At 71.8% G+C, this 55,753-nt stretch carries 49 protein-coding genes and 2 rRNA genes (2 of these 51 only partly in view); 15 read left to right on the top strand and 36 right to left on the bottom strand.

Annotation, left to right across the window (positions count from 1 at the left end; genetic code table 11):
• The 3 genes from V6D49_RS11655 to V6D49_RS26220 all read left to right on the top strand — a co-directional run.
• Positions 1-2,214, top strand: a 23S ribosomal RNA gene (locus V6D49_RS11655); it begins 912 nt to the left of the window's first position.
• Positions 2,215-2,317: 103 nt separating this feature from the next.
• Positions 2,318-2,434: ribosomal RNA gene (gene rrf / locus V6D49_RS11650) — 5S ribosomal RNA — on the top strand.
• A gap of 7 nt (positions 2,435-2,441) precedes the next feature.
• Positions 2,442-2,804, top strand: coding sequence for a transposase (locus V6D49_RS26220; protein ID WP_445330507.1), 363 nt, complete (start codon positions 2,442-2,444; stop codon positions 2,802-2,804).
• Here V6D49_RS26220 and V6D49_RS11640 read toward each other — a convergent pair.
• Entirely contained in the window at positions 2,760-3,164 is a 405-nt protein-coding gene (locus tag V6D49_RS11640; RefSeq protein WP_340559363.1) for a DUF6188 family protein, read from the bottom strand. The genes V6D49_RS26220 and V6D49_RS11640 overlap by 45 nt on opposite strands.
• Positions 3,165-3,232: 68 nt before the next feature.
• Here V6D49_RS11640 and V6D49_RS11635 point away from each other — a divergent pair, with 68 nt between their 5' ends.
• Positions 3,233-3,658 (top strand): DUF1801 domain-containing protein, encoded by a 426-nt coding sequence (locus V6D49_RS11635; protein WP_340559361.1) that lies wholly within the window; start codon positions 3,233-3,235, stop codon positions 3,656-3,658.
• A 22-nt stretch (positions 3,659-3,680) separates the two neighbouring features.
• Here the strand turns inward: V6D49_RS11635 and V6D49_RS11630 are convergent, their stop codons facing one another.
• From V6D49_RS11630 to V6D49_RS11600, 7 genes are all read right to left on the bottom strand, one after another.
• Positions 3,681-5,228 (bottom strand): type VI secretion protein, encoded by a 1,548-nt coding sequence (locus V6D49_RS11630; RefSeq protein ID WP_340559359.1) that lies wholly within the window; start codon positions 5,226-5,228, stop codon positions 3,681-3,683.
• 1 nt (position 5,229) lies between these two features.
• Positions 5,230-6,675, bottom strand: coding sequence for an ATP-binding protein (locus tag V6D49_RS11625; RefSeq protein WP_340559357.1), 1,446 nt, complete (start codon positions 6,673-6,675; stop codon positions 5,230-5,232).
• A 126-nt stretch (positions 6,676-6,801) separates the two neighbouring features.
• Positions 6,802-8,346, bottom strand: a complete 1,545-nt coding sequence (locus V6D49_RS11620; RefSeq protein ID WP_340559355.1) for an SCO6880 family protein — start codon at positions 8,344-8,346, stop codon at positions 6,802-6,804.
• The gene (locus V6D49_RS11615; RefSeq protein WP_340559353.1) at positions 8,343-9,692 is read right to left on the bottom strand and encodes a hypothetical protein; all 1,350 of its coding nucleotides are present in this window, start codon (positions 9,690-9,692) and stop codon (positions 8,343-8,345) included. Before V6D49_RS11615 ends, V6D49_RS11620 begins: the two co-directional genes overlap by 4 nt.
• Positions 9,682-10,515 carry a hypothetical protein gene (locus V6D49_RS11610; protein ID WP_340559351.1) on the bottom strand — a complete coding sequence of 278 codons (834 nt, stop codon included), beginning with the start codon at positions 10,513-10,515 and terminating at the stop codon, positions 9,682-9,684. Before V6D49_RS11610 ends, V6D49_RS11615 begins: the two co-directional genes overlap by 11 nt.
• Positions 10,516-10,755: 240 nt before the next feature.
• Entirely contained in the window at positions 10,756-11,406 is a 651-nt protein-coding gene (locus tag V6D49_RS11605; protein WP_340559349.1) for an O-methyltransferase, read from the bottom strand.
• A 60-nt stretch (positions 11,407-11,466) separates the two neighbouring features.
• Complete coding sequence (locus tag V6D49_RS11600; protein WP_340559347.1) at positions 11,467-11,775, bottom strand: hypothetical protein; 309 nt, start codon at positions 11,773-11,775, stop codon at positions 11,467-11,469.
• 85 nt (positions 11,776-11,860) lie between these two features.
• Here V6D49_RS11600 and V6D49_RS11595 point away from each other — a divergent pair, with 85 nt between their 5' ends.
• Together V6D49_RS11595 and V6D49_RS11590 are read left to right on the top strand one after the other, a co-directional pair.
• Positions 11,861-12,829: a C40 family peptidase gene (locus tag V6D49_RS11595; protein WP_340559345.1), complete on the top strand. Its 969-nt coding sequence runs from the start codon at positions 11,861-11,863 to the stop codon at positions 12,827-12,829.
• A gap of 224 nt (positions 12,830-13,053) precedes the next feature.
• Positions 13,054-13,734: a phosphatase PAP2 family protein gene (locus tag V6D49_RS11590; protein ID WP_340559341.1), complete on the top strand. Its 681-nt coding sequence runs from the start codon at positions 13,054-13,056 to the stop codon at positions 13,732-13,734.
• Between the two features lie 20 nt (positions 13,735-13,754).
• On the opposite strand, the gene V6D49_RS11585 is transcribed toward V6D49_RS11590, so the two are convergent.
• A complete protein-coding gene (locus tag V6D49_RS11585; RefSeq protein WP_340559339.1) occupies positions 13,755-13,922 on the bottom strand; it encodes a hypothetical protein in 168 nt (55 codons plus the stop codon).
• Between the two features lie 88 nt (positions 13,923-14,010).
• On the opposite strand from V6D49_RS11585, the gene V6D49_RS11580 reads away from it, so the two are divergent.
• Positions 14,011-14,817, top strand: coding sequence for a hypothetical protein (locus tag V6D49_RS11580; protein WP_340559337.1), 807 nt, complete (start codon positions 14,011-14,013; stop codon positions 14,815-14,817).
• A gap of 263 nt (positions 14,818-15,080) precedes the next feature.
• The gene (locus V6D49_RS11575) at positions 15,081-15,251 is read left to right on the top strand and encodes a hypothetical protein (RefSeq protein ID WP_191212037.1); all 171 of its coding nucleotides are present in this window, start codon (positions 15,081-15,083) and stop codon (positions 15,249-15,251) included.
• 80 nt (positions 15,252-15,331) lie between these two features.
• On the opposite strand, the gene V6D49_RS11570 is transcribed toward V6D49_RS11575, so the two are convergent.
• Positions 15,332-15,679, bottom strand: a complete 348-nt coding sequence (locus V6D49_RS11570; protein ID WP_340559335.1) for a metal-sensitive transcriptional regulator — start codon at positions 15,677-15,679, stop codon at positions 15,332-15,334.
• A 216-nt stretch (positions 15,680-15,895) separates the two neighbouring features.
• Here V6D49_RS11570 and V6D49_RS11565 point away from each other — a divergent pair, with 216 nt between their 5' ends.
• Entirely contained in the window at positions 15,896-16,516 is a 621-nt protein-coding gene (locus V6D49_RS11565; RefSeq protein ID WP_191212036.1) for a DUF47 domain-containing protein, read from the top strand.
• A 6-nt stretch (positions 16,517-16,522) separates the two neighbouring features.
• Complete coding sequence (locus V6D49_RS11560) at positions 16,523-17,521, top strand: inorganic phosphate transporter (RefSeq protein WP_340559333.1); 999 nt, start codon at positions 16,523-16,525, stop codon at positions 17,519-17,521.
• Between the two features lie 183 nt (positions 17,522-17,704).
• Here the strand turns inward: V6D49_RS11560 and pstB are convergent, their stop codons facing one another.
• The 4 genes from pstB to pstS form a co-directional block, all read right to left on the bottom strand.
• Complete coding sequence (pstB, locus tag V6D49_RS11555) at positions 17,705-18,481, bottom strand: phosphate ABC transporter ATP-binding protein PstB (RefSeq protein WP_191212034.1); 777 nt, start codon at positions 18,479-18,481, stop codon at positions 17,705-17,707.
• Positions 18,482-18,560: 79 nt separating this feature from the next.
• Complete coding sequence (gene pstA / locus V6D49_RS11550; protein ID WP_340559331.1) at positions 18,561-19,640, bottom strand: phosphate ABC transporter permease PstA; 1,080 nt, start codon at positions 19,638-19,640, stop codon at positions 18,561-18,563.
• Positions 19,637-20,647, bottom strand: a complete 1,011-nt coding sequence (gene pstC / locus V6D49_RS11545; protein WP_445330506.1) for a phosphate ABC transporter permease subunit PstC — start codon at positions 20,645-20,647, stop codon at positions 19,637-19,639. Before pstC ends, pstA begins: the two co-directional genes overlap by 4 nt.
• Positions 20,648-20,821: 174 nt before the next feature.
• Entirely contained in the window at positions 20,822-21,955 is a 1,134-nt protein-coding gene (pstS, locus tag V6D49_RS11540) for a phosphate ABC transporter substrate-binding protein PstS (RefSeq protein WP_340559329.1), read from the bottom strand.
• Positions 21,956-22,307: 352 nt separating this feature from the next.
• Here pstS and V6D49_RS11535 point away from each other — a divergent pair, with 352 nt between their 5' ends.
• A complete protein-coding gene (locus tag V6D49_RS11535; protein ID WP_340559327.1) occupies positions 22,308-23,465 on the top strand; it encodes a C40 family peptidase in 1,158 nt (385 codons plus the stop codon).
• 151 nt (positions 23,466-23,616) lie between these two features.
• A complete protein-coding gene (locus tag V6D49_RS11530) occupies positions 23,617-24,942 on the top strand; it encodes a SpoIIE family protein phosphatase (protein ID WP_445330505.1) in 1,326 nt (441 codons plus the stop codon).
• A gap of 6 nt (positions 24,943-24,948) precedes the next feature.
• Here the strand turns inward: V6D49_RS11530 and V6D49_RS11525 are convergent, their stop codons facing one another.
• The 19 genes from V6D49_RS11525 to V6D49_RS11435 form a co-directional block, all read right to left on the bottom strand.
• The gene (locus tag V6D49_RS11525) at positions 24,949-25,293 is read right to left on the bottom strand and encodes a DUF2516 family protein (RefSeq protein WP_340563885.1); all 345 of its coding nucleotides are present in this window, start codon (positions 25,291-25,293) and stop codon (positions 24,949-24,951) included.
• A 110-nt stretch (positions 25,294-25,403) separates the two neighbouring features.
• Positions 25,404-25,985: a hypothetical protein gene (locus V6D49_RS11520; RefSeq protein ID WP_340559325.1), complete on the bottom strand. Its 582-nt coding sequence runs from the start codon at positions 25,983-25,985 to the stop codon at positions 25,404-25,406.
• A 31-nt stretch (positions 25,986-26,016) separates the two neighbouring features.
• Positions 26,017-26,394 (bottom strand): helix-turn-helix domain-containing protein, encoded by a 378-nt coding sequence (locus tag V6D49_RS11515; protein WP_340559323.1) that lies wholly within the window; start codon positions 26,392-26,394, stop codon positions 26,017-26,019.
• Between the two features lie 148 nt (positions 26,395-26,542).
• Entirely contained in the window at positions 26,543-27,325 is a 783-nt protein-coding gene (locus V6D49_RS11510; RefSeq protein ID WP_340559321.1) for an ABC transporter permease, read from the bottom strand.
• A complete protein-coding gene (locus tag V6D49_RS11505; RefSeq protein WP_340559319.1) occupies positions 27,322-28,287 on the bottom strand; it encodes an ATP-binding cassette domain-containing protein in 966 nt (321 codons plus the stop codon). The genes V6D49_RS11510 and V6D49_RS11505 overlap by 4 nt, the downstream gene beginning before the upstream one ends.
• 66 nt (positions 28,288-28,353) lie before the next feature.
• Complete coding sequence (locus V6D49_RS11500) at positions 28,354-29,190, bottom strand: DUF4097 family beta strand repeat-containing protein (RefSeq protein ID WP_340559317.1); 837 nt, start codon at positions 29,188-29,190, stop codon at positions 28,354-28,356.
• Positions 29,191-29,251: 61 nt separating this feature from the next.
• Positions 29,252-29,779 (bottom strand): hypothetical protein, encoded by a 528-nt coding sequence (locus V6D49_RS11495; protein WP_340559315.1) that lies wholly within the window; start codon positions 29,777-29,779, stop codon positions 29,252-29,254.
• Between the two features lie 413 nt (positions 29,780-30,192).
• Entirely contained in the window at positions 30,193-31,080 is an 888-nt protein-coding gene (locus tag V6D49_RS11490) for an acyl-ACP desaturase (RefSeq protein ID WP_340559313.1), read from the bottom strand.
• 9 nt (positions 31,081-31,089) lie between these two features.
• Positions 31,090-31,923 carry an SAM-dependent methyltransferase gene (locus V6D49_RS11485; RefSeq protein ID WP_340559311.1) on the bottom strand — a complete coding sequence of 278 codons (834 nt, stop codon included), beginning with the start codon at positions 31,921-31,923 and terminating at the stop codon, positions 31,090-31,092.
• 2 nt (positions 31,924-31,925) lie between these two features.
• The gene (locus V6D49_RS11480; RefSeq protein WP_340559309.1) at positions 31,926-32,189 is read right to left on the bottom strand and encodes an acyl carrier protein; all 264 of its coding nucleotides are present in this window, start codon (positions 32,187-32,189) and stop codon (positions 31,926-31,928) included.
• Between the two features lie 41 nt (positions 32,190-32,230).
• Positions 32,231-32,776: a PaaI family thioesterase gene (locus tag V6D49_RS11475; protein ID WP_340559307.1), complete on the bottom strand. Its 546-nt coding sequence runs from the start codon at positions 32,774-32,776 to the stop codon at positions 32,231-32,233.
• Complete coding sequence (locus V6D49_RS11470; protein ID WP_191212018.1) at positions 32,773-33,564, bottom strand: ferritin-like domain-containing protein; 792 nt, start codon at positions 33,562-33,564, stop codon at positions 32,773-32,775. Before V6D49_RS11470 ends, V6D49_RS11475 begins: the two co-directional genes overlap by 4 nt.
• The gene (locus V6D49_RS11465) at positions 33,564-35,243 is read right to left on the bottom strand and encodes an AMP-binding protein (RefSeq protein ID WP_340559305.1); all 1,680 of its coding nucleotides are present in this window, start codon (positions 35,241-35,243) and stop codon (positions 33,564-33,566) included. Before V6D49_RS11465 ends, V6D49_RS11470 begins: the two co-directional genes overlap by 1 nt.
• Positions 35,244-35,264: 21 nt before the next feature.
• Positions 35,265-35,891, bottom strand: coding sequence for a 4'-phosphopantetheinyl transferase family protein (locus V6D49_RS11460; protein WP_340559303.1), 627 nt, complete (start codon positions 35,889-35,891; stop codon positions 35,265-35,267).
• 73 nt (positions 35,892-35,964) lie between these two features.
• The gene (locus V6D49_RS11455) at positions 35,965-37,203 is read right to left on the bottom strand and encodes a cytochrome P450 (protein WP_340559301.1); all 1,239 of its coding nucleotides are present in this window, start codon (positions 37,201-37,203) and stop codon (positions 35,965-35,967) included.
• Positions 37,204-37,206: 3 nt separating this feature from the next.
• Positions 37,207-37,611: a MaoC family dehydratase gene (locus V6D49_RS11450; RefSeq protein ID WP_340559299.1), complete on the bottom strand. Its 405-nt coding sequence runs from the start codon at positions 37,609-37,611 to the stop codon at positions 37,207-37,209.
• Positions 37,612-37,625: 14 nt separating this feature from the next.
• Complete coding sequence (locus V6D49_RS11445) at positions 37,626-38,039, bottom strand: hypothetical protein (RefSeq protein ID WP_340559297.1); 414 nt, start codon at positions 38,037-38,039, stop codon at positions 37,626-37,628.
• Positions 38,040-38,232: 193 nt separating this feature from the next.
• Complete coding sequence (locus V6D49_RS11440; RefSeq protein ID WP_340559295.1) at positions 38,233-38,562, bottom strand: response regulator transcription factor; 330 nt, start codon at positions 38,560-38,562, stop codon at positions 38,233-38,235.
• Positions 38,559-39,167, bottom strand: coding sequence for a helix-turn-helix transcriptional regulator (locus tag V6D49_RS11435; RefSeq protein WP_340559293.1), 609 nt, complete (start codon positions 39,165-39,167; stop codon positions 38,559-38,561). The genes V6D49_RS11440 and V6D49_RS11435 overlap by 4 nt, the downstream gene beginning before the upstream one ends.
• Before the next feature lie 353 nt (positions 39,168-39,520).
• Here V6D49_RS11435 and V6D49_RS11430 point away from each other — a divergent pair, with 353 nt between their 5' ends.
• The 3 genes from V6D49_RS11430 (at position 39,521) to V6D49_RS11420 (ending at position 46,165) form a co-directional block, all read left to right on the top strand.
• Positions 39,521-42,820 carry a type 2 lanthipeptide synthetase LanM family protein gene (locus V6D49_RS11430; RefSeq protein ID WP_340559291.1) on the top strand — a complete coding sequence of 1,100 codons (3,300 nt, stop codon included), beginning with the start codon at positions 39,521-39,523 and terminating at the stop codon, positions 42,818-42,820.
• Between the two features lie 48 nt (positions 42,821-42,868).
• The gene (locus tag V6D49_RS11425) at positions 42,869-43,102 is read left to right on the top strand and encodes a hypothetical protein (protein ID WP_340559289.1); all 234 of its coding nucleotides are present in this window, start codon (positions 42,869-42,871) and stop codon (positions 43,100-43,102) included.
• 153 nt (positions 43,103-43,255) lie between these two features.
• On the top strand, positions 43,256-46,165 hold the full coding sequence (locus tag V6D49_RS11420) for an AAA family ATPase (RefSeq protein WP_340559287.1): 2,910 nt from the start codon (positions 43,256-43,258) through the stop codon (positions 46,163-46,165).
• A gap of 72 nt (positions 46,166-46,237) precedes the next feature.
• On the opposite strand, the gene V6D49_RS11415 is transcribed toward V6D49_RS11420, so the two are convergent.
• The 3 genes in view from V6D49_RS11415 to V6D49_RS11405 are tightly spaced (at most 39 nt apart) and all read right to left on the bottom strand, a layout consistent with a single transcriptional unit that may run on beyond the window.
• Entirely contained in the window at positions 46,238-47,563 is a 1,326-nt protein-coding gene (locus V6D49_RS11415) for an MFS transporter (protein ID WP_340559286.1), read from the bottom strand.
• Between the two features lie 39 nt (positions 47,564-47,602).
• A complete protein-coding gene (locus V6D49_RS11410; protein WP_340559284.1) occupies positions 47,603-48,853 on the bottom strand; it encodes a cytochrome P450 in 1,251 nt (416 codons plus the stop codon).
• A protein-coding gene (locus V6D49_RS11405; RefSeq protein ID WP_340559283.1) for an amino acid adenylation domain-containing protein crosses the window boundary here: on the bottom strand, positions 48,850-55,753 show its 3' portion. It continues 521 nt past the right edge of the window; the window shows 6,904 of its 7,425 coding nt (coding positions 522-7,425); its start codon lies beyond the right edge, outside the window — the gene reads right to left on this strand; it ends in the stop codon at positions 48,850-48,852. Before V6D49_RS11405 ends, V6D49_RS11410 begins: the two co-directional genes overlap by 4 nt.

Here is a 55,753-nt window from a genome sequence, read left to right as displayed (position 1 = left end):
CTGGTTCTCCCCGAAATGCATTTAGGTGCAGCGTCGTGTGTTTCTTGCCGGAGGTAGAGCACTGGATAGGCGATGGGCCTTACCGGGTTACTGACCTTAGCCAAACTCCGAATGCCGGTAAGTGAGAGCACGGCAGTGAGACTGTGGGGGATAAGCTCCACGGTCGAGAGGGAAACAGCCCAGAGCATCGACTAAGGCCCCTAAGCGTGTGCTAAGTGGGAAAGGATGTGGAGTCGCAGAGACAACCAGGAGGTTGGCTTAGAAGCAGCCATCCTTGAAAGAGTGCGTAATAGCTCACTGGTCAAGTGATTCCGCGCCGATAATGTAGCGGGGCTCAAGTACACCGCCGAAGTCGTGTCACTCCAGCATGACGGCTAACGCCGGCTGGGGTGGGTAGGGGAGCGTCGTGTGCCGGGTGAAGCAGCACTGGAAGGTAGTTGTGGACGGTTCACGAGTGAGAATGCAGGCATGAGTAGCGATACAAGAGTGGGAAACTCTTGCGCCGATTGACTAAGGGTTCCTGGGTCAAGCTGATCTGCCCAGGGTAAGTCGGGGCCTAAGGCGAGGCCGACAGGCGTAGTCGATGGATAACCGGTTGATATTCCGGTACCCGCTGTAGAGCGTCCAACACTGAATCTTCTGATGCTAAGGCCGTGAAGCCCCCTGTGCAGTTCTTTGAACTGTGTGGGTGTGGTGGAGCCGCTGACCCGAGGGGGTAGTAGGTGAGTGATGGGGTGACGCAGGAAGGTAGTCCAGCCCGGGCGGTGGTTGTCCCGGGGTAAGGGTGTAGCCCGAGAGATAGGCAAATCCGTCTCTCATGAGGGTGAGACCTGATGCCGAGCCGTTGTGGTGAAGTGGATGATCCTATGCTGTCGAGAAAAGCCTCTAGCGAGTTGTACGGCGGCCCGTACCCTAAACCGACTCAGGTGGTCAGGTAGAGAATACCGAGGCGTTCGGGTGAACTATGGTTAAGGAACTCGGCAAAATGCCCCCGTAACTTCGGGAGAAGGGGGGCCTCTTCTGGTGATGAGTCTTGCACTCTGAGCTGGGGGTGGCCGCAGAGACCAGCGAGAAGCGACTGTTTACTAAAAACACAGGTCCGTGCGAAGCCGTAAGGCGATGTATACGGACTGACGCCTGCCCGGTGCTGGAACGTTAAGGGGACCGGTTAGCTCTGTTTCGACAGGGCGAAGCTGAGAACTTAAGCGCCAGTAAACGGCGGTGGTAACTATAACCATCCTAAGGTAGCGAAATTCCTTGTCGGGTAAGTTCCGACCTGCACGAATGGCGTAACGACTTCTTGACTGTCTCAACCATAGGCCCGGTGAAATTGCAGTACGAGTAAAGATGCTCGTTTCGCGCAGCAGGACGGAAAGACCCCGGGACCTTTACTATAGCTTGATATTGGTGTTCGGTTCGGCTTGTGTAGGATAGGTGGGAGACTGTGAAGTCATCACGCTAGTGGTGGTGGAGTCGTTGTTGAAATACCACTCTGGTCGTGCTGGATGTCTAACCTGGGTCCGTGATCCGGATCAGGGACAGTGTCTGGTGGGTAGTTTAACTGGGGCGGTTGCCTCCTAAAGAGTAACGGAGGCGCCCAAAGGTTCCCTCAGCCTGGTTGGTCATCAGGTGGTGAGTGTAAGTGCACAAGGGAGCTTGACTGTGAGACTGACGGGTCGAGCAGGGACGAAAGTCGGGACTAGTGATCCGGCGGTGGCTTGTGGAAGCGCCGTCGCTCAACGGATAAAAGGTACCCCGGGGATAACAGGCTGATCTTCCCCAAGAGTCCATATCGACGGGATGGTTTGGCACCTCGATGTCGGCTCGTCGCATCCTGGGGCTGGAGTCGGTCCCAAGGGTTGGGCTGTTCGCCCATTAAAGCGGTACGCGAGCTGGGTTTAGAACGTCGTGAGACAGTTCGGTCCCTATCCGCTGTGCGCGTAGGAGTCTTGAGAAGGGCTGTCCCTAGTACGAGAGGACCGGGACGGACGGACCTCTGGTGTGCCAGTTGTTCTGCCAAGGGCATGGCTGGTTGGCTACGTTCGGAAAGGATAACCGCTGAAAGCATCTAAGCGGGAAGCCTGCTTCGAGATGAGGGCTCCCACCCACGTGATGGGTTAAGGCTCCCGGTAGACGACCGGGTTGATAGGCCGGATATGGAAGCCTAGTAATAGGTGGAGTTGACCGGTACTAATAGGCCGAGGGCTTGTCCATAGTTGCTTGCGTCCACTGTGTAGGTTCTGAGACAGCAAACTGTCGAAGCCCGCTCCCCTGCTAAATGGGGGTGTGGGGTTTCCGGTTGTGTGTTTCATAGTGTTTCGGTGGTTATAGCGTTAGGGGAACGCCCGGTTACATTCCGAACCCGGAAGCTAAGCCTTTCAGCGCCGATGGTACTGCATGCGGGAGTGTGTGGGAGAGTAGGACGCCGCCGAACAAATTGTGTGGGGAAGCCCCGTTGGACCTGGTCCAACGGGGCTTTTCCGCGTGGTACGGCAGCAGGTTTTCCGGACGCCGGGCCGTATCCGGTCGGTTGCAGGGAAACGGGCAGTAAGCAGCACCTGATCTGCGACGGACGTGGCACCCCGCTCAAAGTCATCATCACTGCCGCCAACGTCAACGACGTCACCCTGACTCTCGTCCTGGTAGACGGCATCCCACCGGGGGGACGCCTCGACCTGCACGACGCACTGGTCTGCCTTGCCTGCAGCCTCATCTGCTGGAGGATGACTCAAGAAAACGGGGGTCGTCTGAGCTGGCGCTCAAGCCTGTGGCCGGTTGGGCATTCTCACGCCGCCACCGGGTAGCGAACTGATGAAGTAGCTGCCTCGCAGGCCGATGATCCAGCCGAAGGCACTGGAAGAAACGGGTACGTTCAAGCGCCACCCGCTGGCGAAGCGCACTCGCAGGCTGCCCGAATCAGCTGCGTGGACCTCAGCGACTACCTGATCGATCAACTGCGGAAGTCGGTCGAGGTTGATCCGTGCGGAGGCATGGAAGAGCAAGGACTCGCTGTCCGTTGTCAGCTTGGCGGGACTGTGGACCTCTACCTGGTTCGAACCGGCGTGCAGTCGCAGGACGCTGCCGATGATCACCTCGCCGATGCCAATCCCACGCATCGAGCGGATGTCCCAGCCGTCTTCCAGGCGGTTGATCCCGTTCTCCATGCCGCCAGGCTACGGACTCCGGCCGTCATGGCCGCGCAAGAGCGTGTTGGGGCCCTATGGTGAGAAGCATGGTGCAACCGCCCCCTCATGAGCCGCGACTGCTGTCCGGCGGCAACCCGCAGATCCCGAAGGGTGACGGCCCTGCGGCCGTGCAGGCCTACCTCGACGCGATGCCGGGCTGGAAGCGGGACGTGGGGAGGCGCCTGGACGCGCTCGTCGTGCGCACGGTCCCCGACGTGCGCAAAGCCGTGCGCTGGAACTCGCCGTTCTACGGCGTTGAGGGCGACGGCTGGTTCCTCAGCTTCCACTGCTTCACGCGGTACGTGAAGGTCACCTGGCTGAACGGCTCCTCCCTGGACCCTCGCCCGCCGGGTGCATCCAAACACGATCAGGTGCGGTACCTCGACATTCACGAGGACGATGTGCTCGACGAGGAACTACTGGAGAGCTGGATCCGTCAGGCCGTTGAGCTTCCCGGGGACCCGCTTTTCTGACCGTGTCGACTCCCGGCGATGGTCAGGATGACGCGTTGATACGAGCCAGGTGGCTCTGCGCGAGTTGCGGCCAGGAGGCACGGGCCTGGGCGGCGGAGCGCAGATAGGCCAGGGTGTGGATGCCCAGTTCCTCGCCGTCGGTGAGCAGGGCCGGGAGGTCTGCGAGTGGGACGACGGCCGCCGGGTTGTCCAAAATGACGGACATTGGTGGGTCGAGCCGACCGGAGGATGACCGTGCGGCCATGCGCCGGCCGTGCTCGACCACGCTAGCGGTGAGCGCTGTGACGAGCGGTACGATCCCGACATCGCGGCGGGGGGCCTCGACGTCCGCGCCCACGATGTAGAGCGTGCCCACTTGCGCCCCGAAGGATTCCAGCACGACGGAATCGTTGCGCGAACCGGCGCAGGCGTTCCGCACCTGCACCTGACGCAGTGCCGCCAGGGCTCGGCCGATCAACGCATGGGCCAGGTCACGCCGTTCCGCATGGCCGGTCAAGGTGGCTTCGAGTTCTCCCGCAGCTCCCGAAGCCGCCTCCGGGTGCCGACGGAGCACGCGCACAGCGTCTGCGGTGGACGTCCCGGTGGCCCAGCGGTGCACCGACCTGAAGGGCTTGCCGGAGACGTCGGCGGCGTGCAGACAGCAGCGCAGCAGCGTTTCGGCGGCGTGATGGACGGCCACGTCCCCCGAGGCCGGGCTCCGTACCGGAGTGAGGAGGGCGGCGGCCCGCCGACGGGCGACGACGGGGTCGGAGCAGCCCTCTTGGGGTGCCCAGCGCAACCGGACGGGGGCGTCCGTGACATGCGAGGGGTCGTAGACGAGCGTGGGGCCGAGTTTGCCGCGCGCCCCGACCGTGTCGGCCCACAGGCGTGGGTCGGCGGTCACCACGACGGCAGGGCCCTCGGCCGCGGCGAGTGCTTCGGCAGGGTCGGCGTTCCTGCGTAGGAGGACCGCGGAGGGAGCGCCCGGGCCTTGCGGGTGCGTCGCCGCGTGCGCGGTGTCGGCCCCCGGGGCCGAGAGGGCTGTGGACCGAGGGGATGCTGCGTGCCCGGTGAGAACCCCTGCTGGCGGTGTCGGCTCCTGTACGGGGAGGTGCGAGGCGGGCGCTTCCTCGTGCCGACGCGTCGGAAGAGAGCTCTCCGGAACCGGTACCCCACGGTCGTGCCGCGCCGCATCCCGCGCGAGCCGGCGGGCGCGACGTCGTGCCTTTCGACGGGCCAGGGACATCAACGCGGCGAGCGTCAGGACGGACAGGACCATGATCTCGCTGATCAGCAGACCCCAGAAGAGACCGGGCCCGGGCAGGGCCGCCGGGTCGGCCTCGGGCCAGGCGGCGGCCAGGTCCGCGGGGTCGGTGACGAGGGCGCGCAGGGCCAGTGGGGTCCTGGGGAAGGAGACGCGCTCCGGCCAGGCCCCGTGTGTGAGCAGCCCGGCCAGCCCGAGCGCCGTCCAAGCCAGTACGGTGACGGACAGCAGCAGCGCGAGCAGGCCGATCAGGAGACCGTCCGGAACACCACCGCCGGGCTTGCGGCCCGGCCCGGCCGGACCGACCGGGCCGGCGTAGCCGGGCACGTCAGGCCACCGTCCCATCCACCCGGCTGAGCCGGTCGAAGCGGCTCGCCCGGGATTCCGCCTCCTGTTCCAGCGCGTGATCCAGGTCGCCCATGCCTCCCTGACCGGAGCCCGGCTCCGCGTCCTCCTCGTCCCGAGTGGAGGCTTCGGTCATCGCGCGGTCGGTGAAGACGAGGGGGCGTTCGGCCTCGGTGATGAGGTGCTTGACCACCTGGACGTTGCCGTTGACGTCCCATACGGCGATACCCGGGGACAGGGTCGGGATGATCTCCACCGCCCAGCGCGGCAGGCCGAGCACCTGACCGGTGGCGCGGGCCTCATCGGCCTTCTGTGCGTAGACGGTCCGGGTCGAGGCCATCTTCAGGATCGCCGCCGCCTCGCGGGCCGCAGCGCCGTCCACGACGTCCGACAGGTGGTGGACGACGGCCACGAACGACAGGCCGAGTCGACGTCCGAACTTCAGCAGCCGCTGGAAGAGCTGCGCGACGAAGGGGCTGTTGATGATGTGCCACGCTTCCTCCACCAGGAAGATGCGCTTCTTGCGGTCCGGCCTGATCCACGTGTGTTCGAGCCAGACTCCGACGATGGCCATGAGGATCGGCATGGCGATCGAGTTGCGGTCGATGTGGGACAGGTCGAAAACGGTCAGCGGCGCGTCGAGATCGATACCGACGGTCGTGGGGCCGTCGAACATGCCGCGCAGGTCGCCGTCCACGAGGCGGTCCAGCACGAGGGCGACGTCCAGGCCCCAGGCGCGGACGTCCTCAAGCGCGACGTTCATCGCGTGTGCCGACTCGGGCTCGGGGTGGCGGAGCTGCTCGACGATGTCGATCAGTACGGGCTGCCGGTCGGCGACGGTGGCGTTGACGTAGGAGTGCGCCACCTTGAGCGCGAACCCGGCTCGCTCGTCGAGCCCGTGGCCCAGTGCCACTTCGATGATGGTGCGCAGGAGGGCGAGCTGGCCGGTCGTCGTGATGGCCGGGTCCAGCGGGTTGAGGCGGATTCCCTGGTCGAGGGCGGCCGTCGGGTCGAGGCGGACGGGGGTGATGCCCAGCTCTTCCGCGATGAGGTTCCACTCGCCGACGCCGTCCTCGCCCTGGGCGTCGAGCACGACGACCTGGCGGTCCCGGAAACGCAGCTGCCGCAGCACGTACGTCTTCTCCAGCGCCGACTTGCCGTTGCCGGACTCACCCAGCACCAGCCAGTGCGGGGCCGGGAGCTGCTGGCCGTAGAGCTGGAACGGGTCGTAGATGTAGCCCTTGCCGCTGTACACCTCACGGCCGATGATGACGCCCGAGTCGCCCAGCCCGGGTGCGGCGGTGGGGAGGTAGACGGCCTGCGCCTGACCCGTCGAGGTGCGGACGGGCAACCGCGTCGTCTCCGTTCTGCCGAAGAGGAAGCTGGTGAAGGCATCGGTCACGGTGGAGAGCAGGTCAAACGCGGCCATGGGGGCTGCGCCTCCTCATCACTTCTCTGACGGTCGTCACGGCGCCGGGAGCCGGCCGGGGCCCGCCCGCCGACGCGGGAACGTGGGGCGGTGGCAGGGCGTCGGTGGGCCGTGGGCGGAGCCTCCTCATCGGCGGATCCCGGTGGCGAAGGGCAGGGTGTTGACGAAGGCCCTGTGGTGCTCGCGGTCGCACCACTCCAGTTTCAGGTAGCTCTTGCCCGCAGCGGCCCGGATGGTCCGCTTGTCGCGGGCGAGCGACTCCGGTGAACGGGAGGAGACGGTGATGTACCCGACGAGGTTGACGCCGGCGGCCCCGCTGGCCAGGTCCTCCCCGCGCTGGTCGACGCGGCCGTGGGCGGCGATGTCGCGCGGGTCCACCGTGCGGTTCATCTTGGCCTGACGGCTCGCCTCCGCCGAGTCGTTCGTCTTCTCGGTCAGCATGCGCTCGATGGCGAGCTCCGTCGGCTCCAGGTCCATGCAGACGGCGACGGTGCGGATCACGTCCGGCGTGTGGACCAGCAGCGGAGCGAGGAAGTTGACGCCGACCGGCGTCATCGGCCACTCCTTCACCCAGGCCGTCGCGTGGCACCAGGGCTCGCGTGTCGCCGACTCGCGTGTCTTGGCCTGGAGGTATCCCGACTCCGTCGCGTCGAGCTCGGCGGGCCAGGCGTTGCGCCGCGTCATGGCCTGGATGTGGTCGATCGGGTGGTCGGGGTCGTAGGAGGCGTGGATGAGCGAGGCGAGGCGGGCCTGGCCGAGGGGCTGCCGGACCCGGATGTCGGCCTCGGCGAGCCGGGCGCAGATGTCGGTCAGCTCACGCGTCATGACGATGGCCAGGCCCTCGTCGCGTGACAGCCTGCGCCCTCCGGCGCGGTTGGCCTTGGCGATGGTCACGGCCTCGGCGGCCAGTTCCCGTCCGTGGTGCATGCACGCCACGAGGTAGGCCCGGTGTTGTTCGCTGGAGGTCGACACCATGGACTGCAGGTGGTCGTAGGAGGACCGCAGCCAGTGCGGGGCCCGGTCGTCCCCGCGCTGGGCGACGTCCTTGGCGTGGGCGTCCGGGTCGGCGGGCAGGGTACGGGCCAGCATCTGCAGCCGGGTCACGTATCCGTCGCCGTTGGCCACGTGCTTGAGCAGAGTGCCGAAGCGGTCGACGAGGGCCTCCTGGTCCTCGCTGTCCCGCAGCCCGACGCCCGGCCCCTCGATCTCGATGGCCGCGGTGACCGTCCGGCGGTCGGCGTGCAGGAGCACGGCGATCTCGTCGGGGCCGAACGGGGCGGCGAGCCAGGTGATGCGGCCGACGCCGGGCGGCGAGCCGATCTCCGTCTCGTGCCCGTCCAGGCGGATGCCGGCTTCCGGTGCGGCGGACCGGTACGTTCCGCCCCGGCGCAGGAGCCGACGGTAGGAACGGTCGATCTCGATCCACCGGAAGAACGTCCGCCCCCGGTAGGGGACGTAGACGGCGGCCAGGGCCAGCATGGGGAAGCCCGCGAGCAGCACGATGCGCAGGGACAGCAACGGGACGAGCAGACCGCTCATCATCCCGAGGAACGCGCCGACGACGATGAGCGCGATCTCGCCCGTTTCACGGTCCTTGCCGATCAGGGCGTTCGGTCGGGCGCGCCCGATGGTGTACGTGCGGCGCGGCGCGACGGTGTGGGGCGTCGTCACCTGCGGTCACCTCCGGTGCGGTCGGTCGAACTGGGGGGAGCGGCGCGCGGGGTGGCGCGTTGCGGCGGAGGCGCCGCCGTGCGCGTGCTGTGCGCGGCGACACCCCCGGAGACGGAGTTGGCCGGTCGGGCCGCCGCGCCGCCACCGCTCTGGGTGGCTCCCCCGGAGGCGCCGCCACGGGCGCTGTGCGTACTGATGCCCTGCCGCAACATGGCGGCCGGGGTGGAGACGGCGGCGACGGCCTTCCGGGAGGCCGGATCGGCGGACGCGTTGCGGTGCCGCACGATGTCGTCGCCGAAGCCGGGAACGAAGCGGTAGATCATCGCCGAGGCGAAGATGGCCAGCAGGATGATGGCGAGGCCGGAGACGATCGCTCCCATGGCGTTCGGGCCGTCGTCGGAGGCGAGTGCGCCGGCCAGGCCGAGCACGATCACGATGACCGGTTTCACCAGGATGACCGCGATCATGATGCCGGCCCAGCGCCGGACGTGGCCCCACATGTTCTTGTCGACGAGCCCGGAGTACACGACGACGCCGAGCAGGGCGCCCACGTACAGCAGAGCGGCGCGGATCACGAGCTCCAGCCACAGCACGCCGGCTGCGAGGACGGAGACGAGGGAGACGACGATGAGCATGATGGGCCCGCCGCCGATGTCCTCGCCCGAGCGCAGTGCCTCGGCGAACGTGCCGAAGAAGGCGTCCGTCTGGGAACCCGTGCCGGACGCTATGACGTCCGTGACGGCGTCCGTCGCCGAGACGAGCGTGTAGAGGATCAGCGGGGTGAAGGCGGAGGCCAGCACGACGAGCCAGAGGAAACCGACGGCCTCGGAGACGGCGGTCGTCAGCGGCACTCCGCGCACGGCGCGCTTGGTGATGGCGAGCAGCCACAGGATGAGTGTGAGGATGGTGGACGCCGCGAACACGACGGCGTACTGACGCAGGAAGGCGGCGTTGGTGAAGTCGACGTCGGCCGTGGCCTCGACGGCTTCGGAGAGCTTGCCCACGATCCACGCGGCGGCCTCGGCGCAGCCGTTGGCGAGGGAGGTCAGGGGGTCGAGGCTCTCGAGTGCCTCCGGCGTCCCGCCGCCATCACCCCCACCGCCGCTGCCGCCACCGCGTTCGCCTTCGCAGTACTCTCGAGCCGTTCCTCGTACGAGGTCACAGGGGTCGTTGCTCGAGTCCGGGCTGGGGCTGGCTTCGGGTTCCTCTGCAGGAGGTGTCGGGTCCGCCAGCGCCGGGGCGGCTGCCCCGAGAACCACGGCTTGGCTGCCCAGCGCAGCGGACAGGAGTGCCGGGATCCGGAGTTGCGGACGCCCTGGTCGGTCAGCCGTTTGCTTACCGCGCATAGGTGAACCCTCCGAACCGATTCTGAGCCTCGGCCATCTCCTCGGCGGAGGAGGCACGTTGATCACGTCCGACCGGCGTCGGACCGTCCTGCTGGTCGAAGTCGATCACTTTCCAGTCATCGTCCGCCCAACGGAGTTTGAAGGTGTTCGTGTACCACGCCTCCGTGACCGGATTGCGGGATTCCTCGCCGCTGAGCCCGAAGAGCGTCACGTACCAGACGGCTACGGTCGCTGTCCCCTCGGCCTCGTCGTAGTTCACGACATCCGTGCCGATGGGGTTGGCGCGCGACACAAAAGTGCTTCCCGCCGGCGCAGCTCCGTCCTCCTGGAGCCCGATGCGTTCCAGGAACTCCGGATCGCTGTAGATGGCGTCGAGTGAGGCACGGCGGTCAGCGGCGATGTCGGGGGCGAACACGGTGTCGACGATGTCCGTCCGGGTGCGGGCGACATACATCCCGTCGCCCGTGAGAGCGACCAGATAGTTCGCGGCGGCGCTTTGGGCGCCCTGTTCGGTGCGGGGGAAGCCCGAGGGGACGCCGGTGCCCGCTTCGACGGGGTCGACGCCCGAGGGAGCGGTGGCGCGGGCGTCGGGGCCCTTGGCGTCGGGTGCGGCGGTGTCGTCGCCACCCCGGACGGCGAACGCGATGGCGGCGATGAGCAGGACCACGACGCCGACGATCATCAGCAGGCTGCGCCCGGGGCGTACGACGGGGCCTCTGCCCGCGTCGGCGGTCTCGCCCTCGGGCAGCCGGATGCGGGTGCCCGCTCGCCGGGGCTCCGCGTACGTCCGCTCGTCGTCGTAGCCCTCGTCGCCGATGCTCATGGAACGCCTGCCCCTCGACCCGTTGCCCTCAACCGTCAACCGCCTTCCGCTTATTGTCCCCTCACTCGAAGGTAGCTGGGGAGTTCTGTCCACGGGCGGAGTGTGACGATGTGACAGCAAAGTGAGACGTGGGGAACAGCGCAGGTCCCGCGGTCAAGCTCTGTCCACAGCCTGTGGACAGAATGGCGGGTCGAGCGGTGTGGACGACGACCGGCCTGTCCGGAGGCCCTCGCCCGGCGGCTACCGCTTCCGGACCACCGTGACGCCGTCCCGCAGCGGCAGCATCGCGCAGCCCACCCGCTCGTCCGCGGCGATGGTGGCGTTGACGGCGCGCACGGCCCTCACCGACTCGCCCTGTTCGGCCTCGTCGACGACGCGGCCTCCCTGGAGGACGTTGTCGAGGACGATGAGGCCACCGGGGCGCAGTCGCGTCACCAGTTCCTCGTAGTAGGCGGGGTAGCCGGTCTTGTCGGCGTCGATGAACGCGAAGTCGACCGCCTCCTCCCGGGGCATGGCGCGCAGTGTCTCGACGGCCGGGCCCAGGCGGAGGTCGATGCGGTCCTCCAGGCCCGCGCGACGCCAGTACCGGCGCGCGATGGACGTCCACTCGTCGCTGACGTCGCAGGCCACGAGGGTGCCGCCCTCCGCCAGCCCCCGGGCGATGCAGAGGGACGAGTAGCCGGTGAACGTGCCGACCTCGACGGCCAGCCGGGCGCCGGTCAGTTGCGTCAGCATCGTGAGGAAGGCGCCCTCGTCCTGGGTGATCTGCATCGAGACGAGGTCGGGGAGGGCCCGGCGGGTCTCCTCGGCGAGGTCGCGCAGGACGTCGTCGGCGGCGGGGCGGCTGTGGGCGATGAGGTAGGAGTCCAGGCTGGGGTGGACGATGTGCACGAACGCTCCGAACAACTCCGAGAGAAGAAGCCGCAGAAGCGTCGAAATCCGCCCGTACGGCTAGACAGCCATACCGTAGACGATCGTGAAGAGCGTTCCCAGCGAACCGATGATGAAGACGCCGGTGAGTCCCGCGACGATCAGGCCCTTGCCCTGTTCCGCGCTGAACGTGTCGCGCAGCGCCGTCGCGCCGATCCGCTGCTTGGCCGCTCCCCAGATGGCGATCCCGAGGCAGATGAGGATCGCGACGGCCATCACGACCTCGATCATGATGCGTGCCTCGGTGCCCAGCGAGCCGAACGGGCCCCAGTCGGGAGCGATTCCGCCGATGATGGTGGTGATGTCGCCTTCTTCTGCCGCCATGAACATGTGAACTCACCGCCACAGGAGGGGTTGTCGGTCATCGGGTGGGTGGCCCTTCTCGAATTCTGCCATGGAATGGGATGGTTGGGGGGTGCGGAAGGCTTGGGTGGTGGCGACGTGCGGTGTCGGCCTGGGTGTGTGCTTCCTGGCGCTGCTGGTCGTGGGCACGTTCGTGTCGGCGGCCCAGTTCGGTGTGGGGGGCGGCCGGTCGGTGGCCCTCGCGCAGGGTTCGGTGCCCGCGCAGTACGAGAAGCTGGTGCAGAAGTGGGGCAACCTGTGTGACGCCATCAGCCCGCCGCTGCTCGCCGCCCAGCTGTACCAGGAGAGCGGCTGGAACCCGAGTGCGCAGTCACCGGCCGCGGCGCAGGGCATAGCCCAGTTCATCCCCGGTACGTGGGCCGTGCACGGACTGGACGCCAACGGGGACGGTCGGGCGGACGTGTGGGACCCGGAGGACGCCATCCCGTCGGCGGCCTCCTACGACTGCGCCCTCGCGCGCAACGTGCGCGACGTTCCGGGCGATCCCACGGCGAACATGCTGGCCGCCTACAACGCGGGCCCCTACGCCGTCATCAAGTACGGCGGTGTGCCGCCCTACCGGGAGACGCAGAACTACGTCTCGGTCATCCGGAAGATGGAGCAGAGCTTCGCCGCCACGCAGGAGCGGCTCTCCCCGTCCCGGCAGGCGGCGGGGGCCATCCACTACGCGCAGGAGAAGCTGGGCACGCCCTATCTGTGGGGCGGGGACGGCACCCCGGAGGACGACGGCCGGTTCGACTGCTCGGGGCTCACCAAGGCCGCGTACGCGTCGGTGGGCATCGAGCTGCCCCGGGTGGCCAACGACCAGTGGACGGCCGGTCCGCACCCGGCCCGGGACGAGTTGCTGCCGGGCGATCTGGTGTTCTTCGCGCACGATCTCGACGATCCCCGGTCGATCCACCACGTCGGGATCTACGTCGGCGGTGGGTACATGATCGACGCCCCCTACACCGGCGCCGTGATCCGCTTCGACCCGATCGACACCCCCGACTACTTCGGCGCCACCCGGCCGACGGGCTGAGCGCGCGGCGCGCAGGCGGCACCTTTACGCTCGGTGAGGGAAGGCGGCCCTCCGCATCGGCCGATCACCCTTCGATAACGTGGACGTGATCGTTCGGTGGATGGCGGAACGTCGGGCGCTGCCGCGGCGTTTCCTGTCCGGGACCGGGTTGTCCGAGTCGCGGGGGCTGGGTGACGACGCAGGACGAACGACGTGAGTGACAGCGATGGAAAGGCCGTGGCGCCATGTCTGACTGGGACAGCCCTGACGTAGAGCTCCTCTACCGCGTCAACGGCTGGTCGGATAGCGTCCCCGACTGGGGAAACTCGGCGCTCGGTTTCGCCAGTGAGTACGGCGTCATCCTGGGGATCATGCTGCTCGGCCTCTGGGCGTGGTGGACGGCGCGGCGCCGGCCGGACGCCGTGACGGCCGTCGCGGGGCTGATGTGGGCGCCGTTGGGGGCCTGCGTCGCCTATCTGGTGAACTACCCGATCCGTGAGCTCGTGGCCCGCCCGAGACCCTTCGTGGACCACGAGGGGTTGAACGTGCTCGTCGCCGGGAAGGACGGGCTGTCGTTCGTCAGCGACCACTCGGCCCTGGTGATGGCGCTGGCGGTCGGTATCTTCCTCGTCAACCGGCGCCTGGGCGTGCTGGCCATCCTGCTCGCCCTCTTCCAGGGCTTCTGCCGCGTCTACACCGCTGTGCACTACCCGACGGACGTCGTCGGCGGCCTCGCCCTCGGTACGGCCGTCGTCCTGCTGCTCGCGCCGCTGGCGCTCGCCCTGCTCACCCCGTTGACGCGGGCCGTGGCCGCGTCCCCGCGCGTCGGTCGGCTGGTCGAGGCGCCGCCCGGAGGGCGCGCCGAGCGGGGGGACGAGACGGACGAGCAGTACCCTCTCGCCCACAGCCGTGACCTGGCGGCCTGAGACCGGCACGCAGACAGGCCCTAGACCAGGGGCTCGTGCGCCGTCGCGTCGGCCTGGGCGCGGGCCCGCGCCCGCCGGGCCGGCCCGCGCCAGCCGCAGCAGCAGTGGGCGCTGACGAAGGAACCGTGTTCCCGTATGTCGGTGAGGTGTTGCTCGGGGGAGGCGGCGGGTACTCGCTCGTCGGGCACGGCACCACGCTACCGGGGCGTGACGGCTGCCCCCGACCTTCGTTAAGCGGTGCGAGTCCAAAGACGGTCCGTTGGGGGTCTGGTTGCGATGGACAGGCGGAAGGCCGCGGTCGGCGCGCTGACGATCGTACTGACGGCCGTCGTGGGTACCGGCTGCTCGAGCCGCACGGTGGCGGTGTCGGAGCCGGCGGCGAAGAACGGCGCCCGGGCCGCGGTGCGGGGCGCGGCCGACGTGCTGGCGCGGGCCGGCACGTCGAGGGTGCGTACGGAGATGGAACTGCGCAGCGGCGGCACGCGGCTGACGATCAGCGGCGTGGGCGGTTTCGACTTCGCCCGCCATCTGGGCCGGATCGAGGTGACGATGCCGGACGACCACCGGCGGCCCGTCACCGAGGTGCTCGCGCGTGGCTCCCTCTACATGAAACACCGGGGCGCCGGTGTCCCGTCGGACAAGTGGGTGCGGGTCGATCCGGCACAGCTGCCGGACGGGAACCTGGTCGCGAACGGGGTGACGGACCCGCTCGTCGCGGCGGAGCTGCTCCGGGGCGTCAGCTCGGTGCGGTACGAGGGGACGCGCGAGCTGGACGGGGAGCGGGTGCGCCGGTTCCGCGGCACGGCGGACGTGCGGGCGGCGGCCGGGGAGGCGTCCCCGGGGTCGCGGGCCCAGCTGGACGCGGCGGCGAAAGGGTTCTCCCAGCGGGCGGTGCCCTTCGAGGTGCATCTCGACGAGGAGGGGCGGGTGCGCCGCGTGCGGCACACGTTCGTCTTCGGGGCGGAGGAGACGGTCGTCTCCACGGTCGAGCTGTACGGGTTCGGCGAGCCGGTCGGGGTGGAGCTGCCGCCCGCGGCGGACGTCTACACCGGGCGGATCGCCACGGCGCTGCCGCGTCCCTGAGCGCGGGCGCCCACACCACGCCCCGCGTCACGGCCCGCGAACGGACCGACCCCGGCGGCCGGGCACGCTGTTCGGGTGCTGTTCGGGCCCGTCGCTGCGGAAGCGTGTCCGGGGGGCTCCACGTCCGGGTGTCCTAGTCCGGATGTGTCATGCGGGGGCGGTGGGGATCGCCCTACTCTGAGGCGTTGCGGGTGAGCGGCCGGGCCCTCGCGGCATGCGCGGGAGCGGCCGTTCGTGGCCCATGGGCAGGGAGGTGGTCGCGGATGCCGAGGGAGTCGGTGGTCCAGGACCGGGAGGCGCTCGCCGAGATCGAGTTGTACGGCGAGCTCATCATCGCGGCGTCCGCCGAGCCGGAGGAGCGGCTCAGCGCGGACCGCATCGACGAGGTACTGGGAACGGGGCGGCGAAGCGGTCCGGAACGTGAGGGCGGCTGAGGCGGCACCGCATGTTTTCAGCCAGGTCTCGAGACGGGGCGAGTCGGGGAGGAATGCCGGGAAGACGTGCTTCGTCCGGTTCAGGTGCGCATCAGGCGGGCGATGGCGGCGGTGGCTTCGGCCACCTTGGCGTCCATCTCCTGGCCGCCGTCCTGGGCCGCGGCCGCGACGCAGTGCCGCAGGTGCTCCTCGAGCAGTTGGAGCGCGAAGGACTGGAGGGCTTTCGTGGAGGCGGAGACCTGCGTGAGGATGTCGATGCAGTAGACGTCCTCGTCGACCATCCGCTGGAGCCCCCGAATCTGGCCCTCGATGCGGCGCAGGCGCTTGAGGTGGGCCTCCTTCTGCTGGGTGTAGCCGTGCGGGCCGGTGCCCGGCGCGGCGTCGGCGGGCACCGGCGGTGCGACGGGTGTGGGCTCGACGGTGGTCATGTGTGTCTCCCTCGTGCTTCTTCGGGGGTTATACCCCGGCTGGGTATATTGTACCGATTTTCACCCTGGGTCCGCGACGGTGTGCCGCATCCCGCTTCGCCCCCGGTTCTACCGCTGCCGGTCCATGGGCGACACTGGTGAACGCCGGTTCGCCGTGGCCGGATGATGCGCCTAGCATCAACGAGACTGTCGCCCGAGCACACCCGAGGACCCCCAGTGCGCTTTCGTCTGACCCCCAGGGAGACGAGCTTCTACGACATGTTCGCCGCGTCAGCGGACAACATCGTGACCGGTTCGAAGCTCCTCATGGAACTGCTCGGGGCGGAAGCGTCCGCGCGGAGCGACATCGCCGAGCGCATGAGGGCCGCCGAGCACGCCGGCGACGACGCCACGCACGCGATCTTCCACCAACTCAACTCCTCCTTCATCACACCGTTCGACCGCGAGGACATCTACCGGCTGGCCTCCTCGCTCGACGACATCATGGACTTCATGGAGGAGGCCGTCGACCTGGTCGTCCTCTACCAGATCGAGGAACTGCCCAAGGGCGTCGAGCAGCAGATCGAGGTGCTCGCCCGGGCGGCCGAGCTCACCGCCGAGGCCATGCCCCACCTGCGCACCATGGAGAACCTGACGGAGTACTGGATCGAGGTCAACCGCCTGGAGAACCAGGCCGACCAGATCCACCGCAAGCTCCTCGCCCACCTCTTCAACGGCAAGTACGACGCCATCGAGGTGCTGAAGCTGAAGCAGATCGTGGACGTCCTCGAAGAGGCCGCCGACGCGTTCGAACACGTCGCGAACACGGTGGAGACCATCGCGGTCAAGGAGTCCTGACCGGTCGTGGACACGTTCTCGCTGCTCGTCGTCATCGGCGTCGCGCTCTTCTTCACCTACACCAACGGGTTCCACGACTCGGCCAACGCCATCGCGACGTCGATCTCCACCCGGGCGCTGACGCCCCGCGTCGCCCTGCTGATGGCGGCGGTCATGAACCTGGCCGGTGCCTTCATGGGCAGCGGCATCGCCAAGACGGTCAGTGAGGGCCTGATCGAGACGCCGACCGGCGGCAACGGGATGCTCATCCTCTTCGCCGCGCTCGTCGGGGCGATCACCTGGAACATGATCACCTGGTACTTCGGCCTGCCCTCGTCGTCCTCGCACGCGTTGTTCGGCGGGCTGGTGGGGGCCGCGCTGGCCGGTTCCACGGCCGTCTACTGGGACGGTGTGCTGGAGAAGATCGTCATTCCGATGTTCCTCTCCCCGCTGGTGGGGCTCGGGCTCGGGTACCTGGTGATGTCGGCGATCCTGTGGATGTTCCGGCGCTCGAACCCGCAGCGGGCCCAGCGCGGCTTCCGGATCGCCCAGACCGTCTCGGCGGCCGGCATGGCGCTCGGCCACGGCCTCCAGGACGCCCAGAAGACGATGGGCATCGTGGTGATGGCGCTGGTCATCGCCGGTGTGGAGGACGAGGGCGAGCCGATCCCGGTGTGGGTCAAGATCGCCTCGGCCGTGATGCTCTCGCTCGGTACGTACGCCGGCGGCTGGCGGATCATGCGCACCCTCGGCCGCCGCATCATCGACCTCGACCCGCCGCAGGGCTTCGCGGCCGAGACCACGGCCTCGTCGGTCATGTACGCGACGGCCTACATCTTCCAGGCGCCGATCTCCACGACCCACATCATCACCTCCGCGATCATGGGCGTGGGAGCGACGAAGCGGGTCAAGGCCGTCCGGTGGGGGGTCGCGAAGAACATCGTCGCCGGGTGGTTCATCACCATGCCGGCGGCGGCTTCGGTCGCCGCGCTGAGCTACGGCCTCGGCTGGCTCGCCTTCGGCTGACGCCGCGCCCGGGCGTCCGGCGTCCGGCGTTCGGCGTCCCGCCTCGGCTTCTGCTTCGGCTTCGGCCCGTACCCGCCGCCGCGCGCGGCCGTGGACATGGGTGGGCCCGCCCGCCCCTGGACGGGGATGCGGGCGGGCCATCGTTCTGCGGTGGCACCGCCATGCAGCACCGCAGACGTCCGGTCAGCCGAAGCGGCCGGAGATGTAGTCCTCGGTGGCCTGCACCGAGGGGTTGGAGAAGATGCGCTCGGTGTCGTCGATCTCGATGAGCTTGCCGGGCTGACCGATCGCCGCGAGGTTGAAGAACGCGGTGCGGTCGGAGACGCGGGCGGCCTGCTGCATGTTGTGCGTGACGATGACGATCGTGTACTGCTCCTTGAGCTCCCCGATCAGGTCCTCGATGGCGATGGTCGAGATCGGGTCGAGCGCCGAGCAGGGCTCGTCCATGAGCAGCACCTGCGGCTCGACGGCGATGGCGCGGGCGATGCACAGGCGCTGCTGCTGACCGCCGGAGAGACCGGAGCCGGGCTTGTTCAGCCGGTCCTTGACCTCGTTCCACAGGTTGGCGCCGCGCAGCGACTTCTCGACGACCTCGTCGAGCTGGGCCTTGCGGTACTTGCCGTTCAGCCGCAGGCCGGCCGCGACGTTGTCGTAGATCGACATCGTCGGGAAGGGGTTCGGCCGCTGGAAGACCATGCCGATCGTCCGGCGGACGGCGACCGGGTCGACCCCGGGGCCGTACAGGGACTCGTCGTCCAGCATGACCTTGCCCTCGACGCGCCCGCCGGGCGTCACCTCGTGCATGCGGTTGAGGGTGCGGAGGAAGGTGGACTTGCCGCAGCCGGAGGGGCCGATGAAGGCCGTCACGGAGCGGGGTTCGACGGTCATCGAGATATCCTCGATGGCCTTGTGGGAGCCGTAGAAGGCGGTGAGGCCGCTGACGTCGATGCGCTTGGCCATGGAGATCACTTCATTTCTCAGTACGTCCGCGTGCGGGTGCGGCGCCGGCGTTCGTCGGGTTCGGTGGCGGCCGGGGGCGTCAGTGGCCGGCCTTCGGGGCCTTCCAGCGGGCGATGCCCCGGGCCAGCAGGTTCAGCAGCATCACGAGGGCGATGAGCACGAGGGCGGCGGTCCAGGCGCGGTCGTACGCGTACTGGTTGCCGGCCTTGAACTGCGTCCAGATGAAGTACGGCAGCGAGTCCTGCGGGCCTTCGAAGGGGTTGTTGTTGATCGACGAGGCACCGAACACGAGCAGCATGATCGGAGCCGTCTCACCCGCGATGCGGGCGACCGCGAGCATCACACCGGTGGTGATACCCCCGATCGACGTCGGCAGCACCACCTTGAGAATGGTCCGCCACTTCGGGACGCCGAGGGCGAGGGACGCCTCGCGCAACTCGTTGGGGACGAGCTTCAGCATCTCCTCGGTGGACCGCACGACGATCGGCATCATCAGGATGGCCAACGCCATGGCGCCGGCCCAGCCCGAGTAGCCGAAGTCCAGCAGGATGATCCAGAAGGACAGGACGAACAGACCCGCGACGATCGAGGGGATGCCGGTCATGACGTCGACGAAGAACGTCACGGCCTTGGCGAGCCTCCCCTTGCCGTACTCGACCAGGTAGACCGCCGTGAGCAGGCCGAGGGGCGCCGCGATGAGCGTGGCGAGCCCCACCTGCTGCAGCGTGCCGATCAGCGAGTGGTAGACACCGCCGCCGGGCTGCAGGTCGCGCAGCCCGCTCATGGAGTGCGTGAGGAAGTACAGGTCGAACATCTCCGCACCGCGCGCGACGGTCTCCCACACCAGCGAGGCCAGCGGGACGACGGCGGCGAGGAAGCAGACCCACACGAGGCTGGTGGCGAGCCGGTCCTTGGCCTGCCGGACGCCTTCGACCGCGGTGGTCAGCACGAACGTCGTCGCGACGAAGAGCAGGGCGGCGATCAGGCCCCACTGCGCGCGGCTCTGCAGGTCGGCGAGGACGCCGGTCGCGATGGCGACGGCGGCCGAACCGAGGGCGATGCCCAGTGGCGTCCAGCGCGGCAGCCGGGCCTGCCGGAGGGTGGCGGGGCGCGGGCCCGCCGCGTCCTGGGGACGCTGGTCCATGACGGCGTGGCTCATGCGTTGGCCCCCGAGTACTCCTTGCGGCGAGCGATGATCAGGCGGGCGCCGCCGTTCACCAGCAGGGTGATGACGAACAGCACCAGGCCGGAGGCGATGAGCGCGTCCCGGCCGACGTCGCCGGCCTCGTTGAAGCCCGCGGCGATGTTCTGGGCGAAGGTGCCGCCGCCCGGGTTCAGCAGGCTCGGGTTGATCAGGAAGCTGGGGGAAAGGACGGTGGCGACGGCCATCGTCTCGCCGAGCGCACGTCCGAGGCCCAGCATCGAGGCGCTGATGACGCCGGAGCGGCCGAAGGGCAGGACGGACATCCGGATGACCTCCCACCGGGTGGCGCCCAGCGCCAGCGCGGCCTCCTCGTGCATGCGCGGCACCTGGAGGAAGACCTCGCGGGAGACGTTGGTGACGATCGGCAGGATCATGATGGCCAGCACGATGCCGACGGTGAACAGCGACCGTGCGGCGCCGCCGTCGTAGGCGAAGACGCCCGTCCAGCCGAAGTAGTCGTCCAGCCAGAAGTAGAGGCCGCTGAGGTGCGGCACCAGGAACAGGGCGCCCCACAGGCCGTACACGATCGAGGGGACGGCGGCCAGCAGGTCGATGAGGTAGGCCAGCGGCGAGGCCAGCTTGCGCGGCGCGTAGTGGGAGATGAACAGCGCGATCCCGACGGCGACGGGCACGGCGAGCGCCATGGCGATGACGGAGCTGACGACCGTGCCGAAGGCCAGGACGGCGATGCCGAAGACCGGCGGGTCGGCGTTGGCGTTCCAGTCGAACGTGGTGAAGAAGTTGCCCTCGTTGACGGAGAGCGCGTTAATCGAGCGCCAGGCGAGGAAGGCCGCGATGGCGGCCATGATCACCAGCAGGGTGATGCCGGAGCCCTTGGTGAGCCCCGAGAATATGCGGTCACCCCGGTGGGTGGCGCTGCCCTTCGTGCCCGAGGAGCCCTTGGGGGCCTCGGGCGGTAGCTCCGCCTGGGGTGGGGGAGCGACGGTCTTCGTCATGTCCATGGGTTTCTCCGGTCTGGTGCGGGTCCGGCCGTTCGGCGCGGCCGGTCCCTGGCGGCGGTGCACCGGAAGGGTTGGTGTGCGGGGCGGACAGTCGGTCCGGGTTCCCCGGCGCGGTGGCCGGTGAACGCCGGATGCCGGTGCGGTCCCATGGGCGAGGACCGCACCGGCTGCGGGTCAGGAGAGGGTCGAGACCTTCTCGCGGACCTTGGTGATCACCTCGTCCGGGATCGGGGCGTAGCCGATCTCGGCGAGCTGGTTCTGGCCGTCCTCGCTCGCGGCGTAGGTGAGGAAGGACTTCATGGCCTCCAGCGTCTCGGGGTCGTTGCCCGAGTCGCAGGCGATCTCGTAGGTGACGAGGATGATCGGGTAGGCGCCCGCCTCCTTCGTCGTGTAGTCGAGCTCCATGGCCAGGTCGCCGTCCGTACCGACGATCTTGCCCGCGGCGATACCGTTCGAGGAGTTCTCGACGGTGGCCTCGACGGGCTCACCCGCACCGGTGTCGAGCTGCACGGTCGGGATCTCGTTGCCCGTGGCGTAGGACAGCTCGAAGTAGCCGATGGCGCCGTCCGTCTGCTTCACGTTGGTCGCGACACCGGCGGAGCCGTTCGCCGACTGTCCGCCCTTCGCGGCCCACGCCTTGGCGGGCTCGTACTTCCAGGCGTCGGGGGCGGCGTCCTTGAGGTAGGTCGTGAAGTTGTCGGTGGTGCCCGACTCGTCCGAGCGGTGGAAGGCCTGGATCTTGGTGGACGGCAGGTCGGCGTCCGGGTTCAGCTCCTGGATCGCCTCGTCGTCCCACTGGGAGATCTTCGAGTCGAAGATCTTGGCCAGCGTCTCCGCGTCCAGGACGAGGTCCTCGACGCCGGACAGGTTGTAGCCGATGGCGACCGGGCCACCGACCATCGGCAGGTTGATGGCCTTGCCGCCGTCCTTGCAGACCTGCTTGGACGCCTCCACCTCGTCGGGCTTGAGGGCGGAGTCGGAGCCCGCGAAGGCGGTCTTGCCCTGCAGGAACTCCTGGATGCCCGCGCCGGAGCCGGTGGGGTTGTAGTTCACCTTCGTGCTCGTGCACGCCTCCTGGTACGCCTGCACCCAGGCGTCCACGGCGTTCTTCTGCGCGCTGGACCCCGACGCCAGCAGGTTGCTGCCCTCGCCCTTGCACGCGATGCCGCCGGCGTCTGCCTTGGAGGGGCTGTCGCCACCCTGCGCGGTGTTGTCGTCCGAGCCACAGGCGGTCAGGACCAGAGCACTGGTGACTGCCAGAGCGCCGACGGTCAGGGCGCGAAGCCGGTTCGTGCGCTGAAGCTTCACTTCGGTTCAGTTCCTTCCTGAGCCCGCCGGTGGGGGTGCGGCAAGCGATGGGGTACGGGCTTGTCTCTACGTGCTCAGCTAGTGGAGGCCACCTTCCACTTCGCCAGGTGGCGCGCTCCGTACGGCTGAAATTAGGCAGGACAGGTGAAGCGCCCGACCGTCGAGAGTGAACGGAGGGTGAACCTCGACCGTCAGGGTGGTGTCCGTGTTCGTCCTGTATTCCGCGCGTGGCCGGAGCGTGACACGGTGACGTCGCGGAGGACGGGGCCGGTCCGGGGGAACCGGTCGGCGCCCGCGTTCGTCAGTGGGATGCCGGCTCCGCCCGCTGGGGCCGTCGGGGAGGGGACGATCCGTGGTGAACAGGGGAGTCGTCATCGCCTGCGCGCTGAGCGTGCTCACGGTGACGGGGGGCCTTACGGCGGCGACGGCTCACGCGGCCCTGCCGCCGCCGGCCGTCGCGCACCGGCCGACGCCGACGCCCGAGCCGTCGCCCTCGTCCGAGCCGTCGCCGTCCCGGACGGAGCCGACGGAGGCCGAGGGTGCGGACGGCGAGGGTCCAAAGGCCGAGGGTGTGGACGGCGAGCTGGAGAAGGTCCGCAAGCGCATCGAGGAGCTGCACGGCGAGGCCGGCTCGGCGACCGACGCCTACAACGCCGCCGTCGAGCGGGCCGAGCGCCAGGAGCGCGCGCTGACGGCCGCCAACCGGCGCGTCAAACGCAACAAGAGCGCCCTCAAGGAGCTCCGCGACCGCGCGGGGGCCATGGCCAGGGCCCAGTACCGCAGCGGCGGCCTCCCCGCGAGCACCCGGCTCGCCCTGGCCGAGGACCCGGAGGAGTTCCTGCGCTCCCTCGGGCTCCTGCGCAAGGGTCAGCGCGCCACGTCCGGCGTCATGACGGACCTGGGCCGGCTCGGCGCGAGCCTGGAGGACGACCGTGAGGCGGCCGCCGAGCGCCACACCGCGCTGGAGAAGACCCGCAAGGAGCGCGGCACGGCCAAGCGCGAGGTCGAGGCGAAGCTGGAGAAGGCGCAGAAGCTGGAGTCCTCGCTGGCCGCCGAGGAACGCGCCCGGCTGAAGGAGCTGGAGGAGCGGACCGCCCACGCCCGGCAGCTGCGGTGGCTGAGAACCGGCGTTCTGGAGGAGATCGACGGCGAGGCCGGGAAGCGCGGGAAGAAGGCCATCGCCTTCGCCCTGGCCCAGATCGGCAAGGACTACGAGTGGGGAGCCGAGGGCCCGGAGACGTTCGACTGCTCGGGGCTCACCCTGCGCGCCTGGGAGGCCGCCGGCGTCACGGTGCCGCGCACCTCGCAGGAGCAGTGGCGGCAGCTCACCCGCGTGGACATCACGGACATGCGGCCGGGCGACCTCATCATCTACAAGGAGGACGCCAGCCACGTCGGTCTGTACATCGGGGACGGCGACATGGTGCACGCGCCGCGCACCGGCCGTCAGATCCGCGTCGAGGGCGCCGGCGCGCTGCCGATCCTCGGTGTGGTCCGCCCGGACGCCTGAGGCCGCAGGCGGGTCGGCGTCGGCGGGGCGCGAGGCACGCGCCGGGTCGGCACTTTCGCTGTGATTCCGGGCATACCGGCAGCCCCGGCGGACCGAAACGTTCCGCACCGGGCGGCGCGCCCGTTAGTCTCGCCTGCGGCATCCCTGCCGGATGCCGTGGCAAGCCCTCGGGGGGAGGGAAGAGGACGTCGTGAAGCCCGTATCCGTGGGCGAGGGAGCCGGATCCGCCGGCCGTTCCCCCGGCCGAGCACCCGCCGGGACGGCACCGGCCGACGCGTCACAGGCCGCGACGGCGCCGCCCCCCTCGGTGCCCGCCCAGGCCGGTCCGCCCCGGCACGCCGAGACGCTGCTCGTCATCGACGCCGACCCGGCCGGTTCCCCGCCGCTGCCCGAGCTGACCGACGGCCGCGGCGCCCGCGTCCGGGTGCGCACGGCCCGGAACCTCACCGAGGCCGAGCGGCTGTTCAGCAACGACGTCCACTGCATCCTCCTCGACCTGGCCCAGTTCGACCTCGACCTGCTCCGGGAGGTGCTGCGGCTCGCCCCCGGCCACGCGGTGCTCGTGCTGACCGGGGAGGACGACGCCGAGCGCGCCGTCGAGGCCGTCCGCATCGGCGCCCAGGACTACCTCTACCGCGACGAACTCGACGCCCGGCTCCTCGGCCGGGCCATCCGCTACGCCGTCGAGCGCAAACAGGCCGACCGGGCCCAGCGGCAGCTCACCGAATCGCGTCTGCGCGCGCAGGAGAACGCCCGTCTGGAGCGCGGCCTGCTGCCCACTCCGCTGCTGGACGGCAGCTCCCTCCGCTTCGCCGCCCGCTACCGGCCCGGACGCTCCCGCGCGCTGCTCGGCGGCGACTTCTACGACACCGTCCGCACCTCTGACGGCACCGTGCACGCCATGATCGGCGACGTCTGCGGCCACGGCCCCGACGAGGCGGCCCTCGGCGTGGAACTGCGCATCGCGTGGCGCGCGCTGATCCTGGCCGGGCTCTGCGGGGACCGGCTCCTCGCCACGCTCCAGCAGGTGCTGGAGCACGAGCGGCGCAGCGAGGAGATCTTCGCGACGCTGTGCATGGTCGACATCGCGCCCGACGGGCGTCGGGCGGGCGTCTGCCTGGCCGGGCACCCGGCGCCGCTGCTGGCCCGGCCCGGCACGGCCCCGCGCCTGCTGCCCGAGGACGCCGCCGGGCCCGCGCTCGGGCTGCTGCCCCGGGCACGCTGGGCGCGCACCGGCGTCGAGCTGGGCGGTGCCTGGAGTCTGATGATGTACACCGACGGCCTCATCGAGGGCCGGGTCGCGGCCGACACCCGCGAGCGGCTGGGGCAGGAGGGGATGCTCCGGCTGGTCGACGCGGCGCTGACCTCCGGGGCCGAGGGCGAGCGGCTCCTCGACGACGTCCTCGCCGACGCCCGCCGCCTCAACGGCGAGGAGCTGGCCGACGACGTCGCCGCGCTCCTGCTGAGCCGCGGCTGAGCCGGGCTACCGCCCGCCGTTGTAGGGCCCGTACGGCCCGTCACTGCTGCTGCCCCGGTAGCGACCGCCACCGCTGCCGCCCGTGATCTGGATCAACGCCGGGCGGACGTCCACCAGGTAGACGATGTTGGCGATGATCGCCACGATCGCCAGGAGGAAGAACCCGCCGGCGAAGAGGTTGATCGCCACCGCGACCCCGAGCAGGATCAGCCAGAACTTCTTGGTGTTCTTGTCGGCCGCGCGGAAGGCGTCCTCCCGGCGCAGGGCGGCGTCCACGAAGCAGAAGATCGACAGGACCAGCAGCCCGAGGAACACGAACCACATGAGGCTGTTGAAGCCGGACAGAATCACGCTCGTCATCCTCCTGAAGGGAACCGGTCCGTACGTCCCACGCTACCCGCACGGCGGCCGGGGCTGTAGGCGGCGGACGCCCGCCCCGGCCCTTCCGTACGCGAGGCGGCTCAGGAGTCCGAGGCCGGGGGCGTCTTGCGGGGGGCCGTGGCCTTCCGCGTCGTGCTCTTCGCGGTGGTCCTGCGCGGGGCGGCCTTCCTGGCCTGCGGCTCGGCGGTCTCCTCGGACGCCTGCGGCTCCTTGGGCTCCTTGGGTTCCGCCTGCTCGGAGAACTTCGTCGTCCCGTCCTGCGTCTCCGTCACGGTGACCGGCTCGCGCTCGACCGTCGTCTCGTACCCGGTGGCGCCGACGTCGCCCTCGTCGCCCTCCTTCCGGCCGCGCCAGCCCTCCACGGCCACCTTGCCCTGCTCGGCCAGGGCGTCGTAGTTCTCCTTGGCCTTCACCGCGGCCTCGGCCGCGTACCCCACGCCCTGCAGCGCCAGGTGCTGGGCCTGCTCACGCCACTTCTTCACGTCGGCGTCCAGCGTGGCAAGCGCCTCCTGGAAACGCGCCTGCACGGCCTTGGTGTCGGTCTCCCGCAGCTTCGCGACCCTCTCCGGCGCCTCGGCGCGGACCTTCTCGATCACCCCGGCCGCGAAGTACAGCGGCGTCGGGTCGCTCAGCGTCTTGCGGAAGTCGGTGTTGTTCGGCATGTGCGTGCCTCCGGGCGTCGTGCTGCCGTGTTCATGGACGTGAGCCAGCGCCGTCGGGGTTCTCGCCGCCGTTCTGCGCGCGGAAGGAGGCGTAGATCTGGAGCAGCGCCTGCTTCTGCTGCTCCGTGATCGACGGGTCGGCGAGGATCGCCGCGGCCACGTCGATGTCCGTGCCCTCGCGCTCCTCCAGCATCCCCGCGCGCACGTACAGCGTCTCCGCCGAGATCCGCAGCGCCTTGGCGAGCTGCTGGAGGATCTCCGCCGAGGGCTTGCGCAGCCCCCGCTCGATCTGGCTCAGGTACGGGTTCGACACCCCTGCGGCGTCGGCGAGCTGCCGCAGCGACAACTGCGCGTTACGGCGCTGTTCGCGCAGGAACTCACCGATACCACCCGGATTGAGCGAACCCATGCCCCCACCGTGCCGCACTCCGCTAACAATTGCAAGCAACCCGCTTGCAACCGTGTCCCCGACGGCCCGATGGGCGGTTGCGGAGGGTGGACGTGGAGGTCCCGCGGGCCTCGGTGGGGCGCGCGGGACGTCCGGGGGTGCGGGGGCGTCAGCCTCGGGCGCCCCGCCGGAAGCGGGCCTTGGCCCAGAGGTAGCCGGTCAGGCCGATGCCCGTGCACCAGGCCAGGGAGACCCAGCCGTGGTGGGCGATCTCGGTGCCCATGAGCAGGCCCCGGAGGGTTTCGTTGAGGGGGGTGAACGGCTGGTGGTCGGCGAACCAGCGCAGCCAGGAGGGCATGGAGTCGGTGGGGACGATGGCGCTGCCCAGGAAGGGGAGGAAGGTGATGGGCATGGGGAGGTTGCTGGCGGACTCGACGGTCTTGGCGGCCAGGCCCATCCCGGCCGAGAGCCAGGTGAGGGCGAGGGCGAGGAAGGACAGCAGGCCGAGGGCGGCGAGCCACTCCACGGGGGTGGCGTTCGGGCGGAAGCCGACGGTCAGGGCGGCAGCCGTGACGACGGTCGTGCCGAGGACCGTCTGGACCAGGTTGCCCAGGACGTGGCCGGTGAGGAAGGAGGCGCGGGAGATCGGCATGGTGCGGAAGCGGTTGACGATGCCCTCCGTGACGTCCATGCAGACGCTGAGCGCGGCACCGATGCAGCCGGTGGCGACGGTCATCAGGATGATGCCCGGCGCCACGTAGTCGATGTATGCGTCCCCCGGCACCCGGATGCCCGCGCCGAGCGCGCCGCCGAAGGCGTAGGTGAAGAGGAGCAGGAACAGGACCGGCATCAGGACGATGGTGATGACCACCGACGGATAGCGGATCGCGCGCCTGAGGTTGCGGCGGAACATGGTGACGGAGTCACGGGCCGCGTAGCCGACACTGCTCATCGCGGGGTCTCCTGCCGCTGGTGGCCGGTGAGGGTGAGGAAGACGTCGTCGAGGTCCGGACTGTGCTGGGAGAGCGCCGCCGGGGTGAGTCCGGCGCCGTCGAGGACGTCCAGGACGGCGCGGAGGGTGGGGACCGTGCCGTCGGAGGGGATCTGGAGCGTGAGCTCCTCGTCGTCGCGACGGGGGCCGGGGAAGTGCCCGGCGGCCAGGTCGAGGGCGGCGGGGTCGGTGAACCTCAGCGCGATGTGCCCGCCGGGGACGAGGCGCTTGAGCTCCTCGGCCGTCCCTTCCGCGACGAGCCGGCCGCCGTCGAGCACGGCGATGCGGTCTGCGAGCCGGTCGGCCTCCTCCAGGTACTGGGTGGTGAGGAGGATCGTCACGCCGTCGTCGGTGACCAGGGAGCGGATGATCTCCCACATGGTGCGGCGGGAGCGCGGGTCGAGGCCGGTCGTGGGCTCGTCGAGGAAGATGATGCGCGGGTCGCCCACGAGGGTCATCGCGAGGTCGAGTTTGCGGCGCATGCCTCCGGAGTAGGTGGCGGCGGGCCTGCGGGCGGCCTCCGCGAGGTCGAAGCGGACCAGCAGGTCGGCGGTGCGGCGGCGGCCCTCGCGGCGGGGCAGATGGTGCAGGTCCGCCATGAGCATGAGGTTCTCCTCGGCGCTCAGGAGGTTGTCGACGGCGGCGAACTGGCCGGTGACGCCGATGAGTCCACGCACGGCGTCGGGCTCGTGGGCCAGGTCGTGGCCCGCCAGCCGGGCGGTGCCGGAGTCGGCGGCGATGAGGCTCGTCAGGATCTGGACGGTGGTGGTCTTGCCCGCGCCGTTGGGGCCGAGGAGGGCGAAGACGGAGCCGGCCGGGATGTCGAGGTCGATGCCGCGCAGGACCTGGTGGTCGCCGTAGGACTTGGTGAGGCCCGTGGCCGTGAGGGCGGCGGGAGGCCGGGGTACGGGTGTCGTGGGCATGACAGATAGCTCCTTGGCGGAGTGGAAGGGAGCGGGGGAGCGACGGGAGTGGGCCGCGCGGGCAGGTCAGGCGCGGCGGATGTGGATGTCCCCGAGCGAGGTGCGGGCGCTGATCTCCACGGTGTCGGCGGCGTCGCCGGGGCCCTCGGCGGAGCCGAGGGTGTTGCGCAGGACGCCCATCTTGGTCTGGATGTCGAGCCAGGCGGCGGTGGTGTCGGGGATGCCCACCTCCAGGTCGCCGGCGGAGCCGCGCAGGGTCACCGTGCCCCGGGCGACCCGGTCCAGGCGGATGCCGCCGAAGGCCGACTTGGCCTCCACGTCGCTCCGGGCGATGCCGACGTGGAGGCCGCCGTTCGCGGCGGTGGCCGTCAACGGGCCGGAGACCTCGGCCACCTCGGTGTCGCCGTTGCCGTTCTTCACCGTCAGGTCGCCCTCCACGGTGCCGACGGTGATGCGTCCGGCGCCGATGATCTCGGTGTCGGCGGTGGCGTGGTCGAGGCGGATCATGCCGAGCTCGCCACGCAGTCGGACCGTACCGGCCTCCTCGACGTTGAGGTCGCCGACCGACGTCTTCAGTCGGGTCTCGCCGAGGCGGCCGGTGCAGTGGAGGTCGCCGAGCTGCGCGGTGCCCTCCAGGGACGAGCCCGAGGGAAGGGCGACGGTGATGTCGATGCCGCCCACCCGGCCGAAGGGCCCGTTCCTGCGGGGGCCCTTCACCGTCAGGACGCCGCCGCCGCAGGTCACCTTGGTCTGGGCGGCGGCCTTGACGTCGGCGTCGGACGCGGGGTCGGCGGGGTGGACGTCGACCACGGTGTCGGCGCGGTCGGAGGCGACGATCCGGGCGGTACCGATCGAGAACTCGATGACGGCGGCGATCGGCTTGGGGGTGTCGTAGGAAGGCATGACGGATCTCCCGTCCTCTCCGGATGGGTGGCTGACGTGGGTGGTGGGTGGGGCCGCGGCCTCAGCGGACCCAGCCGGTGAAGCCCCGGTCGCCCAGGGCCCGGCTCGCCGTGGAGGGCCGGGGCGTGTCCGCCCGTGGAGCCGTTGCCGGCCCGAGCGCGGCGGAGGTGGCGCGGACCAGCCAGGCGTTGACGGACAGACCCTCGCGGCCGGCGGCCTCCTCCAGACGGGCCTTGAGGTGGGCGGGGAGGCGGAAGTTGATCCGGGCGGAGGCGCCGTCGTCCCCCTCCGGGAGGGGGGGTGGGGCGGGCGCCCCGGCCGGAGGTGCGGCCTCGGACACCGGGGCGGTCGGCAGCGTCACCACGAACTCCGGGTCGGCGCCGCGCAGTCTGACGTCGACCGACCCCGGGGCCAGTTCGCGCGTGACCTCGCTCATCGCCGCCGAGAGGGCGGTGAGGAGGGTGAGGCGGGTGGCCGAGTCCAGGGAGGCGGTGAGGCGCTCGGCCAGGGCTCGGGCCTCGTCGCCACCGGCTTCGGCGGCGACGGCGAGCTCCTGACGTAGGCGGTCGACGTAGGGCGTGAGGTCCATGGCGCCATGATGGCACATTCATGGCGCCATGCCAAGCGGTGATGGCGTCAGACCGGTCCGATGGTCGGCGCCGCGGCTGTCGGTGCAGGTCAGGCGCCTTATCCGGGAGAGAGGGTGGGTGGGATTCCGTCGTGGTGGGGGTGGTTCAGGGGTAGGTGTGGCGCGTGATGGCGCTATTTGGTGCCAGGTGGCGCCATGCGGCACCATGTGGTGTCGCGGCGTCAGGACGCGGGGCGGGAGCGGGCGAGTCGTTCCAGCCGCCGGTGGCCCCAGTCCGAGAGCGGGGCGGGGGCCTCGGGAGCCGACGGGTTCGCGCGCCTCCCGGAGGTGCTGGGTCGGCACCTGGCGGGTGCCTGAGCGGGGCGCGCCCCGGGCCGGGGGGCCGGTCCGGGGCGCGCGGGGTGCCGTGGGTGTCAGAACGGGTTGGTCTGCATCTGGCGGCAGGCGGTGACGAAGGAGATGAGCTCGTCGACCTTGTCCGACCTGGCGTCCACCGCCCGGTTGACGACCTTCACCAGGTGGTCGTACGCCTCGGTGTGGTCGTAGCGGGCGGTGTCGGCGATCTTCAGGGCCCACCGCCAGTACCCGCGGATGGTGTCCGCGAGCGGCATCCGGAACTGGGCGATGACCTCGCGGATCGGGTCCACGACGGCGTCGCCGTAGCGCTCCAGGTAGAGCCGGACCATGTCGGCGAAGAACGAGAAGTGCCGGGCCTCGTCCTTGCTGAGCCGGACCAGGATCTCCTTGAGCAGCGGATCACCCACGGCCTGTCGCAGATGCTGGTAGTAGATCTGGGTGGCCTTCTCCTGCACCAGGGGGTAGGTGAAGAACTGCACCGCCTCGTCGTAGGGCAGCTCGAACTGCTTGCGGCCCTCCTCGGCGAGCGAGTCCCACAGCGCGTCCCGCTCGGCCAGCCCCGCCGCCAGCTGGTACTTGGTCAGGGCGCGGGCGTGGGTGTCCTCCTCCTGGGCCCAGCGGACGGTGAAGTGGTACAGCTCGCGGTTGTGGATGTACGTCGCCCGGTCGACGCTGTCGTCCACGGGGAAGTTCTGCTCGTAGAGGGCGAAGTAGCCGGGCAGGTGGTCCTCGATGATGGTGATGAACTGCACGGCGGAGCGCTCGCCCTCGGTGAGCCGGTCGGCGTCGGCCTGCGTCCAGTCGAAGCTGAAATCGACGTCCCAGCGGAGCGTGGGCGGTGAGGTGCGCAGGAACGCGCTGACCGCCGTGTCCACGTCGGCGGCGGGCAGCAGTAGGCCGCCGACCTGGGCGACCTTCCACCCTGTCGTGACGGAGTCGGTCATCGCGCCCTCCTAACGGGATTTCTGGAGGGTGAGGGCGTAGTGCTTGGTGGTGAAGCCCCACCCCGCGTTGGCCGTCTTGAGGTACCGGGACAGCTGGTCGGACAGCCCCGGCTCGATCGCGTTCAGCCGGTCCGCGTTGCGTTCGACGTTGGCCAGCCAGTCCTCGATCGTCCGCCAGTAGTCCTGCGTCAGGTCGTCCACGGCGACGACGGTGAACCCGGCGTTCTCCGCCCCGCGCACGAGGTCGGAGAGGGGACGCATGTCGCCCCAGCCGAAGATGGAGTCGCGCACGAAGACGGAGTTCTCCCGTTCGGCGAACTCGGCCCGCTTGGCGGCGTTGCGGTAGCAGCTCTCGGAGACGTACATCCGGCCGCGCGGCTTGAGCGCCGCGTACGCCTTGCGGAAGACGCCGTCCAGGTCGGGCATGTGGACGATGGACCCGAGCATGCTGACGGCGTCGAAGGAGCGCGGTTCGGGCTGGTGCTCCTCGAACTCCCCGACCAGGGTGGACACCCGGTCGGTCAGGCCGGCCGCGGCGGCCCGCTCGGCGATGTAGGTGTGCTGGTTGGGCGCCGGGCTGATGCCGACCGTCCGGGCGTCGTACTCGGCGGCCATGAAGAGGATCAGCGAGCCCCAGCCGCAGCCGATGTCCAGGAGCCGCTTGCCCGGCTCCAGGCCGAGCCGGTCCGCTACATAATGCATTTTGTTCTGCTGCGCCTGGTCGAGGGTGTCCTCGTCCGTGCGGTAGATCCCGGCGCTGTACTTGCGCGTCCGGTCCAGGTACAGCTCGAAGACCCGCGGATCCTGGTCGTAGTGCTGGTTCGTCCTCGCCTCGGCACTCACCGTCAGCTCCGCTCGGCGAGCAGCGCCGCGACGGCGTCCGCGACGTGGTTGATCGTCTTGAAGCCGAAGACCTGGTCGTCCTCCAGCTCGATGTCGAAGGCCCGCTCGATGCGGGCGACGGAGCGCAGCACCTTCACCGAGTCGGCGCCCTCCACCGCGCTGAGGTCGGTGTCCGGGGTCAGCTCCTCGGCCGGGCGGCCGAACTCGGCCGCGACCAGTTCGGTGACCGTGCGGATGATCTCGTCCTTGCTCGTGTTCTCGGCCATGTCCGTGTCTCTCCTCGCGGGTGTCCGTGCGGTCGTGCTGGTCAGGGGGTGCGGAGCTCGGCCAGCGCCGTCTCGACGAGCCGGGCCTCGTGCTCGGACATCGCCATGCGCCTGCGGGCCTGCTCCTGGGTCACGGGCTGATAGGCGGCCGTGGCGAAGACGACGGCGTTGCCCTCGGCGTCGGTGATCTCGGCCTGGGCGTGGTGCGGGCCCGGGTCGCCCGCCACCGCTTCGGTGCTCGCCGTGCAGCGGTAGGACGCGCCCACCGACAGCGGCTCGACGTAGCGGGTGCGCAGGCTGGTGGTGAAGACGGAGACCCCGAGGCGCAGCACGAGCAGGTTGCCCATGATCTCGTCGCAGACCGTGGTGGACATGCCGCCGTGCACGACGCCCGGGTAGGACTCGAAGGTGCGGTCGAAGGTGAAGGCGCACGTGATGCCGCCGTCGGCGGTGTGCGCGAACCGCAGCCGCAGGCCCTGCTCGTTGGCCGGTGAGCAGCCGAAGCACCGGTAGTCCGGCAGCACCCGCCAGGGCAGCTCGACCGGGGCGCCGAGGGCGGCTTCGGCCGCGTCGGGGTGCGTCGTCATGCGGCGATCACCTCGGCCAGCGCGTGCCGGACCTTGCGGTTGGTCGAGAGGTCCATCTCCACGATGCTGCCGAAGACGCGGCGGATCTTCGTCTGGAGGTCGTTCAGCTCGTCGCCGTCGGCCACCCGTTCCAGGAAGAGCTCGAAGGCGGTGTCGATGGTCTCGTGGTCCTCCAGCTCGGTCAGGTTGCTCTTGAAGAGGCCGACGGGGTGCTTGATGCGGGAGTCGGAGGTGTAGACGTAGAGCGTCTCCAGCACCGAGGCCCGCTCCTCGGGGTGGCGGGCCAGCCGCTGACGGCAGTAGTGGATGAACTCCCGGGCGTGCGCGGCCTCGTCCCGGCTGGCCTTGAGCAGCAGGTCGTGGAGGACGGGCTCCTCGACGGCCCCGGCGACCCGGCGGTAGATGTGGTTGACCGTCAGCTCGGAGATGATGTTGGTGGCCAGCGTCGCCGAGGGCGTGGTGCCCGGGTCGTAGGGGGCCCGCATGGCCGCCACCGCGCCGTCGTCCACCTTCTCCCCGATGGCGTCCAGCCACGCCTTGAACATGTAGTGGTGCTGGACCTCCTGGTTGCCCCAGACCACCGCGAAGGTCGAGAAGTCGTAGTCGTCGACGAACTCGTTGAGGAAGCCGTGCACGGCGGCGATCACGTTCGACTCGCCCATCACGGCGCTCTTGGCGATCGTCACGTACTCGGGCTGGACGAGATCCTTGCGGACGGCGGAGAAGTCGACGTCGGTCAGTTTCCAGTGGTTGCGCTCGTACTGGGTGAACACGTCATAGCTGTGCATCAGTTGCCCCCTTCGGCCTGTTCTTCCGCGTACGCTTTCCGGGCGGTGAGTCGTTGGAGCTTTCCGCTGGTGGTGCGGGGGAGGGAGTCCGGGGCGGCGAGGACGACGCGCAGCTCGTCCAGCCCGAGCGCCGTGCGGACGAGGGTGCGCAGCCGGGCCGTCAGCTCCGGGTGTTCGGCCTCGGGGCGGCCGGTCTCGGCGACGAGCACCATGTACTCGGAGGGGCCGGAGGGCCCGGATGCCCCGCCGTCGTCGGCCTGGTGGACGAAGGCCACGCAGCGCCGTCGGTGGACGGCCTCGTCGGTGCGGACCGCGCTCTCCACGTCGTCCGGGTAGTAGTTGGTGCCCCGGAGGATGAGCATCTCCTTGGCGCGCCCGGTGATGAACAGTTCGCCGTCGGCCAGGTAGCCCAGGTCGCCGGTGCACAGCCAGCCGTCCTCGGTGAACGGCTGGGCCAGGGTGCCGGTGTCGTCGACGTACCCCGCCGTGACGGACGGCCCCCGCAGCTGCACCTCGCCGACCTCCCGCTCCCCGGCCACGGCTCCCTCCTCGGGACCGGCGACGCGCAGCCGCATCCCCAGGACCGGGCTGCCGACGCTGACGACGCCGCGCGCGCCCGGTGCCGTCCGGTCGACCGGCACGGCGGTGCCGCGCTCGGCCAGGGCCGTGCGGTCGACCCACTCCCAGCGCGGTGCGCGTTCCAGCGGCGGGAAGGTGACCGCGAGCGTGGCCTCGGCCAGGCCGTAGACCGTCAGCATCGTGCGGGGATCGAAACGGGCCGGGGCGAAGTGCTGGAAGAACGCCTCCAGCGAGTCGACGGCGATCGGCTCGGCGCCGTTGAACGCGACCCGCCACCGGGACAGGTCGTAGGACGCCGCCTCCTCGGCCGGTACCGCGTCCACCAGGTAGTCGTAGGCGAAGTTGGGCATCGGGCTGATGGTGTAGCCGCCCTCGGCGAACCGCCGCAGCCAGCCGGCCGGGTCCTTGACGAAGGCCGAGGGCCGCCAGATCGTGCACGGGACGCCGGTGAGGATGCCGGTCAGCGTGCCGAAGAGGCCCATGTCGTGGAAGAGCGGCAGCCAGCTGGAGTTCCGGTCGGCGGGCGTGAGCGCGATCCCGTCGCGGATCGCGCGCAGGCAGGTCAGCACGCCCGCGTGGGTGAGCCGGACGCCCTTCGGGTAGGAGGTGCTGCCCGAGGTGTACTGGAGGACGATCTCGCGTTCGGTTCCCACCTCCGCGCCGTCCACCTCGCGGTCACCGTCGACCAGCGTCTCCGAGGCCGGCAGGACCCGGCGGCCCGGCAGTGCCTCCTCGATGAACGGCAGCATCGGCGTCAGCCGGCCCGAGATCAGGACGTCCTTGATGCCGGCGTCGTCCAGCACGCTGACCAGTTTGGCGGTGTCGGCCTCCCGGGCGTTCATCGGGAGGGGGCAGACGCACGCCCCGAGCCGGCTGAGCGCGAAGAACAGCAGGAGGAAGTCGGGTTCGTTGGTGGACAGGGCGCCGACGCGGTCGCCCGTACGGATGCCGAGGTCGTGCAGCCTTCCGGCGATGCGGCGCGAGCGTGTGCTCAGCTCGCGCAGGGAGAGCGCGGTCCGCTCGGCGGGGAAGTCGACGGTGACCTCCCCGTACCCGGCGACCATCGTGTCCAGCGCGCTGTGCAGTGTCGGTTGGTCCATACGTGCCCCCGTTTCGCGTGGTCAGTCGGACGTCGATATCTCCTGGAGTTCCGCCGTCGAGGAGCTCGGGCGGAGGGACCAGCGGCCGTCACGGTGCCCGGGCGTCCACCGGGTGAGGCGGACGGCTCCGGGTGCGGCACCGGGTGCGGCTTCGGTGGTGAGCGCCAGGTGGCGCCGGCCGAGGTCGAGGGTGCGGGTGCGCAGCCCGGTCGCCGCGCCGCGCCAGGTGGCCTCAGCCCAGGTCAGGCCGGGGTGGTCGGTGAAGTGAATGGTGGCCAGCCCGGCGCGCAGCCCGTGGCCGAGCGCCTTGGCGACGCTCTCCTTGGCCGCCCACAGCTGTCGGGCCCCGCCCGGCCCGGCGAGCAGGGGCGCGTCCGCGTCGGCGCAGTAGCGGTCGGCGACCTCGCGCAGCTCGCCCTCCGGCGCGTCCTCGACGTCGACGCCGCAGGGGCCGGTGCTCTGCAGGAGGGCGAGCAGCCCGGAGTCGTGGCTCACGTTGAGGTGCGGGCGCCCGGTGGCGCGTCGTCGGACGGCGCCGGCCAGGAGCCGGGACGCCTCGGCCTGGGTGCGGCGGTGTCCCGGCGCGTACCGGCCGTGCACGGCGGCGCGCTCCGGTTCCGGTAACGCGGCCGGCAGGTGTGCTGCCACGGTGTGCACCGCGGACAGTTCGACCAGGTGAAGATGAAGATCAGCCCCCGTTGTCGTCTCCATGGACGCCCGGCTACGGTCTTCCGGTCGTGGCGGGCAGCGTGGCCAGGCCGCGGAACTGCAGGTTGTCCGCGCGCCAGCGGTACGGGCGCTCCGGGTCCAGCGCGAGGTCGGGGATGCGCCGCGTCAACTCGCGCAGTGCGTAGGCCCCTTCGACCTTGGCCAGCCCGGCGCCGATGCAGTAGTGCACGCCGGTCCCGAGGGCGACGTGGCCGGTCTCGGTGCGGGTGACGTCGAGCCGGTCGGGGTCGCTGAACTGCGCCGGGTCGCGGTTGGCCGAGCCCCTCACGAGGTAGGCGAGCTGGCCCTGCCGGATCGTCGTGCCGTGCAGCTCGACGTCCCGTGTCACCAGCCGGTGGGTGAGCTGCACCGGGCCGTCCCAGCGCAGGATCTCGTCGACGGCGGCCGGGATGCGGTCCGGCTCGGCCTTGAGCAGTTCCCACTGGTCGCGCTCGGCGAGCAGGCCGCGCAGGCCGTTGCCGAGCATGTCGACGCTCGTCTCGTAGGTGGCCACGAGCAGCAGGAGGAGGTTGGAGCACAGCTCCTCGTCGTCGAGCCGCTCGCCGTTCTCCTCGGCCTGGGCCAGCCGGGAGATGAGGTCGTCCCCCGGGTTGCGGCGGCGCTCGGCGATCACCGCGCCGAGGTACTCCATCATCTGCCGCAGCGACTGGGCGGCCGGGCCGTGCGTACCGAGCAGGTCGGGCGCGCCGCCGAGGAACAGCTTCATGGTGTCCGCCCACTCGGTGAGCAGCGGCCCGTCCTCGTCCGGGAGGCCGTAGAGGGCGAGGAGCACCCCGATCGGCACGGCGCGGCTGAGGTCGGGGATGAGGTCGAAGCTGCCGCGCTCGAGCAGTGAGTCGACGAGCCGGGCGACGATGCCCTCCACCCGGGGCTCCACCTGGCGCACGTCCCGGGGGCTGAAGCCCTGGGACATCAGCTTGCGCACCCGGGTGTGCTCGGGCGGGTCCAGCATCCACATCCACTGCGAGGCGAGCTCGACGAAGCGCTCCATCGCGGGGGACGGGTCGGCGCCGCCCCGGGCCGCGAGCAGGCCGATGCGCCGGGAGGAGAACGTCTCGTGGTCGCGCAGTGCCGCGTGCACGTCGTCGTACCGGGTGAGCAGGTAGCCGTGCAGCTGGTCGTCCCAGTGCACCGGTGCGTGTTCGCGCAGCAGCGCGTAGGTCGGGTAGGGATCAACGAAGACGTCGTGACTGAGCAGCTTGAGCTCGCTCGTCGGGCTCGGTCCCGCCATGGCTCAACTCCCTTCTCTGGCAAGTTCGTCGAACAGCTCCCGGGGCAGTTCGGCGACCCCCGTGCCGGCCAGGACGGGCGCGCCCTCGGCGCCCACGACCTGCACCTCGCAGTCGAGCAGGAGGTGCCCCTCGGGCACGTCCGGTGCGTTCTCCGCCTCCCGCACGGAGACGCTCGCCGAGACCGTGTCCCCGGCGAAGACGGGGGCGAGGAAGGTGAAGGAGAGCTCCCGCATGTGCACACCCGGTTCGGCGAGCAGCGGCACTGCGGTGAGGGTGAGCGCGCCCTGGGCCATGCGGCGGTCGCCGTGGCCGCCCATGTGGTGGGCGCCCAGGTCACCGGTCAGGCGGGCGCAGACGTCGATCTGCTCGGAGTGGAACGTGTGCGTGGCGGTGCGGGTGATGCCCATGGCTGCCAGTCCCTTCAGGCGCCGACGATGAATCCCTTGCTGCGGCCGGTGATGACGATGTCGTCCCCGCACCGGACGCGGGCGTCGAACGCGATCTTCGTCATTCCCTCCGTCGGCTCCAGCCGGGTGACCTCCAGCTCGGCCGTGATCTCCTCGTTCCGGCCGACCGGCCTGGACACGGTCCAGTCCATCTTCTGGGAGAGGTAGTCGAGGTCGCCGCCCAGCTTGGTCAGCGGTGCCAGCACCAGCAGGTACGGCAGCTCCTCCGGCAGCGGGTCGACGGCCTTGCCGCGCAGCTCGTGGAAGTCGCGGACGTCCTGGTCGGTGTACCGCTTGGTCCAGGCCAGAACCGTGCCGACGGAGATGTCCCCGTGCACGGCGTTCTTGATGGTGTTCGACGACAACGGCCCCTCCAGGACGGGAGTCACGACGTGGGGGATGGCGGCGGCGGACTCGGTCGACGTGCTGGCTACTAACGGGTATCCGCTGGGAATCATCCCGCACGGGGCCGGGGAACGAACCTGCCAGAGGCAAGTGTGAGCCACTTCACAACACCTACCCCCGTGGTCACCCTGGTTCGTTCAAACCTCAAGCAAACAGGGCGACTTGGCAGGTGGACGATCAGATGAGGCTGTGGTGGAGGGCGCGCGCCACGGCGTGGGAGCGGTTGCGCGCGTGCAGGCGCGACATCAGCTCGTAGATGACGTTCTTCACGGTGTGCTCCGAGCAGGACAGCGTGCGGGCTATGGCCGTGTTGGCGTGGCCCTCCGCCATGAGGGTGAGGACGGCGGTCTGGCGGGCGGTCAGCCGGGGCGCCTCCGGCCGGTGGGCCGCGCCGGGCGGGGACGTGGCCCGGCCGAGCAGGCGGACGAGGTCGGAGTAGGGCATCTCGACGGGGTCGTCCGACGGCGGGCGGGGTCCTCCGGCGGTCGTGGTGGCGGTGGCGGTCACAGCAGACCCGCCCGCAGCGCGTAGGCCACGGCGTGCGCGCGGTTGCGCAGCCGGAACCGCTGGGTGATGTCGTGGACGATCGTGGTGACGGTCCGGGGGGAGTAGCAGAGCCGCTCGGCGATCTCGCTGGTCTCGTGCCCGTCGGCCACCATCCGCAGCACGGAGCGCTCCCGGTCGTCGAGACCTGCCGCCGCCCAGGGGGCCGTGGCCCGGGAGACGGAGTGTTCGAGGAGGAGGTCGAGGAGGTCCGGCGGCAGCGTGCAGTCGCCCCGGGCGGCGGCCAGGACGGCGCGGGCGAGGCGGGTGGGGTCGGCCTCGCGGCGGCGCAGCAGGCCCCGGGCGCCGGCGGCGAGGGCGTGCAGCGTGTCGGCCGGGGCCGGCTCGGCGGCGACGAGGACCACGTCGGGACGTGCGGGCGTGTCCCGGACGGTGCGCAGGACGTCCAGCTCGGCGCGGCCCAGGGCGTCCGCGGTGATGACGACGACGCGCGGGTCGTCGTCCGGGTCGACCAGCCGCACCTGTGGGCAGGAGAGCAGTGTGGCCTTGGTGCCGGCTTCGAGCACCGGGTCGAGTGCGACGACGTCGACGGGTACGGGGTCGCCCATGTGGTCCTCCGTGGGGTCGTCCGCCGGCCGGTGTGGTGGCGGAAGGGGAACGGGTACCAGGCTGCGGCGAGCGGGCCGGTGGCGACATCGGGCCGCTCCCCCCATTTTTGGCCACCCCCGCCCGTGCGGCCCGTGCGACCGGCGCGGACGGGGGTGGGGAACGGCGGACGGGTTCGAGCGCGGCGCGAGCGGAGCGCGAGCCGCAGTGGGGAGACTGCGGTGGCGGTGCGGTGTGCCGCCGGTGGCCGCGCCGCAGATCGGGCGGGGTGCGGACGGGGCCTGGGGGGCCGCGTGCGGAATATGGGGGCCGAGCCCCCATGTGCGCGGCGGCGGGCTCTGCGAACTTTCTTGGTGTGACTGACACCGCCACTGCCGAAGAGCCCCAGGTGGGCGGCCTCCCCCCGTTCTGGTGGGCGCCGGGCCTGAACCTGCGGGAGCGACTCGCCGCCCCGGGGGCGCCCCGTCCCCGGCAGGGTGACGCCGCCCGCCCCCGGCCCGCCGCGTGGTCGCTGGGGGACGTGGACGGCTTCGCGGCCCGGCTCGCGGGCCTCGGGCTCGGCGAGGACGTGGCCAGGGCGCTGGCGGCGGAGACCCCCGAGCGACTGGCGGAACGCGCCGCCAAGCCGGAGTGGGCGCGGTACGCCGAGCGCGTGGTCGCGTCGGCACCGGAATGGCCGGCGGAGGAGACGCGGGAGAGCGAGGAGACGCCGGAGACCGACGGCACTCCGGACGCCGAGGGCGCCGAGGTGTTCCTGCCCGTGCTGCGCCCGCTGATCCGGGCGGCCTGGGCGGCGGCGGAGGAGCGGCTGGAGCCGGAGCTGCCGCACGACGAACTGGCGGCCGTCCGCGAGGGGTTCGAGCGGAGCCTGGGGAAGCGCCTGGCCCACCTGGCGGCCCGGTCCCTGGTCACGCAGCTGCACCGGGCGCGGACGGCCGGGGTGCTGGCGGGCGGGACGTCGCGGGAGCGGTTCGCGGCGTTCGTCGCCGGGGCCGGCACCCGCCAGGGCCTCACGACGCTGTTCACCCGCTACCCGGTCCTGGCCCGGATGCTGGCCGTGACCTGCCACAACGCCGCGCGCAACACGGTGGAGCTGCTGCGCCGCCTGGTGGCCGACCGGAGCCGGATCGCCGAGGGCCTCTTCGGGGGCACCGACCCGGGCGCCGTCCACCGGATCGACTTCGGCCGGGGCGACGCCCACCAGGGCCACCGGGCGGTGGCCGTCGTGCACTTCGCCGGAGGCGGCACCGTCGTCCACAAGCCCCGGCCGCTGGGCCAGCACGCGCTGCTGGACGAGGTGGTGGCCTGGGCGAACGGCCGGGTGCCGGGGCTGGGGCTGCGCACGCCGCGCTCGGTGCACGGCGCCGGGTACGGCTGGCTGGAGTTCGTGGAGCACACGCCGTGCGAGTCGGCCACGGAGCTGGACGTCTTCTACCGGCGGCAGGGCGCGCTGCTGGCGCTGCTGTACGCGCTGGACGGCGTCGACATGCACTACGAGAACGTGATCGCCTGCCGGGACCAGCCCGTCGTCGTCGACGCCGAGACGCTGCTGCACGCCGGGCTCTCCCCGGCCGTGACGGCGGGCGCCGACCCGGCGGCCGACGCGCTGGCCGCCTCGGTGCACCGCACCTGCCTGCTGCCGAGCCTCCTCATCGGGGAGGACGGCGCCCTGGACATCTCCGCCCTCGGGGGCGGGGCCGGGGGCGGCTACCCGAGTGCGGCGATGCGCTGGGAGGGCGTCGGCACGGACGAGATGCGGGTGCTGCGCGGCCGGGTGGAGAGCCCGCAGGGCCAGAACCGGCCCCGGCTGCGCGGCCGGACGGCGGGCCGGGGGCACGCGGACCACCGGGCGGCGCTGCTGGAGGGCTTCCGCGCCGGGTACGACGCGGTCGTCGGCCACCGGGAGGAGCTGCTCGGGGAGGACGGACCGCTGGGGCGCCGGTGCGAGGCGCCCGGCCGGCTGATCGCCCGCTCGACGCGCCTCTACACGACGCTGCTGGACGAGTCGGCGCACCCGGAGGTGCTGCGGGACGCCCTGACGCGCGACGTCGTGTTCTCGCTGCTGTGCACCGAGTCCGCGCAGGACCCGGCCCGGCAGCGGCTCGTCGAGGACGAGATCGCCGACCTGTGGGGCGGCGACGTCCCCCTGTTCCTCCACCACCCGGCGCGGACGGCGGTCCTCACCTCGCGGGGCGACGTCCTGGAGGACGTGCTGCCGGTGCCGGGTCTGCGCACCGCGCTGGACAAGATCGCGGCCATGGGCGAGGTGGACCGCCACGACCAGGAGTGGGTGATCTCGGCGACGCTCGCCGTCACCGGAGCGAACCTCAGCTCGCGCGGGGCCCGTTCGGTCCTCACGGGACCGTCCGCTCCGGCGGTGGCGCCCGAGCCGTCACGGCTGCTCAGCGCGGCGTGCGGCGTCGCGGACGAGATCGCGGCCCGCGCCGTGCACAGCGGCGGCCGGGTCAACTGGCTGGGTCTCGAACAGGTTTCGGGTCAGCACTGGGCCGTCCTGCCCATGGGCGGCGGACTCGCGCAGGGGTACTGCGGCGTGGCCCTGTTCCTGGCGCAGCTCGGGGTGCTGGCGGACGCCGACCGGTACACCGAGCTGGCCGCCGAGGCCGTCCGGCCGCTGCCGCTGCTGCTGGCCGCGCTGGCCAAGGAACCGGAGCTGAGCGCCGCCGTGGGGCCGGGCGCCCTGCACGGCCTGAGCGGCATCGTCTACACGGTGGCGCGTCTGGCGCCCATCGTGGGCGAGGACCTGGCCGGCTGCCTCCCGGACGCGCTGTCCGCCCTGGAACTCGCGGCCGAGGTCACCGACGGAGAAGCCGCCGGTGACCTCGGCCTCCCGGCCGGTGACGGGATCGCGGAGGGTCTGGCCGGTGCCGTGGCCGCCGCCGTCGCGGTGCACCGGGCGAACGCCGCCCCAGGGGCGGGGGAGACGGCCAGGCGGCTGGCCGACCGGCTGCTGGCCCGCGTCGGACGGCGCCCGGCCCCCGGCTCCGAGCCCCAGGCCCACCCCCGCGCCGGGACGCACGGATTCGCCGAGGGGGACGCCGGCATCGGCTGGGCCCTGCTGCGGTACGCCGCCGTGCGGCGGGCGACGGACGCCGGGAGCGCCGCCGCAGTGGACCGCCTTCCGGCCTCGGCGCACGCAGCCGTCGGGGGCGAACTGCTGGGCCGCGCGGTCGACGCGGCCCTGGAGCGGCCGACGGAGCTCGGCTGGTACTCCGGTCTGGCCGGTGTCGCCCTGGCCGCCGCCGACACGGCGGGGACGGTGGGAGCGGAGGCGTCCGCCGCGCGGCTGGAGACGTGCGCCGCCCGGCTGGACGTCCCCGCCCACGCCCCCGACCTGAGCCTGCGGCACGGCGTCCTCGGTTCGCTGGAGGCGCTGGCCGCCCTGGCCGCCGTGGACCACCCGCGCACCGGGGAGATCCGCTCCGCCCTGACCTACCGCACCGGGGAGGTGCTGGGCCGGCTGGACCAGCACGGTCACCGCTGCGGCACCCCCGACCACGTCCCCTCCCCCGGTTTCCTCACCGGCCTCTCCGGCATCGGGTACGCGCTGCTACGGCTGGCGTTCCCGGACCGGGTCCCGTCCGTCCTGCTCCTCGACACCGCCCCGGCGTCGCCCGGGGGGTCGCGCACCACCTGAACCGGAACCGCTCGTACGTCCCACCTCTCCCGCAGAAAGGTCGTCATCATGCAGAAGCACCCGGTCACCGCCGCCACCGCCACCGCCACCGCCGCCACCGCCGAGGCGACCGAGGCCGTCCCCGCCCAGCCCGGCGGCGTCGAGGACCCCGCCGGCCAGGTCACGCTGAGCGGCCGCAACCGGGCCTGCGCGCGGGCCAGAGTGCTCGCCGGGCTCGTGCTCACCAGCGGCGTCGTCGTGACGCTCAGCCAGATGGACACCAGCGTCTCGGCGCCGTCCTGACCGTCCGTCCGTCGTGGCCCGGACCGGGCTCCGGACTCCGGTCCGGACTCCGGTCCCGGCGGTCCGGAATCCGCAGTTCCGATTGTCGGAGCCGGATGTAGGGCGCACACGAACGCTTCACGTCGAGATGCCCGCTGACTACCATGACCGCTCATGCGTTCCCGTACGCGGTTCATCGTCGGTCGTGACCCGGAGCTGTCGGAGATCGGCCGGGCGCTGACCGACGCCCGGGAGGGCCGCGGCGGGGTCGTCTTCCTCGTGGGGGAGGCGGGCATCGGCAAGTCCCGGCTGGCGGCCGAGGCCGCGGGGACGGCGTTCGGCTCGGGGATGCGGGTCCTGCGGGGCCGCAGCAGCACCACGGGCCCCACGGTGCCCTTCCGGCCGCTGACCGAAGCGCTGATGACGCTCTTCCGGAGCGGGGAGCCGCTGGACGACCTGCCGCTCGGCCCCTACCGGCCGACGCTCGGCCGGATCATCCCGGACTGGAGCAGCGACACCCAGGAAGACAGTTCCATGGTCATCCTCGGGGAGGCGGTGCTGCGGCTGCTCATCGCCACGGGGAAGGAGCACGGTCAACTCCTGCTGCTGGAGGACCTGCACGACGCCGACCCCGAGACGCTCGCGGTCGTCGAGTACCTGGTGGACAACCTGGAGTACACCAACGTCGTGCTCCTGGCCACGATCCGCACGGAGCCGTGCGACGCGCTCGACATGGCGGAGGCCGCCGGACGGCGCGGCGCGGGCGCCGTGCTGGAGCTGGCGCCGCTGACCCGCACCGAGGTGGGGGGCGTCGTCGCCGCCCAGCTCGGCACCGAGCCCGAGCAGGTGCCGCCGGAGGTCCTGGAGCGGCTGTGGGACGACAGCGCCGGGAGCCCCTTCCTCGTCGAGGAACTGCTCCAGGGTCTGATCAGCAGTGGCGCGCTGGTGCGCGGCGACGAGGGCTGGCGCGTCGTGGGCAGCCTGCGCAGCGACGTCTCCACGGCCCTCGCCCGGGGCATCCTGCGGCGCATCGACCGGCTGGGGCCGCAGGGGCTGACCCTCCTCTCGGCCGCCGCCGTGATCGGCAGACGGTTCCCGCTGACCGTGCTCCAGCGGATGACCGGCATCGACGACCGCGGCCTGCTGAGCCACCTGCACGCGGGGGTGGCGGCCCAGCTCGTCGTGTCGGACGAACCCGCACCGGACTGGTACGCGTTCCGGCACGCGCTGACCGCCGAGGCGCTGATGACCCAGCTCACGCCGGGCAACCGGGCCGAGATGGCGGGCCGCGCGGCGGACGCCGTCCAGAAGCTGCACCCCGCGCTGGAGGGCGAGTGGTGCCCGCTGGCGGCCGAACTGCGCGAGCAGGCGGGCGCGGACGGTGAGGCCGGACGGCTGTTCGCGGACGCCGGGCTGCGCGCCCTGGCGGCCGGGGCGATCGGTTCGGCGGTCACCCTCCTGGGCCGCGCCGAACGGCTCCTCGCCGGGAACCAGGACACCGCCCGCCGCACGGAGGTCCTGGAGGCGTTGCTCCCGGCGCTCGCCGAGGCCGGGGACTTCGCGCAGGCCTTCAGCTTCGCGGAGCACCTCCACACCCCCGGTGGCAGCGGGCTGAGCGCCCAGCGGCTGGCGGTGCTCCACACCCGGCTCGCCAAGGTGGCCCACACCTCCGGCCGGTGGGAGGACGGCAACCGGCAGATCGCCCGTGCCCGGGCTCTGCTGGGCGAGGGTCCCGACGAGCGGTCCACCGCGCCCATCGACGTGACGGCCGCCTACCTCGCCCTGGACACCCCCGGCCCGGACCGTACCCAACTGGCGGAGAAGCTGGCCTACTCGGCGCTCCAGGCGGCCGAACGGCACGGGATGGCCACCGTCGTCTGCCAGGCCTGGGAGCTCCTGGCGACGCTGGCCCGGGAGCGGGACTTCGACGAGGCCTCGGCCCTGCTCCAGTCGGCGCTGAGCACCGCGGAGCGCCACCAGCTGCCGGTGCAGCGCATGTACGCGCTGACCCGCATCGGCGGGAACAGCTGGCTGACGGAGGGCAGTACGGACGGGCTGCTCGCGGCACGGAACGAGGCGCAGCGGCTCGGTTCGGCCACCATCGTCTACACCATCGACGGCATCCTGATCCTCGACGCCGTCCTGCGCGGCGAGTTCGACGCGGCACGGGAGGCCGGCCGGGAGTGTCTGGCGGTCGTCCAGCGGCTCCGGCTGGCCCCGGCGAGCCGGTACGTGCTGATGGCGCAGGCGACCCGGGCCGCGCACCTGGGCGACCGGGCGGCCATGGACGGCGCGCTGGCGGCGTTCGCCGAGTGGGACGGCAGCGGGTCGCAGGAGGAGCCGCTGACCCGGGGGCTGGCCCGGGCGTTCTGCTCGCTCCTGGAGGAGGACCGGGCCGGGGCGCTGGCGGAGCTGCGGGCCGTCGCCGCGCTGGAGGACGCCAACCCCAGCACCTACTACCTCAGCGGCCGGTACGGCATCGGGCTGCTGCTGGAGGTGCTGGCGGGGGAGGCCGACCGGGGCCGGTTCGAGGAGGTCGCCGCGACCGCCCCCGGGCGGATGCGCTGGAACCGGCAGTTCCTGCTCTTCGCGGACGCGGTCCTGCTGGGCCGGGACGGGCGCGGGGACGCGGCGGAGGCGGCCGTCGCGGAGGCGTTGCGGGTCGCCGCGCCGTACCCGACGGCGCTGCACCTGGGGCTGCGGCTGATCGCCGAGGCCGCCCACGAGAGCGGCTGGGGGGAGCCGGTGGCCTGGCTGCGCAAGGCCGAACTCCACTTCCACCAGAACGCGGTGACGGCCGTGGCGAACGCCTCGCGCGCGGCGCTGCGCGGCATGGGCGCCCCGGTGCACCAGCGGCGCAGCGGCGCGAGCCGCATCCCCGACGAGCTGCGCACGCAGGGCGTCACGGTGCGCGAGTACGAGGTGTTCCAGCTTCTGGCGGAGCGGCTGGGCAACAAGGACATCGCCGACCGCCTCTACATATCGCCGCGCACCGTGGAGAAGCACATCGCCGCCCTCGGCACCAAGACGGGCCGCCCGAACCGGGCGGCCCTGTGCGAGTTGGCGGCCGCGCTGGCCTCCTGAAACCCCGCCGCCCCGCGCGTCGCGCGGGCGACGGCGGGGCGGCGGGGCGGTGAGGACGGCGGGGCGGCTGGGTCAGCGCATGCCGCGCACGGTCCTGGAGCTGAGCACCCCGAGCGCCGTCAGGCTGAGCAGCACGGCCGAGAAGGCGAACAGCGTGTCCGTGCCCGTCCGGGCCAGCGAGCCGCAGAGCACGAGGGAGAGCGGGGCGACGGCGTACCCGATCACCATGTCCACGGAGATGACGCGGCTGAGCACCGAGCCGTGGATGTTGCGCTGGATCCAGCTCATCCCGAAGACGCCCTGGAAACCGATGCCGAAGCCCATGGTGAGGACGGTGATCAGGGCCGCCACCGTGCTGTCGACCAGGCCGAGCGTGCCCATGCCGACGGCGAGCCAGCCCGCCAGGGCGGCGATCAGCAGCCCGACGCGCGGTCTGCTGCTCAGCGCGCCGCCGACGAGCGTGCCGAGCATGGCGCCCGCCGCGAGCGCGCCGTTGAGGAGGCCGAGGGTCGTCGAGCCGCCCTCCAGGCCGGTCTTGGCGAGGGTGGCGAAGCCGACGGTGAACGGACCGGCCTGGCAGAACGTGACCGCCGCGTCGACGACGAGGATGGTGCGGATGCGCGGGTCCTCCCAGGCGTAGCGCAGGCCGGCCCGGATGCGGGCCATGAGGGAGTTGTCGCCGTCCGGTGCCGGGGCGACCGGTTCCGTGCCGTCCGCGTCCCGGTCCTTCACCGCGCCCGCCGCGTCCGCCGCCGACGGTTCGGGGTCCCCGGCCTCGGCGGGTTCCTTCGGGGGCAGGGTGCGGACGCGCGACACGCACAGGCCGCACAGGGCGAAGCACACCCCGTCGACGAGGAAGGCCACGGGTGCGTTCGTGACGGCCACCACGATGCCGCCGACCGCCGGGCCGAGCACCGAGGAGACCTTGATGCCGACGCCGAGCAGCGCGTTGGCCGAGGGCAGCAGGTCCTTCTCGACCACGGACGGCAGGATGGAGGCCCGCGCGGGCTGGAAGAAGGCGTCCACGGCCCCGAACGCGGCGGCGGCGCCGCACAGGAGCCAGACGTTGAGCGCCCCGCCCAGCCCGGCCAGGCCGACCGCCACCATCAGGACGGCACGGGCGTAGCTGGAGAACCGCATGAGCGTGCGGGAGGACCACTTGTCGCTGAGCGAGCCGCCCACGAGCGTCAGCAGGGCGCGCGGGATCGCCTGGCAGGCGAGCACGTAGCCGAGCGCGAGCGTGGAGCCGGTGAGGCTCAGGGTGATCCAGGAGAAGGCGATGTAGCTGAATCCGTCGCCGAGCAGGGACAGGGACTGCCCCAGCCACAGCAGGCGGAACGACGGCGAGCGGGCGGGTGCGCCCAGGCGGGAGCCCGCCGCCGTCAGTGTGTTCGCCATGTCGAACCCTTCGTCGGGCCGCCGTGCGGCGGCCGTTGGTCAGTAGCGGACGGGCAGGGCCGTCAGGGCGCGGTTGAGCAGCGAGGGCTGCCAGGTGTGCCGCCCGTCGGTCAGGCGCAGGGCGGGGTACTCGCGCAGGAGGACGTCCACCACCACGCCCGCGACGAGGCGGGCGAGCGCGGCGCCGATGCAGAAGTGGGCGCCGAAGCCGAGCCCGAGGTGGGAGGCGGCGTTGTCGCGCCGGACGTCGAACGTCCCGGGGTCGGGGAAGCGTGCGGGATCGCGGTTGGCCGCCGCCGTCACCAGGAACACGCGGTCCCCGGCCCGCAGGGTCTCGCCGTCCAGCTCGGCGTCGTGGGCGACGGTGCGGACGGACATCTTCGACGGTCCGTCGAAGCGCAGCGTCTCCTCCACGGCGGCCGGCACGAGCTCCGGTTCCGCGCGGACGGCCGCCAGGGACTCCGGGTGGGTGAGGAGGGCGCGCACGGTGTTGGCGATGAGGTTGCTGGTGGTCTCGCCGCCCGCGAAGGCCATCTGCGTCAGCATGCCGACGAACTCCTCCTCGCTGACGGAGGTGCCGATGCGGCCCTGCGCCAGCACGGAGCTGATGAGGTCGTCCTTCGGCTCGGCTCGGCGCTGCCGCACCAGGTCGGCGAGGTAGTCCTCCAGGTTGACCAGGGACTGGAGCGAGGTGCGGTACTCCCGCTCCTCCTGGGCCGCGCCGAGGATGAGGTCGCCCACCCGGGCGTTCCAGTACCAGAACGACGGGCTGTGGGCCTGCGGGACGCCGAGCCAGCGCGCGAAGACGAGGGCCGGCAGCGGCCGGGCGACGTCCGCGAGCAGCTCGCCCGTGCGGCCGGGGGCGGCGCGGCGGGCCAGCATGGCCCGGGTGGCCCGTTCGACGAAGGCGCGGTAGCGGCCGATGGCGCGCGCCGAGAACTGCTCCTGGAAGGCCTGGCGGAGCCGCCGGTGGTTCGGCGGGTCGTTGAAGACCATCCAGCGGGAGAGGATGCCGAAGGCCCGTCCGGCGTCCTCGCGGGCGCCGTCGGGGACGGCGTCCATGAGGGGGCGGACCCGCTCGGCGGAGAACGCCGGGTCGCGCAGGCAGTGCATCACCTGGGCGTGCCCGGTGACCAGCCAGGCGCGGTGCAGGGCGCTCCAGTACACGGGCCGGGTCGCGCGCAGGGCGTCCAGGTAGCCGTACGGGTCGGCGGTGAGGGCGGGTTCGAGGAGGTAGCGCTCGGTGAAGCCGGGCGCGGGGGCCGTCGTCGCGTGCGTCAGGGTCGTCATCGCCGGGCCCCCGTCACGATCGTGTCCAGCAGGGCCGCGGTCGAGGGCATGAGGCGTTCGGACATCATGGACATGTGGTCGCCTTCGGTGACGTGCACCGTTACTCCGCCCTGCGCCACGGCGCGCCAGCGGTCGAGGTAGGTGCGGTAGTCGACGTCGAGGCCGGGCATGGGTTCTCCGTCCGGCAGGCCGGCGGCCACGGAGCCGACGACGAGGTGGAGGTGGCCGGGGTAGGGGCGGGTGCGGTAGTCGGCGAGGGCCGTCAGCAGGGAGTGCCAGACCTCGATGGGGGCGTTCTCGACGAGGGCCGCCTCGCTCGGGCTCATGCCGTTGTCCAGCAGGAGGCGGGTCAGTTCGGCCACGGCGGCCTCGCGCTCGGGGGACGGGGGCAGGGCTCGCACGTGGTCGCGCAGCCGTAGCCCCTCCTCCATGGCCCGGCCGACCCCGAGGAGGCGGGCGCGGGCGTCCGGGTTGGGCAGGTAGGGCTCGATCAGGACGAGCGGTTCGACGGGATGCCCGGCCTCGTGGAGCTGGGTGGCCATCTCCAGGGCGAGGTTGGCGCCCATGGACCAGCCGAGGAGGTGGTGCGGTCCCGCCGCGCCGTGCGCGGTGATCTCGCCCGCGTAGTTGGCGGCGATCCCGGCGATCGTCGTCGGGTCGACGCCGCCGAGCAGGCCGCGGGCCTGGAACGCCCGCACGGGCCGTCCCGGCGGGAGGGTCCGGGCGAGGGGGACGTACCAGGCGGCGCTGCCGCCCGTCGGGTGCACGCACCACAGCGGGGAGCCGTCGCCGTCCCGCAGCCGCACCTCGGAGCGGACGGGTTCCTCGCCGCCCGTCGTGGCCGCCGTGCCCGCCCGTACGGCGAGCCCCGCGATCGTCGGCTGTTCGACGAGGTCCCGCACCGAGACGTGCAGGCCGCGCGCGTTCGCCTGGGCGGCCACCCGGACGGTGGAGAGCGAACTCCCGCCCAGCCGGAAGAAGTCGTCGTGGACGCCGACCTCCGGGATGCCGAGAACGTGGCACCACACCTCCGCGAGCACCAGCTCGGCCGGGGTGCGCGGGGCGACGTACTCCGTCGTCGCCTCGGCGCGCCCGGCCGCCGGCAGGGGCAGCGCCTTCCGGTCGATCTTCCCGCTGCTGTTGACCGGCAGCGCGTCCAGGAGGACGAAGCGGGCCGGCACCATGTAGCCGGGCATCCGGGAGCGCAGCGCCCGGCGCATCTCCTCGACGTCCGCTCCCGCCTCCCCGCCGTGGGGGACGACGTAGGCGACGAGGGCCGGTTCGCCGGGCAGGTCGCGGCGCAGCAGGACGACGGCCTGCCGCACGGCGGGCAGTTCGCGCAGCGCGTGCTCGATCTCGCCCAGCTCGATGCGGAAGCCGCGCAGCTTGATCTGGCCGTCGCGGCGGCCGAGCCACTCCACCGTCCCGTCGGGGCGCTGGGCGCCGATGTCGCCGGTGCGGCACAGTCGCTCGCCCGGTCCGCCGTAGGGGTCGGGCACGAAGGTGGCGGCCGTCAGTGCGGGGCGTCCCAGGTAGCCGGGGCCGACGGCCTGGCCGCCGAGGTGGATCTCGCCCGGCACGCCGACCGGGACGGGCTGCAGGTCCTCGCCGAGGACGTACATGCGCGTGTTGCGGATGGGACGGCCGATGGGCGGACGTCCGCAGTCGGGCGTGAGCCGGGCGGCGACCGACCACACCGTGGTCTCCGTCAGCCCGTAGACGTTGAAGAACCGGCGTCCGCGCGACCAGGTGCGGGCCAGCTCGGCCGGGCAGGCCTCGCCCGCCACCTGGAGGACCGTGAGCTCGGGGAAGCGGTCCTCGCCGAGGACGGCCAGGGCGCTCGGCGGCAGCATCGTTCCGGTGACGCCGTACCGGTGGAGGGTGTCGGCGAGGTCGGGGCCCGGGCGCAGGGCGTCGCGGGGCGGGGTGCACAGCGTTCCGCCGTTGGCCAGGGCCCAGGTCAGTTCGAGGACGGAGGCGTCGAAGCTCGCGGAGGCGAACTGGAGGACGCGCTCGCCCGGTTGCGGGGCGAACAGGTCGCGCTGGCCTTCGAGCATGTTGGTCAGGCCGCGGTGCGCGATGGCGACGCCCTTGGGCGTGCCGGTCGATCCGGAGGTGTAGATGATGTACGCGGTGTTCTCCGGCGCGGGCTCCGGCGCGTGCTCTCCGTCACTGTCCGGCGCGGGCTCCGCGTCGCGTTCCGGTGCCGGCCCCCACCCGGTGTCCCCGTCCTGTGCGGCGGCCGGTTCGTCCAGCCGCAGCACCGGGCCGTCGAAGGGCACGGTCCCGTCCAGGGCGGACTGGGTGAGCAGCACCCGCATCCCGCTGTCGGCGACCATGAACGCCAGCCGGTCGGTGGGGTGCTGCGGGTCCAGCGGCAGGAACGCGCCGCCCGCCTTGAGGACGCCGAGCACCGCCCGCACCCAGTCCGGCCCCCGGTCGACGCAGATGCCGACGACGACCTCGGGCCCGACGCCGAGCCCGCGCAGCCGCCGGGCCAGCGCGCGGGCGGAGAGCTCCAGCTCGGCGTAGCCGATCTCGCCGCCCTCGTGGGCGACGGCCGGGGCGAGCGGGGCGAGCGCGGCCCGTCCGGCGACGATCTCGGGGAAGGTGAGCGGGGTGTTGGTGCGGTCGGGGCCGCAGGCCCACTCCTGGAGCGCGCGCTCGCGGGCCTCGCCGGACAGGGCGGGCGCGACGACGGCGGCATCCGGCTCCTCGACCATCTGGGCGAGCACCGAGCACAGCAGGTCGGCGAGTTGTTCGGCGGTGGCGGGGGAGAGGTAGTCCGGGTCGGCGTCCAGCGCGAAGCCGTCCACACTGGCGTTCACCAGCAGCGGGAACATCGTGCGGGAGATCTCCAGGGACTCGTCCCAGGTGTCCCCCGACAGCCGGTGGAAGTTGACGTAGTTGAAGACGGCCTCGACCAGGCTCGGCTCGCCGGGCCGCAGCTGCTGGAGCCGGACGAGCGGCACCCGGCGGTGCGGCAGCATCTCCTGCTCGGCCTCGAAGACCGACCGCAGGTACTCCAGCCAGCTCCCCTCGGGTCGCCGCACCCCGAAGGGGACGGTGTTGAGGAACAGTCCGCGCATGCGGTCGGCGCCCGGCAGCTCGGGCCGGCCGTTGGTGACGAGCCCGATGGCGTGCCCGGCGGCGTCGTCACCGCCGAGGGCGCGGGCGGCGAACAGGCTCATGGTGTGGTGGAACGCGGTGACGAGGACCGTCCTGCGCGGCACTCCGGCCCGGCGGGCGAGTCGTCCGATGGGCTCGGCGAGTTTCCGGTAGGAGCGGGTGGTCTCGTGGACGAGGCGCTCGGCGTCGTCGGCGTCGGCGCCGCGCCGGGTGAAGCGCACCGGGCTCAGCTCGGACAGCGTCCGGCGCCAGTGGTCCAGGCTCTCCTCGTCGTGGGTGGCGGCCCGTTCGAGGGCGACGTACTCGGCGAACGGCGGCGCGGCGGGCAGCTGCGGGTCGCGGCCGTGGGCCACGGCCTGCCGGTGCAGGTCGAGCAGGTCCGCGATGAGGGAGGTCAGGCTCCAGCCGTCGAGGACGACGTGGCAGTCGGTGAGGGTCAGCCGCAACTCCGTGTCGGTCATCCGGTGCAGGTGGATGCGGATGAGCGGGGGCGTGGCGAGGTCGAAGCGCCGCCCGAACTCCTCGTCGACGAAGGCCCGCAGCGCCGCGCGCTGCTCCTCGGGCGACAGACCCCGCAGGTCGGTGTGGCCGACGGGGACGTCGGCGCCGCGGTGGACGAGCTGCACCGGCTCGCTGAAGGAGACGAGGTCGATGGAGGAGCGCAGGATGCCGTACTCGCGCACGACGGTGTCCACCGCCCGCTGGAACGCGGCCGGGTCGAAGCCCTCCGGGACGGTGATCTTGAGTGCCGTGACGTTGTGGTAGGCGCCGCGCCGGGGGTCGGCCAGCATCTCGTGCAGCATCCCCGCCTGGAGCATGGTGAGCGGGTAGGCGTCCTCCAGACCGTCGGGCAGCCGGGCCGCGTCCGCCGGGTCGAGCTGGGAGAACGGCTCGACGGGGGCCGGGGCCGCCGCCTCGGCCGGGACGGCGCGCCGGGCCAGGTCGGCCAGGGTGCGGGCGCGGAAGAGGTCCGGTACGCCGAGGGCCAGTCCGGCCGCGCGGGCGAGCCCGATGACGCGCAGGGCGAGGATCGAGTCGCCGCCCAGGTCGAAGAAGTTCGCGGTGCCGCTGACCCGTTCGACGCCGAGGACCTCCGCCCAGATGCCCGCCAGCGTCTCCTCGACGGGACCGGACGGCGGGACGTGCTCGGCGTGCTCGCCGGCGCCCTCGGCGGTCGCCTCCGCGCCCGCCGCGACCAGCGCCGCGCGGTCGACCTTGCCGTTGGCGGTGACCGGCAGCCGGGGGTGCCGGACGTAGAGCGCCGGGACCATGTACCCGGGCAGCGTCAGCCGCAGCCGTTCGCGCAGGTCGGCGGCGTCGAGCGGACGTCCCTCGGTGAGGGTGACGTGGGCGACGAGCCGGGCGCCGCCGTGCCCGTCCGGGCGTGGCACGACGGCCGCGTCGGTGACGCCGGGCAGCGCGCGCAGGGCCGTCTCGATCTCGCCCGGCTCGATGCGGTGGCCGCGGATCTTGACCTGGTGGTCGGCGCGGCCGACGTAGGCCAGCTGCCCGTCGGGCAGGACCCGCACCAGGTCGCCGGTGCGGTACATGCGACCGCCCTGCGGCCCGAACGGGTTGAACGGGAAGCGTTCGGCGGTCAGTTCGGGGCGGTTGCGGTAGCCGCGCGCGACACCGCCTCCGGCGACGTGGAGCTCGCCCACGGTGCCGCGCGGCACGAGCCGCCCAGCCGGGTCGAGGACGTAGCCGTGCTGGCCGGTCAGCGGGCGTCCGATGGGCGAGTACACCCGGGAGGTGGTGTCCGCCTCCTCGATCAGCCGGTAGGTGACGTGCACGGTCGTCTCGGTGATCCCGTACATGTTGACCAGCGCGGGACGCTCGGCGGCGGGGGCGGCGAACCAGTCCCGGTAGTCGCGGGCGTCGAAGGCGTCACCGCCGAAGACGACGGTGCGCAGCGGCAGTTCGGCGAAGCCGGCGCCCTGCTGCGCGAGGTGGGCGCGCAGCCCCTTGAAGGCGGCGGGCGTCTGGTTGAGAACGGTGACGCCCTCGTCCCGCAGCACCGCGTGCACGGCCGCCGGATCGCGCACCTCGTCCTCGGTCAGCACCACGACCCGGCCCCCCGAGCTGAGCGGCGCCCACAGCTCCCAGACGGAGAAGTCGAAGGCGGGCGAGTGCTGGAGCGTCCAGACGTCGTCCGGGCCGAAGTCGAAGTGGTGGTCGGCGGCGTCCAGCAGCCAGCCGAGGTTCCCGTGCGTCACCTCGACGCCCTTGGGGCGGCCGGTGGAGCCGGAGGTGTAGATGACGTAGGCGAGGTCCCCCGTCGAGGGCTCCACCGGCTCCGGGACCACCGCGCCGGTGTCTGACGGCTCAAGGTCCGCCGCCGTGCCCGCCGCCAGCGGGATCACCTCGACGGGCAGCCCCTCCACGGCCGCGCGGCCGGTGGCGTCGGCGACGACCAGCTCCACGCCCGCGTCCTCGACCGTGAAGGCCCGGCGGGCGCGGGGGTGGGTGGGGTCGAGCGGCAGGTAGGCGGCGCCCGCCCGCCACACGCCCAGCAGCGCGACGGCCAGCTCCGCCGAGCGGTCCAGGCAGACGCCGACGAGGGACTCCGGGCCGACGCCCGCCGCGCGCAGCCGCCCGGCCAGGGCGCGGGAGGCGGCGTCGAGCCCGGCGTAGGTCAGGGACCGCCCGCCGCAGCGGACGGCGACGGCGTCGGGGGTGCGGCGCGCGTGCTCGGCCACCCGGGCCGGGGCCGTGCGGGGGGCGGACGCCGGGACGTCGGCCAGCGGCGCGGCCGGTCCGTCGGGGCCGAGCAGCTCGCCGATCTCCTCGTCGGTGAGGAGGGCCATCTCGCTCAGCGGGATGCTCGGCACCCGGGTGAAGGCGCGCAGCACGGCCACGGTGTGCGCGGCGAGCCGGGCGACGGACTCCCCGGTGAACAGGTCGGTGCGGTGCACGAAGCGCAGCCGGGTCGTGCCGGCGTCCTCCTGGAGGTCCAGCGTCAGGTCGAACTTGGCGGTGGTCAGGTCGATGGGGTAGGCGGCGCCGGTCGCGGAGCCGAGCGCGTAGTCGCCCCGGTGGACGGGGGTGTGGGAGAAGAGCACCTGGAAGAGGGGGTTGCGGGACAGGTCCCGCTCGGGGCTCAGCTCGTCGACGACCCGCTCGAACGGCAGGCCCTGGTGGGAGAGGGCGCCCAGCACGCTCTCCCGGGTGCGGGCCAGCAGCTCGCCCGAGGTGGGGTCGCCGGAGAGGTCGGTGCGGATGACGAGGGTGTTGACGAAGAAGCCGACCAGGTCCTCGGTCTGCGGCTCCTCCCGGTTGGCGACGACGGTGCCGATGGCGATGTCGTCCTGGCCGCTGTGGAAGGCCAGCGCGGCCTGGAAGGCGGCCATCACCGTCATGTACGGCGTGGTGTCGCAGCGGCGTCCCAACTCGGCCAGCGCGGAGGTCAGGTCGGCGGGCAGTTCCACCGTGTGGACGGCCCCCGCCGAGGAGCGCTCCTCGGGCCGGACGTGGTCGGTGGGCAGCTCCAGCGGGGTGAGCCCGGCCAGCGTGGACCGCCAGTAGGCGAGGTCGCGGCTCTCGTCCCGGCCGCGCTGCCAGACGGCGTAGTCGGTGTAGTCGACGGCGTCCGGGGCGCGGGCGGGCAGCGGCGCGCCCCCGGTCCGTGCGGTGTAGCAGGCGCGCAGGTCGCGCAGCAGGACGTCGAGGGACCAGCCGTCGGAGACGATGTGGTGCATGGCCAGGACCAGCACGTGGTCCTCGGCCCCGGCGCGCAGCAGCACGGCGCGGAACGCCGGTTCGCGCGCCAGG

The sequence above is a fragment of the Streptomyces sp. GSL17-111 genome (genome assembly GCF_037911585.1).
Taxonomy (GTDB): Bacteria; Actinomycetota; Actinomycetes; order Streptomycetales; family Streptomycetaceae; genus Streptomyces.
Note: the sequence above shows the minus strand (reverse complement) of the source record. Positions and strands in the feature narration are given on the sequence as shown.

Coding starts and splice junctions, on each gene's coding strand:
- V6D49_RS11640 (WP_340559363.1), bottom strand. CDS start 3,164: ATGGAGAACGGGATCAACCGCCTGGAAGACGGCTGGGACATCCGCTCG.
- V6D49_RS11635 (WP_340559361.1), top strand. CDS start 3,233: ATGGTGCAACCGCCCCCTCATGAGCCGCGACTGCTGTCCGGCGGCAAC.
- V6D49_RS11625 (WP_340559357.1), bottom strand. CDS start 6,675: ATGGCCGCGTTTGACCTGCTCTCCACCGTGACCGATGCCTTCACCAGC.
- V6D49_RS11615 (WP_340559353.1), bottom strand. CDS start 9,692: ATGCGCGGTAAGCAAACGGCTGACCGACCAGGGCGTCCGCAACTCCGG.
- V6D49_RS11610 (WP_340559351.1), bottom strand. CDS start 10,515: ATGAGCATCGGCGACGAGGGCTACGACGACGAGCGGACGTACGCGGAG.
- V6D49_RS11600 (WP_340559347.1), bottom strand. CDS start 11,775: ATGTTCATGGCGGCAGAAGAAGGCGACATCACCACCATCATCGGCGGA.
- V6D49_RS11590 (WP_340559341.1), top strand. CDS start 13,054: ATGTCTGACTGGGACAGCCCTGACGTAGAGCTCCTCTACCGCGTCAAC.
- V6D49_RS11580 (WP_340559337.1), top strand. CDS start 14,011: ATGGACAGGCGGAAGGCCGCGGTCGGCGCGCTGACGATCGTACTGACG.
- V6D49_RS11575 (WP_191212037.1), top strand. CDS start 15,081: ATGCCGAGGGAGTCGGTGGTCCAGGACCGGGAGGCGCTCGCCGAGATC.
- V6D49_RS11570 (WP_340559335.1), bottom strand. CDS start 15,679: ATGACCACCGTCGAGCCCACACCCGTCGCACCGCCGGTGCCCGCCGAC.
- pstB (WP_191212034.1), bottom strand. CDS start 18,481: ATGGCCAAGCGCATCGACGTCAGCGGCCTCACCGCCTTCTACGGCTCC.
- pstA (WP_340559331.1), bottom strand. CDS start 19,640: ATGAGCCACGCCGTCATGGACCAGCGTCCCCAGGACGCGGCGGGCCCG.
- pstC (WP_445330506.1), bottom strand. CDS start 20,647: ATGGACATGACGAAGACCGTCGCTCCCCCACCCCAGGCGGAGCTACCG.
- V6D49_RS11530 (WP_445330505.1), top strand. CDS start 23,617: ATGCCGTGGCAAGCCCTCGGGGGGAGGGAAGAGGACGTCGTGAAGCCC.
- V6D49_RS11520 (WP_340559325.1), bottom strand. CDS start 25,985: ATGCCGAACAACACCGACTTCCGCAAGACGCTGAGCGACCCGACGCCG.
- V6D49_RS11515 (WP_340559323.1), bottom strand. CDS start 26,394: ATGGGTTCGCTCAATCCGGGTGGTATCGGTGAGTTCCTGCGCGAACAG.
- V6D49_RS11510 (WP_340559321.1), bottom strand. CDS start 27,325: ATGAGCAGTGTCGGCTACGCGGCCCGTGACTCCGTCACCATGTTCCGC.
- V6D49_RS11505 (WP_340559319.1), bottom strand. CDS start 28,287: ATGCCCACGACACCCGTACCCCGGCCTCCCGCCGCCCTCACGGCCACG.
- V6D49_RS11500 (WP_340559317.1), bottom strand. CDS start 29,190: ATGCCTTCCTACGACACCCCCAAGCCGATCGCCGCCGTCATCGAGTTC.
- V6D49_RS11495 (WP_340559315.1), bottom strand. CDS start 29,779: ATGGACCTCACGCCCTACGTCGACCGCCTACGTCAGGAGCTCGCCGTC.
- V6D49_RS11490 (WP_340559313.1), bottom strand. CDS start 31,080: ATGACCGACTCCGTCACGACAGGGTGGAAGGTCGCCCAGGTCGGCGGC.
- V6D49_RS11480 (WP_340559309.1), bottom strand. CDS start 32,189: ATGGCCGAGAACACGAGCAAGGACGAGATCATCCGCACGGTCACCGAA.
- V6D49_RS11475 (WP_340559307.1), bottom strand. CDS start 32,776: ATGACGACGCACCCCGACGCGGCCGAAGCCGCCCTCGGCGCCCCGGTC.
- V6D49_RS11470 (WP_191212018.1), bottom strand. CDS start 33,564: ATGCACAGCTATGACGTGTTCACCCAGTACGAGCGCAACCACTGGAAA.
- V6D49_RS11465 (WP_340559305.1), bottom strand. CDS start 35,243: ATGGACCAACCGACACTGCACAGCGCGCTGGACACGATGGTCGCCGGG.
- V6D49_RS11455 (WP_340559301.1), bottom strand. CDS start 37,203: ATGGCGGGACCGAGCCCGACGAGCGAGCTCAAGCTGCTCAGTCACGAC.
- V6D49_RS11450 (WP_340559299.1), bottom strand. CDS start 37,611: ATGGGCATCACCCGCACCGCCACGCACACGTTCCACTCCGAGCAGATC.
- V6D49_RS11435 (WP_340559293.1), bottom strand. CDS start 39,167: ATGGGCGACCCCGTACCCGTCGACGTCGTCGCACTCGACCCGGTGCTC.
- V6D49_RS11425 (WP_340559289.1), top strand. CDS start 42,869: ATGCAGAAGCACCCGGTCACCGCCGCCACCGCCACCGCCACCGCCGCC.
- V6D49_RS11420 (WP_340559287.1), top strand. CDS start 43,256: ATGCGTTCCCGTACGCGGTTCATCGTCGGTCGTGACCCGGAGCTGTCG.
- V6D49_RS11415 (WP_340559286.1), bottom strand. CDS start 47,563: ATGGCGAACACACTGACGGCGGCGGGCTCCCGCCTGGGCGCACCCGCC.
- V6D49_RS11410 (WP_340559284.1), bottom strand. CDS start 48,853: ATGACGACCCTGACGCACGCGACGACGGCCCCCGCGCCCGGCTTCACC.